Source organism: Pseudomonas sp. FW305-96 (assembly GCF_058783825.1).
This window is the reverse complement of the sequence record NZ_JBYSYW010000023.1, coordinates 1-55256: the sequence shown is the minus strand read 5'-3', so window position 1 is coordinate 55256 and position 55256 is coordinate 1. Positions and strand designations below refer to the sequence as shown.

Sequence of the window (55256 nt, the reverse complement as noted above, 5' to 3'; positions counted from 1 at the left end):
TGAGCATGACCAATTGCTCGGCGCCCTGCCACGGGCCGAATTGCGTGAGCGTGGCCTGATCGGGCGCTGTACCTTCATCCTGCTGTTCAACAGCGCGGGCGACCTGTGTGTGCACCGGCGGACCCTGAGCAAAGCGCTCTATCCCGGTTACTGGGATGTGGCGGCGGGGGGAATGGTCGGGGTGCAGGAGTCCTATGCCGAATCGGCGGCCCGGGAGCTGGCGGAGGAACTGGGGGTGAGCGGCGTCGAGCTGCGCTTCCACGAGACGTTCTACTTCGAGCAGCCGGGCAACCGCCTGTGGGGCGCGGTGTTTTCTGCGGTATGGGACGGGGCGTTGCGCCTGCAGCCCGAGGAGGTCAGCGAGGCGCGGTTCATCAGTGTCGAGCAGGCCCTGGCGGAAAGTGCGACGCTGCCGTATTGCCCGGACTCGCTGGTGGCGCTGCAGCGCTATCAGGTTGCCCTGCGATGAGGTCGCAAAACATTTGTAAAATGGCGCAATCCTGTACTTAGCAACAGGCAGATTTATCGTTACACTGCGCGCCCTTTTCGGGCTGCCGCACAACCTTGCGGCAGTAGCGCCGCCCCTGCCAGAGTGGGGCATCGCGGTCGGCTCCCGCCGACCAGTTTTTTGTCCTCGGCACAGAGGAACAAAAGTGGCCAAGAAAGCTTCTTCCTTTTCCGCCCTGGGCGGTCTCGTCTTTTCCACCGATGCCGGTCGGCACTGTCCCGACTGCAGCAAACCGGTGGACGACTGTATCTGCAAGCAGCAGGTCATCCCCGAGGGGGATGGCATTGCCCGCGTGCGCCGTGAAAGCAAAGGCCGTGGCGGCAAGACGGTGACCACCATCACGGGCGTCCCCCTGGCCCTGGAACCGCTGAAGGAGCTCGCCAGCACGCTCAAGCGTCGCTGCGGCACCGGTGGCGCGCTCAAGGATGGGGTCATTGAAATCCAGGGCGATCACGTCGAGCTGTTGCTCGCCGAGCTGATCAAGCAGGGTTTCAAGGCGAAGAAATCCGGCGGCTGAGTGCAGCCGCGCGATTTTTTGCCCAGCGCTTTCTAAACTCGTTCCCGTGGGCAGGGTCTATGCCTGACACGGAAGAATCGTCATTTTCAGTATTTACACTGCCAGCGCCCCGAGGTGGGGCAGTGTTTCGACTTTTCATACAGGGGACTTGAATGTCCGTACGACGCACACGCAAAGACGATGGTAGCCAGTGGACCGTGGCCGACAGCCGCAGTGTTTATGGCATCCGCCATTGGGGCGCAGGTTATTTCGCCATCAATGACGCCGGGCGCGTCGAAGTGCGCCCCAACGGCCCGGACAGCGCGCCGATCGACCTCTTCGAACAGGTCCAGGAACTGCGCCAGAGCGGCCTGTCGCTGCCGCTGCTGGTGCGTTTCCCCGACATCCTGCAGGACCGCGTGCGCCAGCTGACCGGCGCCTTCGATGCCAACATCGCGCGTCTGGAGTACCAGAGCCAGTACACCGCGCTGTACCCGATCAAGGTCAACCAGCAGGAAGCGGTGGTCGAGAACATCATCGCCACCCAGAACGTCTCCATCGGCCTGGAAGCCGGCTCCAAGCCCGAGCTGCTGGCGGTGCTGGCGCTGGCGCCGAAGGGCGGCACCATCGTCTGCAACGGCTACAAGGACCGCGAATTCATCCGTCTGGCGCTGATGGGCCAGAAGCTCGGCCACAACGTGTTCATCGTGATCGAGAAGGAGTCCGAGGTCGCCCTGGTGATCGAGGAGGCCGCGGAGCTCAAGGTCAAGCCACAGGTCGGCCTGCGCGTGCGCCTGTCGTCGCTGGCGTCGAGCAAGTGGGCCGACACCGGCGGCGAGAAATCCAAGTTCGGCCTGTCCGCCGCCCAGCTGATCTCGGTGGTGCAGCGTTTCCGTGACGCCGGGCTCGACCAGGGCATCCGCCTGCTGCACTTCCACATGGGCTCGCAGATCGCCAACCTGGCCGACTACCAGCACGGCTTCAAGGAAGCCATCCGCTACTACGGCGAATTGCGCGCCCTGGGCCTGCCGGTCGATCACATCGATGTCGGTGGCGGCCTGGGCGTCGACTACGACGGCACCCACTCGCGCAACGCCAGCTCGATCAACTACGACATGGACGACTACGCCGGCGTGGTGGTCGGGATGCTCAAGGAGTTCTGCGACGCGCAGGGCCTGCCGCACCCGCACATCTTCTCCGAGAGCGGCCGCTCGCTTACCGCGCACCACGCCATGCTGGTGATCCAGGTGACCGACGTCGAGAGCCACAACGACGAAGTGCCGACCATCGAAAACAAGGAAAGCCTGCCCGAGACCGTGCAGTGGCTGGCCGACCTGCTCGGCCCGACCGATATCGAGATGGTCACCGAGACCTACTGGCGCGCCACCCACTACATGGGCGACGTGGCCGCGCAGTACGCCGACGGCAAGCTGACCCTGGCCGAGAAGGCCCTGGCCGAGCAGTGCTATTTCGCCGTGTGCCGTCGCCTGCACAACTCGCTCAAGGCCCGCCAGCGCTCGCACCGCCAGGTGCTGGACGAACTCAACGACAAGCTGGCCGACAAGTACATCTGCAACTTCTCGGTGTTCCAGAGCCTGCCGGACACCTGGGCCATCGGCCAGGTACTGCCGATCATCCCGCTGCACCGCCTGGACGAAGAGCCGCTGCGCCGCGCCGTGCTGCAGGACCTGACCTGCGACTCCGACGGCAAGATCAACCAGTACGTCGACGAGCAGAGCATCGAGACCAGCATGCCGGTGCACGCGGTCAAGGAAGGCGAGGACTACCTGCTCGGCGTGTTCCTGGTCGGCGCCTACCAGGAGATCCTCGGCGACATGCACAACCTGTTCGGTGACACCGACTCGGTGAACATCTACCAGAACGCCGATGGCAGCGTGTACCACGCCGGTATCGAGACCCACGACACCATCGAGGACATGCTGCGCTACGTGCACCTGTCGCCGGAGGAGTTGATGACCCACTACCGCGACAAGGTCGCCAGCGCCAGGATCACCGCCCGCGAGCGTACCCAGTACCTCGACGCGCTGCGCCTGGGGCTGACCCGCTCCTCGTACCTGTCGTCCTGATCGTACTGGGCCGCCGCGCGGCCCTCAGGCACACGGCTGCCGCCACGGTTGATCACCTGTGGCGGCAGCCTTCAGGCTTTGTTGCCCAAGTGTTCGACAAGCAAGGCGGCGTAGCCAGGCAACGCGCTGAAGTCCCGCGAGCACAGCAGCAAGCTGCGCTTCGCCCAGGCCTCCTGCAAGGCGACCCAGCGCAGCGGCAAGCTGTGCTCCCAGCGTCGCACCGAGGTCAGCGGGACCACGGCCACCCCCGCGCCACCTCCGACCATCCTGATCACCCCATCGAATCCTTCGGCGCGAACGCGTACCTGCATCCGTCTTCCCAGGCGCAGGGCCTGCTCTTCGAGATGCAGCGCCAGGGCGCTGTCGGCACCCAGCCCCACATACCCATGGCCAAGGCTGGCGTTGAAGTCTGCCCGGTCGCTGGCGGCCAGCGGGTGCTCGCGCGGCATCACCAGCACTAGCGGATCGTCGCGAAACGGTCGTGTCTGCAGGGTTGCGCAGGGCGCGGCATTCGAGACGATGCCCAGGTCCGCCATGCCCTGGCTGATCGCCTGGACGATATGCAGGCTGGGCAGTTCCTGGATATCCACGCTCACCCCCGGGTGCTCGGCCAGGTAGCCGGCCAGCAGCTCCGGCAGGTACTCGGTCAGCGCCGCCGTGTTGCACAGCAGGCGCACCTGGCCGTGCAGGCCCTGGGCATAGTGCCCGAGGTCGAATTGCAGGCGCTCGACCTGCTGCGCGATCAGCCGCGCATGCTGCAGCAGGGCTTGGCCGGCGGGCGTGGGCAGCACGCCGCGGCGGTTGCGTTCGAGCAAGGGTATGCCCAGCGAGGCTTCCATGGCGCGAATGCGCGCACTGGCGGCCGGCAGCGAGAGGTGGCTGCGCCGGGCGCCAGCGGTGATGTTGCCGCTTTCGAGGGTGTGCTGGAACAGCTTGAGGTCGATCAGGTCGAAATGCATCTGCCTCTGTCCTGGCAAGAGTCTGCCTGAGTATATGGCAGATTTTCAGCGTGCTGGCCGCACGGCAGGATGGCGGTCATGAATACCTTCCTGGCGTTTTATCAGAACATCGGTCCGGCGCTGTCATTGCTGGTGATCCTGACCTTCTTCCTGGCCGGCGCGGTCAAGGGTGTCATCGGCCTCGGGTTGCCGACCGTTGCCATGGGCTTGCTTGGCCTGGCTATGCCTCCGGCACAGGCAGCGGCGCTGCTGATCGTGCCATCGACCTTGACCAACCTCTGGCAACTGGCGGCCGGCGGCCATCTGTTCGCGCTGCTGCGCCGCCTCGGCGGGATGCTGGCGATGATCTTTATCGGCACCCTGCTGGGCAGCGCTTGGCTGGGGATCGACAGCGGTCCGTGGGCGGCCCATGGCCTGGGCGCCGCGTTGCTGGTCTATGCCCTCTATGGGCTGGTCGGCCCAGGGCTGCGCGTGGCCCCGGCCAGGGAGCCCTGGCTGGGGCCGCTCTGCGGGTTGCTCACCGGTGTGGTGACGGCCGCCACCGGCGTGTTCGTCATGCCCGCGGTGCCCTACCTGCAGGGCCTGGGCCTGAGCCGCGACGAGCTGGTCCAGGCGCTGGGCCTGTCGTTCACCGTCTCGACCCTGGCCCTGGCGGTCGGCCTGGCCGGGCAGGATGCCCTGGGTGGCCAAGCCCTGGGGGCTTCACTGCTGGTGTTGGCGCCGGCGTTGCTGGGCATGTTCGCCGGCCAGTGGCTGCGCGGACGGATCAGCGCAGCGCTGTTCAAGCGCTGCTTCCTCATCGGCCTTGCGCTGCTGGGCGGGCACCTGCTGGTCAACGGCTAGCGGACGAAGCGCTGAGCATGTCGATCATCTGGATGTCGAAATCGCGCTCCAGGTAATCCATGCGTTTATCGAAGAATGCACGCATATGCGGCAGTGCCGAATGCACGTCCAGCGCGTCCTTGTTTGCCCAGACCTCGAAAAACACGAACAGGGTCGGGTCTGCCTTGTCGCGCAGCATGTGGTACTCGATGCAACCCGGCTCCTGGCGGCTCGGCTCGACGTAAGGACGGAACAGCTGTTCGAAGGCCTCGGCCTGCTCCGGGCGGGTCTTGGCTTTGAGGATGAAGGCGTATTGCTCGGTCATGGGGAAGCGCTCTGTAAGGGGAATGAGCAAATTCTAAATCAACAATATGTTTACCATTCGTGATTTGCAGGCAAAAGAATTTTGCCCAGCCCTGGCTGTTTCCCGGGTGCCCGGTTGCCTAACCTGCCGGCAACTTCACTTACAGGGCTGACCCTCCCATGAAAAAGATTCTCCTGCTCAATGGCGGCAAACGCTTCGCCCACTCCGATGGCCGTCTCAACCAGACCCTGCACGATGCCGCACTGGCCCATCTGGACCGCGCCGGTTTCGATGTGCGGGAAACCTTCATCGACGGCGGTTACGACGTCCAGGCCGAGGTGGAGAAATTCCTCTGGGCGGACGTGGTGATCTACCAGATGCCGGGTTGGTGGATGGGCGCGCCATGGACCGTGAAGAAGTACATCGACGATGTGTTCACCGCCGGCCACGGCAGCCTGTACGCCAATGATGGCCGTACCCGCTCCGACGCCTCGCAGAAGTACGGCAGCGGTGGCCTGGTGCAGGGCAAGCAATACATGCTGTCGCTGACCTGGAACGCGCCGCAGCAGGCGTTCGATGACCCCAGCGATTTCTTCGAGGGCAAGGGCGTGGACGCGGTGTATTTCCCGTTCCACAAGGCCAACCAGTTCCTCGGCATGAGCGGGTTGCCAACCTTCCTCGCCGTCGATGTGATGAAGCGGCCGGATGTACCGGCGGCGCTGGCGGCTTATGAGCAGCATCTGGACCAGGTGTTTGGCAAGGCTCAATGACAGCGCGGCTCCAACTGTCTTGTTGTTCCTGCACGGGCCTCTCGCCGGCAAGCCGGCTCCCACAAGATGGCGCATGGCTCAAGGCTGAAGCGCACGGTGTGGGAGCCGGCTTGCCGGCGAAAGGGGCGCGTAGCGGCCCCTTGCGCGGTTGCTGCCCAACCGCTATGAATCACGGCATCCACCTGCCAAGGCCATCCGCGTGAAAACCCGATCCGAAGAACTCCAGGTATTTGTCGCCGTCATCGACAGCGGCTCGATCTCCGCCGCTGCGGAGCAGATCGGCCAGACGCCCTCCGCTGTCAGCCGCACCCTGTCGCGCCTGGAGGGCAAGCTCGGCACCACGCTGGTCAACCGCACCACGCGGCGCATGGACCTGACCGAGGAAGGGCGTTTCTTTCTGGAGCGCGCCCGGGCGATCCTCGAGCAGATGGACGACATGGAAGAGCGCCTGTCGCTGAACCGCCAGACCCCGACCGGGCGCCTGCGCATCAACGCCGCCGCGCCGTTCATGCTGCACGCGATCCTGCCGTGGATCGGCGAGTTCCGCCAGCAGTACCCCGGCATCGAGCTGGAGTTGAACACCGACGACCTGATCATCGACCTGCTGGAGCAAAGCACCGACGTGGCCATCCGCATCGGCGAACTGGCCGACTCCAGCCTGCATGCCCGTTCGCTCGGCTGCAGCCCGGTGCAGGTGCTTGCCAGCCCCGACTACCTGGCCCGGCACGGCACGCCGCAGCGGGTCGAAGATCTCGAGGCCCATTGCCTGCTTGGCTTCAGCTCCCTCGAATCGCTCAACCAATGGCCACTGCGCCATGCCCAGGGCGACCGCTGGGCAATCCGCCCGCAGCTGGTCGCCTCGAGCGGCGAAACCCTGCGCCAGCTGGCCATTGCCGGCGAGGGCATCGTCAGCCTGTCACACTTCATGACCCACGAGGACATCCGCGCCGGCCGCCTGAACGTGATCCTGGCCGAGCACAACAATGGCTATCGCCAGCCGATCCATGCGGTCTACTACCGCAACACCCAGCTGGCCCTGCGCATCCAGTGCTTCCTCGATTTCATCCAGAAAAAGCTGGCCGTCTACGCCTGCTGAGTTGCCTGAACGCGACAGGGTCTGCCCGACGGCGGCGCGAAACGACCGGGGTGTTTGCTTAGTTACAGGGCTTCGGCCTTAATGACTGATCAACAAAAACAACACCAAGGAAGTGCGCATGCGTATTGTCATGTTCCAGCCCCTGGCCCTCGGGGCCGCGATCCTGAGCTGCTCCTCCGCCTTTGCCGTGACGCTGGAAGGCAGCGCGGTGGCCGCGCCTGATCAATATGGCGCACAGGTGGCCGCCGACATCCTCAAGAAGGGCGGCAACGCGGTGGACGCCGCCGTCGCCACCGCCTTCACCCTGGCTGTGACCTACCCCGAGGCCGGCAACATCGGCGGCGGTGGCTTCATGACCCTGTTCGTCGACGGCAAGCCTTACTTCCTCGACTATCGCGAGGTGGCGCCCAAGGCCGCGACCAAGACCATGTACCTGGACGACAAGGGCGAGGTGATCGAGAACCTCAGCCTGGTCGGCGTGCGCGCCGCCGGTGTGCCGGGCACGGTGATGGGGTTGTGGGAGGCGCACCAGAAGTTCGGCAAGCTCGAGTGGAGCGAGCTGCTGACCCCGGCCATCGGCTATGCGAAGAACGGTTTCAAGATTGCCCAGAAGCAATACCAGTACCGTGACGACGCCCAGGGCCTGTTCAAGACCGCGACCAATTTCAACGACTACTTCGGCAGCATGAAGGTCGGCGAGCTGTTCAAGCAGCCAGAGCTGGCGCAGACCCTCGAGCGTATTGCCGACAAGGGCGTCAGCGAGTTCTACCAGGGCAAGACCGCCGACTTGCTGGTGGCGCAGATGCAGGCCGACAAGGGCTTGATCAGCAAGGACGACCTCAAGGACTACAAGGCCGTGTGGCGTGACCCGATCGCCATCAGCTGGCGCGGCAACGTGGTCTACACCGCGCCGCCGCCAAGCTCCGGCGGCGTCGCCCTGGCCCAGCTGCTGGGCATCAAGGAAGACCGCGCGGCGGACTTCAAGGGCGTCGAGCACAACTCGGCCAAGTACATCCACCTGCTGGCCGAGATCGAGAAGCGCGTGTTCGCCGACCGCGCCGACTATCTCGGCGATCCGGCTTTCACCAAGGTTCCGGTCGACCAGCTGGTGGCCAAGGATTACCTGGCCAAGCGTGCCGCCCAGGTCAACCCGAACGCGATTTCCGCAACCGACCAGGTCAAGCCGGGGCTGGAGCCGCACCAGACCACGCACTTCTCCATCGTCGACAAGCAGGGCAACGCGGTGAGCAACACCTACACCCTCAACCTCGACTACGGCAGCGGCGTGGTGGTCAAGGGCGCGGGCTTCCTGCTCAACGACGAGATGGACGACTTCAGCGCCAAGCCGGGCGCGGCCAACGCCTTTGGCGTGATCGGCGGCGACGCCAATGCCATCGCGCCGGGCAAGCGCATGCTCTCGTCGATGAGCCCGAGCCTGGTGGCGCGTGACGGCAAGGTGGTGCTGGTGCTGGGCACCCCGGGCGGTTCGCGGATCTTCACCTCGATCTTCCAGGTGATGAACAACCTGTACGACTTCGGCATGCCGCTGGAGAAAGCCGTGGCGGCGCAGCGCGTGCATCACCAGTTGCTGCCCAAGGACACCATCTACTTCGACAGCTATGCGCCGCTCAAGGGGCAGGTGGCTGACGACCTGAAGAAGATGGGCTACGTGCTGGAGGACCAGGGCTGGGAGATGGGCGACATCCAGGCGATCCGGGTGACCGGCGAGAAGCTGGAGACGGCGTCTGATCCGCGTGGGCGCGGGGTAGGGATGATCGTCAAGTAACCCGAGGCGCAAATGAACGCGGGGCAAGCCCGCTCCCACGAGTCTGTGGGAGCGGGCTTGCCCCGCGATGCTTTACAGGATCAGACGCGGAACTGGCTGACCAGGGTCTGCAGGTGGCCACCCAGGCGCGCCAGCTCGACGCTGGAAGCGGCGGTCTCGTCGCTGGCCGCGGCGGTCTGCTCCGACACGTCGCGCACGTTGAGGATGCTGCGGCTGATCTCTTCGGCCACGGCGCTCTGCTGCTCGGCGGCGGCGGCGATCTGCTGGTTCATCGACTGGATGTTCGACACCGTACGGGTGATGCTCTCCAGCGAACCACCGGCCTTGCGTGCCAGCTCGACACTGCTGTCGGTCAGGTTGCGGCTGCCGTTCATCACCTCGGCGACCTGCTGGGTGCCGTGCTGCAGGCTGGCGATCAGGCCTTCGATTTCCTCGGTGGACTGCTGGGTGCGCTGGGCCAGGCCACGCACCTCGTCGGCGACCACGGCGAAACCACGCCCGGCCTCGCCGGCACGGGCCGCCTCGATGGCGGCGTTGAGTGCCAGCAGGTTGGTCTGCTCGGCGACCGACTTGATCACGTCCATGACGCTGCCGATCTTCTGGCTTTCCTGCTGCAGCAGGGTCATGGCCTCGGTGGAACGGTGCACTTCGTGGGCCAGGCGCTCGATCTGGCTGATCGCTTCACCCACTACCTTGTCGCCAACACGGGCTTCGTCGTCGGCGTTGGTCGCGGCATGGGAGGCTTGTTCGGCGTTGCGCGCGACTTCCTGCACGGTGGCGGCCATCTCGTGCATGGCGGTGGCCACCTGGTCGGTCTCGACCTTCTGGCTGTTGGCGCCGGCGCTGGTCTGCTCGGTCACCGCCGACAGCTCCTCGGCGGCGCTGGCGATCTGGGTCACGCCGTCGCGGATGCCGGTGATCAGGTCACGCAGGGTGGTGCCCATGCGTGCGATGCCTTGCTGCAGGGCACCCAGTTCGTCGCGACGGGTGACGCGCAGTTGCTGGGTGAGGTCGCCGCTGGCGATGCGGTTGACCACGTCCATGGTCTCGCGCAGCGGGCGGGTGATCTGGCGGGTGATGATGAACGCGGCGAGCACGCCGACCAGCAGCGCCAGCAGGGTGGCGGAAGTCTGCAGGCTGCGGGCCTGGACGCTTTCGGCGTCACGGCGCTCGATCTGGATCTTGTACAGCTCGTCGCTGCGCTTGACGATGTCGGCGCCCTGCACGGTCATTTCAGCACGGGCCACGCCAATGGCGGCAGTGGCGTCGCGGAACTGACGCACGGCGTCGCGGTAGGCGAGCGCGGCGCTTTCGAATTGCTGGATGCGCGAGGCTTCGGCCGGCAGCTGGCGCTTGAGGCTGTCGATTTCGTTGAGGGCGTTTTCCAGCTGGCGCAGGGCGGCCTGCTCGGCTTCGCTGGTCAGGTCGGCGATGTAGCTGCGCACGTCCAGGCGCACTTGCACCAGCTGCTGCTTGGCCTTGCTGATCAGCAGGTACTGGGCCAGGCGGCTGGCGTCGCTTTCGCTGCTGGACAGCACGGTGCTGCCGATTGCCTCGATGGCGTCATTGGCGCGGGCCGCGGCCTGGTTCATCGACTCGCGGGCGGCGAGGGTGGTCTTGTAGCCCTGGCGCATCTTTTCCAGCGAAACCCGGTATTCGCTGATGCTCTGGCCCTGCTCGCGCAGCAGCTTGAGGTTTTCGGGGCTCTTGAAGGTGTTGACCAGGTGCTGCTGCTGGCTGCCGAAGGCGTCGAGCTTGGCCTGGACGTTGGCTGCCGAGGCGTCGTCGCCGTTGGTCAGCATCCACTGCAGGCGGGCCACGCGCAGGTTGGTCAGGTCACTGTTGAGCTGGGTGATGTCGCTCATCCAGTTGCTGCGGTCGATAAGGCTGCCCAGGCTGTTCCAGCCGGTCAGGGCCAGCAGGCCGGTCAGGACCAGGACCAGGCCGAAGCCCAGGCCGAGTTTGAGGTTGACGCTGATATTGGCGAACCAACTGTTCATGCACGCTCTCCCAGAGAATGATTTCGCTCACTTGATCTCAAAAGCTGGGCGTTGTTGTTGTCAGATAGCCCGCAGATTTGTGTAGGACTTATCGGCAACGGAGGGAGAAGCTGAAACGCTTTTTCAGCAAATTTGTAACTTGTTGAATACGTTTATGTTTTTGATGTTGCCATTTGCGGGTAAGCCGGCTCCGCAGCAGGAACCGGCCCGCCGGCGATGGCGATTCTCAGAGGCTACGCGCGCTGAACGTGTCGCACTGGTTCAGGTCGCCGCTGGAAAACCCGGCCTTGAACCAGCGCACGCGCTGCTGCGAGGTGCCATGGGTGAACGAGTCGGGCACCACGCGGCCCTGGCCCTGCTGTTGCAGCCGATCGTCACCGATGGCGTTGGCGGCATTCAATGCCTCCTCGACGTCCCCCGGCTCCAGCCAGTTCAGGCGTTTCTGCGCCTGGTAGGCCCAGACCCCGGCCAGGCAATCGGCCTGCAGCTCCTGGCGCACCAGCAGGCCATTGTCGCCTTCCATGCGCTGGCCATTGCGCCGTGCGGCGTCGACCTTGGCCGAAACGCCGAGCAGGGTCTGCACGTGGTGGCCGATCTCGTGGGCGATCACATAGGCCTGGGCGAAGTCGCCGGCGGCCTTGAAGCGGGTTTCCATTTCGCGGAAGAAAGTCATGTCCAGGTACACGCGCTGGTCGCCGGGGCAATAGAACGGCCCGACCGCCGAGGAGGCAAAGCCGCAGGCGGAGTTGACCTGGCCGCTGAACAGCACCAGCTTGGGGTCGCGGTACTGTTTGCCGGCCTGGGCGAACAGTGCCTTCCAGGTGTCCTCGGTGTCGCCGAGGATCGAGGCGACGAATTCGGCCTGCTCGTCGTTGGCCGGCGGTGCCTTGCCGTCGACGTTGGCCGGGGCGGTCTGTTGCTGCTCCATCTGCCCGGCCAGCTGGCCGAGGATCTGCAGCGGGTCCTGCCCGGTAAGCCAGCCGATGCCGACGATCAGCAGGATGGCGCCGAGCCCAAGGCCCTTGCCGCCGCCGAAGCGCATGCCGCCGCCACCCCCTTCGCCGCGGGCATCGACCACGTTGTCGCTGCGTCGGCCTTTTCGCCATTCCATGTAGAGCTCTCCGGTTGCTGAAACATGAAGTCCAAGATTAGTTCAGTGCTGACCGAGGTGTATCCCCCGTCGCTGACACATAACCAAATGGTTATGCCTGGGACCGCTGAATTCAATATTCATCCCGTCGCACCTGCCGGAAACTGCAAGTCCGCCTGCCACGCCCAGGCGTTCGATAATTCCAAGAGAGGAAACCGGCATGCCCGCCCAGGACACCAGCCGCTTCGTGATCCGTGATCGCAACTGGCACCCCAAGGCCTTCACCCCCGACTACAAGACCTCGGTGGCGCGCTCCCCGCGCCAGGCGCTGGTCAGCATCCCGCAGTCGATCAGCGAAAGCACCGGCCCGGACTTTTCCCACCTGCGCTTCGGCGAGCACGACCATGACCTGCTGCTCAACTTCAACCAGGGTGGCCTGCCCATCGGCGAGCGCATCATCGTTGCCGGGCGGGTGGTCGACCAGTACGGCAAGCCGGTGCCCAACACCCTGGTGGAAATGTGGCAGGCCAATGCCGGTGGCCGTTACCGGCACAAGAACGACCGCTACCTGGCACCGCTGGACCCGAACTTCGGCGGTGTCGGCCGCTGCCTGACCGACCGCGACGGCTATTACAGTTTCCGCACCATCAAGCCCGGCCCGTACCCCTGGCGCAACGGCCCCAACGACTGGCGCCCGGCGCATATCCATTTCTCCATCAGCGGCCCGTCGATCGCCACCAAGCTGATCACCCAGTTGTACTTCGAGGGCGACCCGCTGATCCCGCTGTGCCCGATCGTCCAGTCGATCGCCAACCCGGACGCCGTCGAACGGCTGATCGCCAGGCTCGACATGAGCCATGCCAACCCTATGGATTGCCTGGCCTACCGCTTTGACATCGTCCTGCGCGGCCAGCGCCAGACCCACTTCGAAAACCGCTGAGGAGGCCCGTCATGCCTATCGAACTGCTGCCGGAAACCCCTTCGCAGACTGCCGGCCCCTATGTGCACATCGGCCTTGCCCTGGAGGCGGCCGGCAACCCGACCCGTGACCAGGAAATCTGGAACTGCCTGGCCCGGCCCGATGCCCCGGGCGAGCATATCCTGCTGATCGGCCAGGTGTACGACGGCAATGGCCACCTGGTGCGCGATTCGTTCCTGGAGGTGTGGCAGGCCGACGCCGAGGGCCGTTATCAGGACGAGTACCACCTCGAGAACGCCTTCAACAGCTTCGGCCGCACCGCCACCACCTTCGATGCCGGCGAGTGGACCCTGCACACGGTCAAGCCGGGGGTGGTGAACAACGCCGCGGGCGTGCCGATGGCCCCGCACATCAACATCAGCCTGTTTGCCCGGGGCATCAACATCCACCTGCATACCCGGCTGTACTTTGATGACGAAGCCGAGGCGAACGCCAGCTGTCCGGTGCTGAACCTGATCGAGCAGCCGCAGCGGCGCGAGACCTTGATCGCCCGGCGCTGTGAAGTGGACGGCAAGACGGCGTATCGCTTCGACATCCGTATCCAGGGCGAGGGGGAGACGGTGTTCTTCGACTTCTGACGCCCCCGGTCGGCAAGCCCGGCAACACTGGCCGGGCTTGCCGCTTGTACTAATGAGTTACGACTAGTCCTTTCGTGTCGTATCGCTGCGCGCGTCGTCAAGCCACTGAAATTCTGGTTGTTTTCCCGCCCTCATTGCCCCTGCCACAGGTACTAACACCAAGTTGTGAGCTACCCGATTCGGCGCCGTGCGCTTTCACTGCTGTTGTGAGCAAAACAATCAGCAGCAGCGGGAGTCCTTCCATGAACACTCAAGCGTGGATCAAGGCGGCAACGGCGCTGACGATGGCCGTGAGTCTGGGCCTTGCCGGTTGCAGCAGCGGCGGCGGCGGGCATCACAGCGAGGTCGATGGTTCGTCGTCCGATGGCGGCGCGGGGGCCGGAGCCGGTGGTGGCGGGGGCGATGGTACGGGCGGCAGTGGTGGCGGCGGTAGCGGTGGCACCACGACCCCGGGTGATGGCAGCGCCGGTACCGGTACCGGTGGCGGCGGTGGCACTGGCGGCGGCAGCACCCCTGGTGGCGGTGATGGTGGCACGGGCGGTGGTACCACACCCACTGCGCTGGTCACCGGCCAGGTGGTCGACCAGTTGGGCAACACCGTGTCCGGGGTCGGTGACGGCGTGAGCAATCTCGGCCAGGTGATTGGTTCGCTGCCCGTTGCCGGCAGTACCTCGCTGACCGGTGGCGTGGGGACGCTGGTGTCTTCCGCCGGCAACGCCGTGAACAGCGTCGGAGGCGGCTTGAGCGAGGGCCTGGGGCAACTGGGTACCGGCAACAATGCCGTGGGCACCACGGTGGGCGTGGTCGGTGCGGCCACCGCCGACCTGGGCGGCGGTGTCTCCGGCCTCGGCCAGGGCGTGGCCGGGCTGGCCAGCAGCGGGCCGGTCGAGCAGGTGCCGGTGGTCAACCAACTGGTTGCCGGGGCCGGCCAAGGCGTCGACCGGGTCGGCCAGGCTGTGACCATGCTCGGTGACACCCTGTCGCCGGTCGGCACCAGCGGCCCGCTCGCCGGGGCGACCCAAGGCGTGAGCGATGCCTTGGTGCCGGTGGTCTCGCTGGTGGAAAACACGGCGGCCAATGCCACGCGGCAGACCGGGCTCGCCGGTCCGCTGAACCAGGCGCTGAACCAGACCGGTGGTGCCCTGAACCAGGCCGGCCAGCAACTGGCGGGTAACGGCAACCCGTTGAGCAGCACGCTCGGGCAGGCGGTGGCCAATACCGGCACCGCGGTCAGCACGGCGAGCGGGCTGGCCCCTGTTACCGGCGGCCCACGCAGCGGCCTGCTGGAAACCGTCGGCGGCGTGGTGGCCGGTGCCGGCAGTGGGCTGACGGCAAGCACCGCCAGCCCGACCGTGAGCGGTATCGGCGGCACTTCGGTGCAGGCGGGCAATACCGTCGCCAGCCTGGGCACGGTGCTCGGTGGCAACGGCGTGGCCAACAGTGCTGCCGGGGCGCCGGTCGCGGCGCTGACCCAACAGGTGGGCAGCGGCCTCAACCCGGTGGTCGCCGGTGTATCCAGCGTGACTCAGCAAGTTGGCGCCAGTACCGGCGTCGGCGCACCCGTGGCGGGGTTGCTGAACCAGGTCGGCGGCGCGGTGGGCTCTGCCGGTACGCAACTGGCCGGTGCCACAGGCAGCCCCGTCGTCAGCCAGGTCGGTGCGACAGTGACCGCAGTCGGGGCCACGCTCGGTCAGGCGGGCACCTTGGTCAATGGCGGCGGCACACCGGTCAGTGGTCTTGGTGGCGCGCTGAGTGGTGTGTCAGGGGCTCTGGCAGGCGGACAGCGCTGACGCCACGGGCTACGCTCAAGGTGAGTGAGACCGACCGGCGCGCCGTTCGCCGGTCGGTCATCCCGCCATCCGTGGATCATGGAGTGTCCGAATGCGCCGATTGCTGCTGACGATGCTGGGGCTGTCCGCAGCCTGTCTGGCCCGGGGCGAACCCCTGCCGAGTTTCCTCAACAGCAACGAGACCGAACGCCGCCTGCCCACGCCCAACCTGCCGGTGGATGCCTACCGTCCCGACCAGCCCGGCTTGCGTGTGCCCAGCGTGGACACTTCGCGGCAACCACCGTTGCTGATGAATACCCGGGTGGCGGTGCGCAAGGTGCGTTTCGAAGGCGGCACCGTTTACCCCCTGAGCGATCTGCGCGAGCATTTCCAGCCGGTGATCGGGCGCGAGGTCACGCTCGCCGAGCTGATCGAGACCACCCGCCGCCTCACCCAACGCTACCAGCAGGACGGCTACCTGCTGTCATACGCCTACCTGCCACCCCAGGACTTCGCCGATGGCCGGGTGCGGGTGGTGCTGGTGGAAGGCTACATCCACGACTATCAGGTTGAGGGCGACATTGGCGCGGCGCGGGCCTACCTGGTGCAACTGCTGGACCGGCTGAAGGCCGAGCGTCCTCTGACCCGCGAAAGCTTCGAGCGCTATACCAGCCTGGCCGGGCGCATCCCCGGGGTGACGTTCCAGGCCCAGGTGCCGCCACCGGCGACCACCGACGGCGCGACCCGCCTGCTCGCGCAGGTGTCGCGCAAGCCGGTCACCACCACCTTGAGCCTAAACGACGGCAGCCGCGACGACCTGCAGGCGCTGCTGGGCGCCAGCAGCAACGCGCAGACCCGCTTCGCCGAACAATTGAGCGCCAGCGTGCTGGTACCGCCCGGCGAGGACAAGGAGCATTACTACCGCCTCGACTACAGCCAGTTCCTCGATGCCGAAGGCTCGAAGCTGCTGTTGTCGGCTTCGCGCTATCGCAGCGACCCCAAGGCGCGCATCCGTCTGGACAACGGCATCGACCTGACCCAGCACCGCGAAAACGAACGCTACTCGGTGGGCATCAGCCAATCGCTGATCGCCTCGCCCAGTGAATGGCTGGAGGTGGTCGGGCGCTTCTACGTGGTCAACGACCGCATCGATTACCAGGTGGTGGGCTTCCCCCTGCGCCTGGACAGCGAGACCGACATCCGCGCGCTGTCTTTCGAAGGCGACTGGCGCAAGGCCGAGGCGCGCCGCCTGCGGATTATCAGTGCCGGTGTCTACCAGGGGTTGGATCGCCTTGGCGCCAACACCAATGCCGACTACGATCTGGACTTCCTGCGCCTGCGGGTCTCGGGCGTGCAGAGCGACAACTTCAGCGACAACTGGCAGGGCGTGGCGTCGGCGGCGGCCTACTGGAGCAACGACAGCCTGCCCGACAGCGAGCGGGCAGTGTTCGGCGGGCAGAACTTCGGGCGCGGCTACCCCAGCGACCAGGGCTCCGGTGACAAGGGCTGGGGGCTGGCCTACGAGCTCAACTACAGTTTCCGGCGCGACACTGGCTGGCTCAAGGTCGTGCAGCCCTACGTGGCGCTCGACACCGCGCGGGCCTGGTTCAACGCGCTGGACGTGCGCGACTCGAAGATGTCGTCGGCGGCGCTGGGGCTGCGCTTTGGCGATATGCGCTACTACAACATCGCGGTGGAGGTGGCCAAGCCGATGTCGGACATGGCGCTGGACAGCTTCAACCGGCGGCCACGGCTGAACCTGAGTTTCAGTTATCAATTGTAAGGGGGAGCTGTGGCCCCCCCATCGCCGGCAAGCCGGCTCCCACACTGACCGCGCACCGTCTCAGGTCGAGCGCTTTCCTTGTGGGAGCCGGCTTGCCGGCGATGCGCCGCGTCCGCGGCGCCTTCTGTAAGGGCGTTGTACGGTGCCAAGTCCGGCGTTATTTCACCGCCTGCATCAACGGCTTGGGAAACAGATTCTCCAGCGTCTCGAGCAGGCGGGCGTGATAGATCGGCTTGCGGAACAGGTCGAGTACCTGCAGCCGCAGCAGGTCGCTGACATCGTCCATGTCGGCATGCCCGGACATGACGATCACCGGCAAATGCTGGCGCGCGGTATGTTCGCGCAGGCGCTGGACCAGGCCCAGGCCACTTTCCTCGGGCATGCGCAGGTCGGTGATCACCAGGGCGACATCGGGGTGGCGGGTCAGCTGTTGCAGGGCGGACCTGACCGAGGTGGCGGTGTGACAACAGAAACCTTCGTTTTCCAGCAGCTCGGCCAGCTCCAGCAAGGCCTCCTCCTCGTCGTCCACCAGCAGGATCTGTTGACGCAAGGAAGAGGTCGGCATGCTTGGCTCCGGGCGGTTGGACTACACGTCTCGCTGGCGCGGTGCGGTCACTGGGTGATCGCGGTCTGGATCTTGGTCATGATCTCCGACACTTCGGTGGAGATGGGGGTGACGAAGCCGGCCAGTACCACGGCGACCATGGCCGCGATCACCGCGTACTCGATACCGGAGGCGCCGTCCTTGCGCAGGAGGAAGGTCTTCACGTGGAGAAGGATCTGTTGCAGCAGCATGGCACGTCTCCTTGCGCTCGATGGGCGCCGGTCGGAGGGGCTTGATAAGTGATACCCCTTTGCCATCAGAGCATCGCCAAGCCGTGGCGGCCTGCAAATGTAAAAAAGCATTAATCCAAAAGTATTGGTTGGAATTGGCGGCGCTAAGTTTTTGTTTTGTCGGTGCGTCAATTTCGTGGCTCGAAAAAACCAGTACAGGTAATGGCGAAAGATTGCGCCTCAGCTACCGTCCAATAGCGAAATAGTTACTTTTTGCCATCATTGGTCCCGGGCGTAAGGGAGAGCGCAGATGAGCAGTCGCCTGACCATGATCCTCGCCGGCCTGTTCCTGCTCGCGGCCTTGCTCGCGGGGTACTGGGGTCTGCGCCTTAGCCGTCCGCCCGAGCCTGCGCCGGCACCTCTCACCCCACCCGGCGAGGCCGCCATCCCGGCCGCTGTCGTACCCGCCGCGCCCCCGGAACCCCCACGCTCGCCCATCGTGGTCCTGCGCAGGGCGGTCGCGGCCAACACCCCCTTGAGCGAGGAGGATGTGCTCCTGGAGCGTCTGCAGGTGGTGCCGGCCGGTGCTTTCCAGCAACTGGACCAGGTGCTCGGGCGCAGCAGTGCCCGCCCCCTTGCGGCGGGCAGTTGGCTGGACGAGTCGAGCTTCCAGGCCGGCGGCCCCCTGGCGCGGATGATTCGCGCCCACGAACGGGCGGTCGCGGTGGCCATCGACGATGTGATAGGTGCCGCCGGGCAACTGCGCCCAGGCGATTATGTCGACGTGCTGCTGTTCCTGCGTGAAGAAAACAACAACCCGCAAGCCTCCGCCCAGGTCGTGGTGCCGGCCTTGCGCGTGCTGAGCGTGGACCAGCAGACGGGCCTGGCCAACGATGGGCGCCCGGCCCAGAGCGCCGAAGAGCAGAAGGCCCGCCGCGACCAGCAGTCCATTGCCAGCAACCCTGTGCGCACCGTGGGCCTGGCCGTGCCCGAGGCCCTGGCCAGCCGGCTGATGCTGGCGGCCCAGGCCGGGACCCTGCGCCTGGCGGTGCGCAGTGCCGACGAGCCGCTGCTGGCCGGGTATTGGTCCGGCCAGGATGCCAGCCCGCAACTGGAAACGGCCAACCGCAACCTCTACCGCTTCAGCCAGCTGTCCCAGGTGCCCCTGGCCAGCCAGGCGGCGGCCGCGGCGGCTGGCGCGCCGACCATGCAGATCATCCGCGGCGCGCAGAACGGCGACAACAACAAGACTCCCTGAACCGGCAAGGATGCGATCCATGCGTAGTTCTTTGCGTGTTACTCCACGAGGCAACTGGCTGGCCCCGGCGCTGCTGGCCCTGGCCTTGCTCGCACCGACGGCGCAGGCGGCCGCGACGGGTTGCGCGGCCTTCGGCCAACTGCCCTCGGTCATCGAGATGGATCAGGGCCTGCAGCAGGAGCTGCGCCTGCCGGTGGCCATCACCCGGGCGGCGGTCGGCGAGCCCAAGGTGGCCGATGTCCAGCCCAGCGGCGAGCGGGCCGTGCTGCTCACGGGAGTGGGGCAGGGCACCACCAGCCTGATGCTGTGGACCGACTGCGCCGCCCAGCCGCATCGGGCCATGCTGTTCGTCAAGGGCCGGGCCAGCGCCGACATGGCAGAGGCCGCGCAACTGCCCACGGCCCAGGAGGATTTGCCCGTGCAGGTGCAGGCCGATATCCGCTTCGTCGAAGTGCGCCGCCTGAAGTACAAGGAGGCCGGCGCTAGGTTGTTCTTCAAGGGCTCGAACAACAGCCTGATCGGCTCGCCCAATACCGTGCCCAACACCGTGGTGCGCCCCGGCTACGTGCCGGGCGTCGCCACCGGCACCAACCCGGTGACCTACGCTGATGTGCGGCCCGGCATCCCGCTCGACAACGACGTCTTCAACATCGTCTGGGGCGGCGGCAGCAGTCGCTTCCTGGCGATGATCAACGCCCTGGAGAACAGCGGCTTCGCCTACACCCTGGCCCGCCCCAGCCTGACCGTGCTCAGCGGCCTGACCGCGAGCTTCCTGGCCGGTGGCGAGATCCCCATCCCGGTGCCCAGCAGCGGCAGCGACAACGTGTCGATCGAGTACAAGGAGTTTGGCGTGCGCCTGGCGCTGACCCCGACCGTGGTCAGCCGCAACCGCATCACCCTCAAGGTGGCGCCCGAGGTCAGCGAGCTCGACTACAACAACGCGGTGGTCATCGCCGGTACCCAGGTGCCGGGCCTGAGCGTGCGTCGCACCGACACCAGCATTTCGCTGGCCGATGGCGAGAGCTTCATCATCAGCGGGCTGATCAGCAGCAACGTACGCTCGGCCGTGGACAAGATGCCGGGCCTGGGCAACCTGCCGATCATCGGCGCGTTCTTCCGCCAGTCGGCGCTCAACCGCGAAGAGACCGAGCTGCTGATGATCGTCACCCCGCACCTGGTCCAGCCGTTGGCCGCCAATGCGCGCCTGCCGGAGCTGCCGGGCGAGGCGCTGCGCACCTACGACCCCAGCTGGGGCCGCCTGTTCTTCATGGAAAACGGCAATTTCGAAGGCCGTGGCGGGTTGTCCCAATGAGCGAAAGCCTGAACCAGACCTACCTGGCCCTGACCCGCAACGACGAAGACCTGCACTGGCTGCAGGGCGCGTTGGCACCGCTGGGGCAGGTGATCGGCGCCAGCAGTCCGAACCTCGACGAGTTGCTGGCGCTGGTCGACATGACCTTCAGCAACCTGGTGTTCATCGGCCTGGACCGCGAACAGCTGATCGGCCAGTGCGCGTTGATCGAAGGCCTGCTGGAAGCCAAGCCGATGCTGGCCATCGTCGCCCTCGGTGACGGCATGGACAACCAGCTGGTGCTGCACGCCATGCGCGCCGGCGCCCGCGACTTCGTCGCCTACGGCTCGCGCGCCAGCGAGGTGGCGGGGCTGGTGCGGCGCCTGGGCAAGCGCTTGCCGACCGCCACCAGCAACCCCAGCCTGGGCGGCCTCACCGTGCTCTACGGTGCCCAGCGTGGCGCCGACGGCGCGCTGCTCACCACCCACCTGGCGCGGGTGGTGCAGGAGAGCGGGCAGCAGACCCTGCTGCTCGACCTCGGCCTGCCCCGTGGCGACAGCCTGGCCTTGCTCGGCCTGGAGGCGTCGTTCCATTTCGGCGATGCCCTGCGCCACCTGCGCCGGCTCGACGCCACCCTGATCGACAGCGCCTTCACCCGCGACAAGGGTGGCCTGCGCATCCTCGCCTATGCCGATAACGACGAGGCCCTGCAACAGTCCAGCGCCGCCGAGCTGCACATGCTCCTCGGCGCCCTGCGCCAGCACTTCCAGCACATCGTCGTGAACCTCACCGGGCAGGCCGACAGCGAGGCGCTGCGGACCCTCGTCAGCCACTGCGACAAGCTGATCGTCTACACCGACCAGAACATCCTCGACTGCCGGCGCAACCTGGATGTGCTCGAGCAGTGGCGCGACCGTGGCATCAAGCTCGAGCACGCCAGCCTGCTGGTGGACCGCTACCTGCGCCAGGTGGCGCCGGATGCCGAGGCCCTGGCCAAGCGCTACGGGCTGCCCTTGCTCAAGGTCATGCCCTACAGCCCGGAAGTGCGCCTGAACGCCAAGAACCAGGGCCTGAGCCTGTTCGAACTGGCCCCGCGTGAAAGCCTTACCCAGGCCCTGCGCGGGCTTGGCGAGCGCCTGGCGCGGCGCTCGGAAAACCTGGCGCCGCCGGGCCAGAGCTGGCTGCGCCGGCTGTGGGGCAACCGATGATCAGCGAAGAACCCTTTGGCGGGCCCCGTCACGCGGCCAGTGACCCGCAGGCGCTCAAGCGCGCCTTGCACCGGCACGTGATCGATGCCATCGAGGACAGCGGCCGCAACCTGCTGGAGGGCGCGCGGCCGGTGCTGGCGCAGTTCGTCCTCGAGCAGGTGGGTGACTATGTGGCGCGTCTGCGCCTGGCCCTGTCGCGCTACGAGATGGAGCGCCTGGCCGAGGAGATCGTCGACGAGCTCACCGGTTATGGTCCGCTGGAGGTGCTGCTGCGCGACCCGAGCGTGACCGAGATCCTGGTCAACGGCCCGTACCGGGTGTTCGTCGAGCGCTCTGGCTTGCTGCAGCAGACCGACCTGCGCTTCATCGACGCGCACCATGTCGAGCGGGTCATGCAGCGCATCCTCGCGCCCCTGGGCCGGCGCCTGGACGAGTCGTCGCCAATGGTCGATGCGCGCATGCCCGACGGCAGCCGGGTCAACGCGATCATCCCGCCGGTGGCCCTGGACGGGCCGTGCCTGTCGATCCGCAAGTTTCGCCAGGACATGCTCAAGAGCGCCGACCTGCTGGCCACCCGGGCCATCGACCAGCCCATCTACGACTTTCTCGAACGCGCCGTGGGCCGGCGTTGCAACATCCTGGTCAGTGGCGGCACCGGCACCGGCAAGACCACCCTGCTCAACATCCTCAGCCAGATGATCGCGCCACAGGAGCGCCTGGTGACCATCGAGGACGTGGCCGAACTGCAGCTGCACCACCCGCATGTGGTACGCCTGGAAACCCGCCCGCCGAATGCCGAGGGCCACGGCGAGATCAAGGCCAGCGAGCTGATCCGCAATGCCCTGCGCATGCGCCCCGACCGCATCATCCTCGGCGAGATCCGCGGCGCCGAGGTGCTTGATGTGATGACCGCGATGAACACCGGCCATGACGGTTCGATGAGCACGGTGCACGCCAACACCGCCCAGGACGCCCTGCTGCGCCTGGAGACCCTGGTCGGCCTGACCGGCCGGCAGATTGCCGAGAAGACTCTGCGGCAGATGATCTGCGCCGCGCTGGACGTGGTGATCCAGCTGACCCGCCTGGCCGATGGCCGGCGCTGCGTCAGCGAGGTGCTCGAAGTGGTCGGGGTGCGTGACGATGTGTATGTCACCAACACCTTGTTCCGCCTGGACCGGCGCAGTGGCGAAGGCTTTCTGCGCGAGGCGCCGAACCCCGCCGGCGGCAAGCTGCGCCACGAAGGGGTGCTGTGATGGGGCCGCTGCTGCTGGCCCTGTCGCCCCTGTGCCTGGGCATGGCCTTGCTGCTGTGGCGCCTGGGCCTGTACAAGCGCGGCGAAGAGCGCATCCTCGACCGCATGGGCCGGGCCTACCGCGCCGTGCGCAGCGGCACGGCCCGGCGTGACTGGCTCGACCCGCTGTTGCAGCGGGCGGGGCTTGTCCATGCCGATTTCTCCCCACGGCCCTGGTTGCTGGGTTGGCTGGCGCTGACCGTACTGGCCGGCGTGCTGGCCGGCTGGGTGGCGGCGCTGATGGTGCTGGCCGGCCTGCCTCTGCTCGGCCACCTGTACCTGAGTTGGCGCTGCCGGCGGCGCCTGCAGCAGATCGTCCAGCAGTTGCCCGGCCTGCTCGACTACAGCGTGCGCAGCCTCAAGGCCGGGCGCACCCTCAACGAGGCGGTGCTCGGCGGCGTCGACAGCACCCGCGAGCCGTTGCGCTCGGCGATGCTGCGGGTGCGGCGCAACGTGCAGCTCGGTGTGCCGCTGGAAGATGCCGTCAGCGAGTTCGCCGAACTCTACGGTCAGGCCGAACTGCGCATGTTCGCCCTGGGGCTGCGCATCAACCAGCGCCACGGCGGCAACGCCAGCGAACTGATGGAGAACCTGATCAAGCTGATCCGCGAACACGAGCAGGGCGACCGGCAACTGCGCGCCATGACCGGCGAGACCCGCATCACCGCGTGGATCCTCGGCGCGCTGCCGCTGGTGATGGTCGGCTACTTCCTGTTCGCCAACCCCACCTACCTGCTGGCCATGTGGCGCGACGCCAGCGGCCAGCTGATGCTGCTATTCGCCTTTGTCATGCAGGCGGTCGGCTGTCTGGTGCTGTGGCGCATGATGAGGAGCCTGTGACCATGGCCTTGATGCTCAGCGCCCTGTGCCTGTTCGCCGCGTTCGCCCTGCTGGCCGCGCAGGCCATCGGCCAGTGGCGCGCTCGCCAGCGCGTGGCGCGGCGCCTGCAGGGGCGGCTGGACCGTGACGAGCGCCTGGGCGACTGGTTGCAGTGGCTGGGCAGCAGCCCCTGGGGGCGGCGCCTGCAACGGCTGGACGGCGAGACCCAGGCGCTGCTTGACCGCCTGGGCTGGCGGCGCAGCCGGCAACGCGCACTGTTCGCCGCCGTGCAGTTGGGCTTGCCGTTGCTGGCGGTGGGCGTGGCGCTGCTGTTGGTCCATGGCCTGCCCGGGGAAAACCGCGGGCACTGGGGCGTGCTGGTGCTCTGTGCGCTGGGCGCGGGCTACCTGTTGCCCAAGCGCCTGCTGGTCGTGGCGGCGGCCCGGCGTCAGCGGCGCATCGCCGAGGAGGTGAGCCTGCTGATTCCGTTGCTGCGCATCCTCTTCGAAACCGGGCTGGCGGTGGAGCAGGCCCTGCGCGTGCTGGCCCAGGAAGGCCGTAGCCTGGTGCCGAACATCAGCGACGAGTTGCGCCTGGTGTTGCAGCGGGTCGATTCCGGCCTGGCCCTGGGCCCGGAGCTGGAAAAGACCGCGCGCCTGCTGGCGGTGGACGAGTTCATCGACACCTGCGTCATCCTCCAGCAACTGCTGGTGCAGGGCAGTGGCTCGATGAAGTCGTTGCTGGCGCTCAAGGAACTGCTTGATGACCGGCGCCTGACCGGCCTGCAGGAGCGGGTGTCGAAGATGTCGGCGAAGATGTCGGCGGTGATGATGCTGTTCCTGTTCCCGGCCCTGCTCATCGTTCTGGCCGGGCCAGGGTTTTCCGCCCTGGCGCGGGCCTTGGGTTCATAAGCATCGAACATTCGGGCATTGATAGGGGAGACGCACAATGAAAGCCATCCTGACGTTCATCAGCCTGCTACTGCTCAGCGGCTGCGCCGGGCAGCCCCCCGAAGGCCTGGCGCGCCTGCTCGGCGGCGGCACCTGTGGCAAGCCCGACGCCGACCAGCAATTGAGCCTGGACATGGCCGACCAGATGATCAGCGAAGGCCGACCGCACGCCGGGCTGGCCCACCTGGAGCAGTTGCCCGACCAGCTCGACCAGGTGCGCCTGCGCAAGGCCAAGGTGCTGCGCCTGCTCGGGCGCGCCGAGGCCGAACCGCTCTACCGCAGCCTGCTCGGCGGTTGCCTGGCCGCCGAAGGCGAGCACGGCCTGGGGCAACTGGCCTCGGCCCGTGGTGACGACGCCCAGGCCCTGCGCAACCTGCAACGGGCGGCGCGGCTGGCGCCCACCGACGAGAAGGTGCGCAACGACCTGGGTGTGGTGCAGATGAACCTGGGCAATCACCAACAGGCGCGTTTCGAATTTCTCACCGCCATCGAGCTCAAGGACGACAACCCGCTGCCGGCCATCAACCTGGTGACCCTGTCGCTGGTGCAGGACAACTGGCGCCAGGCGGAGGACCTGGTCAATCGCCTGCACCTGAAACCCGAGCAGTTCGCCGAGGCCCAGGCCCGGGCGCAGCGCATTCTTGCCAACGGGCGTGGCCCGCTGGCCGCCACCGAATCCCCGGCCGCGGCCATCAACTGAGCGGAGGTGAACATGTTCAAGCCCTGGATCGTCCTCGCCTGCCTGGCCGCGCCACTGTCGGCGCTGGCCGAGGACCCGCCGCGCCAGCCGCGCCCGCAGACCGCCACCGAAGCCCTGTTGCAGGTGCAGGCGAGCAACCGCCAGGCCTCCAGCGTGCGCCAGGTGCAGACCGACAAGGAACGCGACCAGGCCATGCAGCGCTGGCTGGACAGCTACAAGTATCCGATCCCGGATTTCTACCGCTGGACCAAGATCAGTTCGTCGAACAATTGAGCGCCTGATCGCGGCCTGGCCCCGCGATCAGAATCAAGGCATTCAATGGGTGGTAAAGCGCTGATGCACTGGCGAAGAGCGTGGGGTCAGCGCCAGCGCCAGTTGCGTGCGGTTGTGCATGTGGGTCAGGCGCAGCACCTGGGACACGTACAGCTTCACCGTGTTCTCGGTGATGCCCAGTTCGCAGGCGATCTGGTAGTTGGTCTTGCCCTTGCTCACCAGCCGGGCGACTTCCAGTTGCCGCGGCGAAAGTTTCTCGAACGCCGCCGGCAGCTCCGGCTCGCCTTCCTCGGTATCGCTGGCGCGCCGATGGGCGCCCTGGCCCCGGGCTTTTTCCAGGTCCTGGTAAAGGTCGTCGATGGACTCGGCCAGCTCCTGCAAACGCTGGTTGAGGCTGCCCAGTTCGCGGAAGTTGCGGCGCCGCTCCAGCAGCGCGGTCTCCTGGCGCCGCACGCCTTCGAGCAACTCGTCCAGGTCCATGGGTTTCTGGTAGTAGTCGGCGAAGCCCTCGCGCAGGGCGCGGATCACGTCCTGCTTGTCGGCGCGGCCGGTCAACATGATCGCCTCGAACATGCGCTGCGGCCCGGCGATCTGCTTCAACGTGCGCACCAGTTCGATGCCATCGCGTTCGGGCATGTGCAGGTCACACAGGATCAGGCCGATGGTCTCGTCCGCCTTGAAGCAGTCGATGCCCTGGCCGGTGGAGTGGGCGGGGACACAACGGTAGCCCTCGCTTTCGAGGAATTCGCACAACTCTTCGACGATCACTGGCTGGTCGTCGACCACCAGCACTTTCACCTCACTGACGGGTTTGTTCACGATCAACTCCCTGTTGTATCGGCCCTGCTCCCGGGCCAGACGCTCTGGCAGTTAGAAAAGTAGTCGCACTTTGCCGTTATGTACATCGGTCCTACTCCATAATCCGACCCTTCGGTCGCTTATTGGATCCATACCGCTGTCAGAAGGAAGCCAGCGAGCACGTAGGGGGCAAAGGGCTGCTTGTCGCCGACCTGTTCGGCCAGCGCCTGCAGGCGCTTCTTCACCTTGGGGTTGAGCAGGGTCCACAGGCGCCGGCGGCCGAACATCCAGGCCAGGACGGTGACCCCGGCGCCGATGAAGGTGCCGAGCACGTACTGCGGGCTGGTGGCCAGGGCCAGGGCGCCCATCAGTTTCACGTCGCCGGCGCCGAAGCGGCCGAGCATGTAGCCGGGCAGGGTGAGCAGCATGACGATGGCCAAGCCCCAGCCGGCCTCGCTGGCGTCGGCACCGATCCAGCTGCGTCCGGTGGCGAACAGCCAGGCCAGGGCGCACGCCGCGACGCCCAGGGTCAGGGCGTTGGATATTTGTCGTTCACGGACATCTTGTTCGGTGCACAAGGCAAGCCACAGCAGGAGAACAATGCTTTGCATTGGCAAAATGCCATCCCTATTCGTTGAACGGTTCTATGCTTTCAGACAGGTCTCACAGTCAGGGTAGACGCGAACATGAAAGCAGGCCCGGCGGGACAACAAAAAGGCGCGGCTGCCATCGAGTTTGTCGCGGTATTCATGGTGTTTTTCGCGGTGTTCTACGGCCTGGTCAGCTACGCCTTGCCGATGCTCATGCTGCAGTCGTTCAACCAGGCCAGCAGCGAAGCGGTGCGCCGTTGCGTGGCCGTGGACCCGAGCAGCCAGACCTACGAGCTGGACGTGCAGGGGCTGGCTCGCCAGGTGATCGGCCAGCAACTGGCGTGGATGCCCAATGCGCTGGGCTTCAATGTGAATACCGATACCCGGGTTACCGTGGGCACGGACAAGGTGCTGACGGTGGTGATCGACTATCCCCGCGAACGCCTCAATCGCGTCTTGCCGACGTTGTTGCTGCCCGTGATCGGTGACGTGCCCAAGCTGCCCGCGCGGTTGCAGGCCCAGGCGAGCCTGCAACTGTGAGTGGTGGCTTGTTCGACCGCTGGTTCGCCGCGCCGACCCCCGCCCAGGTGCCCGAGGCGACACCCGCCGTGGGCCTGCAACTGTGGCTCGACGACCAGGCGCGGGTGCTGCGCCTGGCCGGCCCGCTGCGCAGCCTGCTGGCATTGCCCGGCCAGGCTGGCGCGCGGGTGCACGACTACCTTGAGCGACACAGCTGGCTGGTGCTCGAAGGCCACCCCGCCGACTGGCAGGGGCAGCCACTTGACCTGGATTTCCATACGGTCATGGGCCACGCCCTGCATACCCGTGGCTGGCTGCAACGCCACGAGCAGGGCTGGATGCTGCAACTGTTCGATATCGGCGACCTGCTCCGCGAACAGCGCTGGGATCGCCAGCGGCCGCTGCTCGGGGAGATCGGCCATGCCCTGCGCGAATGCGGTGCCGAGCGCCTGGCGCAGACGGTGCGCGAGCAGTTGCGCAGCCTCGCCGAGCACTGGCAGGCGGCCGCGCTGCGCCTGGTGCTGCGCGAACCGGGCGGCTGGCGCCACTTCGCCAGTAGCGACGATGCCTGGCCCTGGCCCGATGACCGTCGGTTGCGGGACAGACTGGACCAGTGGCCGGCCCAGACCCTGATCGAGGTGCGCGACGACCCTGAACTGCTCGCCCTGTGCGGAGGTGCCTCGCTGTTCCTGGTGCCCTATCGGCAAGGGCTGGAGGCCGAGGCCTGGATGTTGTGCGCCGGGGCGCACCAGGTGCCTGCGGTCGACATGGCCATGGCCCTGGTGCGCAGCTTGACCGAGCCGCTGCTGGTACGGCATCGCCGCCAGCAACTGCAGCACCAGGCCCATCACCTTGACGACTTGCAGCAGCAGTTGGGCGCGGGGTGGTGGGAGTGGCCGGCGCATGGCGACCTGCAACTGGACCCGGCCCTGGCCACGACCTTCGATCTCGACGGCCGGGTCGGGCTGGACCAGTGGCTTGCCCGCCTGCACCCGGCCGACCGCGAGCCGGCGCAGCTGGCCCTGGACCAGGCCCGTGCCGGGCAGGCGTTGAGCCTGGGCGTGCGTCTGCTGGACCGTGACCCGCTCGCGGCGCCGCGCTGGTTCCATTGGGCCGGTCAAGGCCGGGGCGGCCAACTGCGCGGTTTCCTGCTCGATATCAGCGCCCTCAAGGCCCAGGAGCAGCAGGCCGGCGCGGCCCGGGCGCGGCTGGAGAACCTGATTGCCCGCTCACCCGCGGTGATCTACGTGCAACGCTATGCCGAGGGCGCGCTGCACGGCGATTTCTACAGTGCCAGCCTGGCGCCGTTGCTGGGCTGGGAGGCCGACGGCGAACTCGCCCGCCAGCCGGGCCTGGCGGTGCACCCCGATGACCGGTCGCTGTGGCTGGAGCGCACCCGCAGCCTGCTGCGCGATGGCCTGGTGCGTTGCCGCTATCGCCTGCGTGACCACCTCGGTGGTTACCACTGGATGCTCGATGAGGCCCGACTGCTGCGTGACGACCTCGGCCAGCCGCTGGAAGTGGTCGGCCTGTGGCTGGACATCAGCGAAGCCACCGAGGCCGCCGAGCGCATGCGCCAGAGCGAGGAACGCTATCGGGTGCTGGTGGAGGACTCGCCGGCGATGATCTGCCGCTATCGCCCGGACCTCACCGTGCTGTTCGGCAACCGGCCGTTGGCCGATTACTTGGGTTGCACGCCCGAGCAGTTGCAGGGTGCCGACCTGGGCCAATGGTTGTCCGCCGACCAGCGTGATGCATTTCTCCAGCGCCTGCGGGCACTGACGCCCGAGCAACCGGTGAGCAGCGCGGAGATCTGCCTGCAGTTGCCTGGCCGTGAGCATGCCTGGTGGGTCTGGGCCGACCGCGGCCTGTTCGACGGCGAAGGCCGCCTGCTCGAGGTGCAGGCCGTGGGCCGCGACAACACCGAGGTGCGGCGCAGCCAGCAGCAGCTGTTGCAGGGTGCCAAGATGGCCACCCTCGGCGAGTTGGCCACCGGCCTGTTGCACGAGATCAATCAACCGCTCAACGTGATGCGCATGGCGGTGGTCAATGCGCTCAAGCGCTTGGAGAACGGCGCCGCCGATCCGGCCTACCTGGAGGACAAGTTGCGCCGTATCGAGGCGCAGGTAGCGCGCGCTGCCCGGCTGGTCGAGCACATGCGCGTGTATGGCCGGCGTTCGACGGTCGAGTGCGAGCGCTTCGCCGCATGGGGCGCGGTGCAGGGTGCCCGGGGGTTGCTCGAGGAGGGCTTGCGCGGCAAGGGCGTGGCGCTGCACCTCGAATCGCCCGAGGTGATGCCACAGGTGCTCGGGCATCAGGACCAGCTGGAGCAGGTGCTGATCAACCTGATGGTCAACGCCCGCGATGCCTTGCTGGAGCAGCAGGTGGCGCAGCCCTGGATCCGCGTGCGCCAGGCGCTGCATGGCGAGCGCCTGTGGCTGCTGGTGGAGGACAATGCCGGCGGCATCGATGCGCGGCTGCACGAGCGGATCTTCGAACCCTTCTTCACCACCAAGCCGGCCGGTGTTGGCACCGGCCTGGGGCTATCGGTCAGCCACGGCATCGTCAGCCAGATGGGCGGCGAGCTGACAGTGAGCAACTCGCCCGAGGGCGCGTGCTTCTGCATCGACCTGCCGGTTCACTGCACCAGCTGAGCGTGGCCGCTGGAGCAACTGAGGTTGGCGCCGACCTCGGCGCTGGCCAGGTCGATGCCCAGGACCTTGAGCAAGCCGTTCACCAGTGGATCGAGCAGGGGGCTGAGCAGGTTCCTGATGATCGGCTCGAGGATGTTCTTCACCCCGTCCAGCAGGCCGGCGGTGAGCACCAGCACCTGGCCGAGGCCGCTGTTGGCAGTGGGCCTGTAGGCTTCCAGATGTACACCGGCAAGTGTGCCGGACAGGCTGCCCACCACCTGGGCCTGGTCGCTATCCATGGGCTGGAACATCGGATCCTGGCCGATATTTCGCGGGGCATGATCGTCGGCGAAGACCAGTGGTTTTTCCGTCGGGCCGCTGCCGAGCAGCTTGGTGTCCACCCGCAGGCCGATGCCGCCGCCGGCATAGGGCACGCGTGTGCCGCAGGACGGCGGCAGGATTAGCAGGCGGCTGCAGACATTGGTGCCGATATCAATGACCGGCAAGGCCTGCACTTTCACCAGGTCAGGCCCCTTGCTGAGGAAGTCGGCCGGTGAGTCGAACTTGCCGATCGCGATCCTCGCCGCCGAGCGCTGGGTGAGGGTGGTCAGGCTCTTGGGCGCGCAGCTGTAGTTGTCGGGTGGCGCCGGGCGCAGGCGGCTGGTGCCTTCGGCCACTTCGATGCCGATATCGATATGCACCTGGCTGTCCAGTAGCTTGATGTCGCTGACCTTGCACGGGATGCCCAGGGCGCAGGTCAGCGACTGCACGGTGCCCAGCAGGTTCAGGCTGAGCAGGTTGTTGAGCACGTTGGTCAAGGGCGCCGCCAGGTCCAGCACGGCATTGAGCAACCCGGCGATGCCGGTCAGCAGGGGCAGGTCCAGTGATACCAGCGCGCGGATCTGTGCGGTATGGACGCGCAACTCATCGCTGCGCGGGTCGCCCACGGCGGAGTTCTGCGGGGGCTGGATCACCTTCAGGTACACGCGGCCATTGATCAAACCCAGTGCGGTGATAGGGATCTCGGCATTCACGGCTTGTCGATTCGCCGCCAGCTGAATCATCGCCTGGACCAGCTGCAGCACTTGCACGTTCGCGTCCAGGCCAGCCTGGACGGTGCCGGTCTGCAGGTTGAGCAACTGCCCCAGGGTGATCGGCCCTTGCAGGTCCGCGGCGAGTTTGAGCAGATCGCCGGTCACCTCCACGGCGGCGCCGCTTTGCTGCAGAACCTTGACGGCGACTTTCAGCAGATTTTCGGCAGTGGTCTGGAAATCGAGTAGTTGCTGGTAGTCCCCCAGGTTCAGCTCCAGTTCGGTAGACAGTGCGTCGAGGTAATCGAGCAGGTTGAGCTGGGTATCGGCGATGCCTTGCCAGCCCAGCACGGTGAGTTGCGTGCTGGCACCGATGGCCTTCAACAGCGCGTTGAGAATGGCCGACTGCATCGAACTGACCTGCAGCAGTGTGCTGCGAATGCTCAGCATTGCCTGGGGCGGCCCAGGGTTGGCGGCCACCGCGCTGGCGCGCAGGGTAGTGGTGCGGGCGATGGCACCGCCCTGCACCAGCGCGTAGATGCCACCGGCGAAGCTGGTGACCACCACATTGCTGACCTCGACCTTGATCGCCTCGTTGCGCTGGTTGTCGGCAGTGAAGGTGCGCAGGTTGTCATTGCCGGTGCGCAGGTAGCCACAGCTGGCGATCAACGGGTTGAGCGGCGAATGGCCGTTGCGGGTGGCGGCGGTGCGGGCCAGGGTGGATGCCTGCGGGCCGCTGCCGGTGCAGGCGCCGTCATGCTCGGCGGCTTCCAGCGCGGCCATGTCGGCGATGCGTTGCAGCTTGCGTTGTTCGAGGTAGAGGCGGCCGCTGTCGACGGTCAGGAGCATGAACACCAGGGCCAGGCCCATGGTCAGCGCGGCCATCAGGCCGATCGCGCCGCGTTGGCGCACAACGGAACGGGGAACCACGGGCACTCCTTTGCCGGCCTGGGGCCCGGCAGCGCGGCGGCGGTGCAAGGAGTGTAGTCAAGGTGATGGCAAGTTGCCTTGATCGAAGTGCCCCGCCCCAGCGGCGCATCGCGGGGGCGGGGCAGCGGGTTTGCCCCGCGATCTGGGGCTCAATGTGGCGGGTAGTTGCTCAGTACCTGGGTCACGGTCTTCTGGATCGCCGCGTTGCGCTCCTGCGGGCTGGGCGGGTAGTTGTTCATGATCTGTTCGGCGCTGCCACGCCATACCAGCTTGCCGTCACGGCCATCGAACAGGTCGACCTGGATGGTCGCCACCTTGTAGTCGACGCTGCGGGTCTCGTTGTACATCGGCCCGCCCCAGTAGCCTCCCCAGTAACCCCCCCAGGCGCCGCCGTAGTTGGTGGTGATCTGCTGTTGGCGATCTTCGACGATCAGGTAGGCGCGCACCTTCACATCGGCCCGGGCACTGCCCTGGACCGGGCGCAGGCCACGCTGGTCGAGCTGCCCGGCGACCGCCTGGCGGATGCGCTGCTCGGTCAGGTCGCTCTTGATCCGTGGATCGTCCGGACGGTATTGCAGGGCCGGCTCCTGCCAGGCCCAACTGCGGTAGGCGGCGAAGTCGCGGCTGGCATCGAAGTCCTGCTGCACGTTGTTACTCGAACAGGCCGCCAGCAGCAGGGCGAAGGACAGAAGTACGAGACGGCGCAACATGATGGTTCTCCGTAAAGGGTCAGCTGGGAGGATAGCCGCTCATCGCCTTGCTCACCGACTCGCGCAGGGCGCTTTCGCGTTCACGCGGCGAGCCTTTGTCGCTGCCGCTTTCGGCGCTGGCGCTCCACACCGGCTGGCCGTTGCGGGCATCGAACAGGTCGATGCGCACAACCATCACCTCGACCTGGTAGGTGCGCACGATCGGCACGCTGCCATAGGCGCCATAACCATTGCGGTAGCCGCCGTAGCCGACGCTGCCATAGGGGTAGGGGCCGTAATAGGGATCGTAGTCGTAGTCGCGCACCTGGCGCAGGCGCCGCTCCAGGCGCACGTCGGCGCTGACCAGCAGGTCGGCAGGGGCATTGTGGGCCGGGCGCAGGCCGTGCTGGTCGAGGGCGCTGCTCACCGCGTCGGCCAGTTGGCCCGGTGTAGCGTTCGCCAGGCCGCCGGGGGGCTGGCTGTTGCGCCAGCTCCAGCTGCGGTAACGGCCATAGTCGCGCGGTGGCGTGGGGTAGGCGCTGGCATCGAAAGTGCCGGCGGCCTGGGGCGGTGCCGGTGGCAGCGGCTTGCCGCTGGCGACATAGGGGTTGCTGCCCTGGCAGGCGGCCAGGGCAAGGGGGAGCAGGGCCAGGCAGAACAGACGGTACGGCATGTATCCTCCTGGCGGGCGGGTCAGTGGGGTCGGCAGATCCAGTGCAGGTAACGACCCAAGCCGGCGAAGCTGGGGTGGCGCCGGTGCGCCAGCTCCATCTCCAGCAGGTCGAGTAGCTCGGCCTTGGCCTGGAACTCCTTGGGCATGTAGTCGTGGAACACCCGCACGCCGCTTTCGCTTTCGACCTGCCACATGGGATCAAGTTGCGCCTTGAGCTCGCGTGGATCAAGTGGTTTCTGTGGCGTCAGGCTCTGCTTCTCGCCGGCCAGGCGGTTGTGCCGCAGCTTGCGGAAATGCCCCTTGAGCAGGTTGCGGTAGACCAGCGCGTCGCGGTTGTAGAAGGCCAGCGACAGCCAGCCGCCCGGCGCGGTCAGCTGGTGCAGCACCGGCAGGATGCTTTCGGGTTCGGCCAGCCATTCGAGCACCGCGTGGCACAGCACCAGGTCGTAGGGCTCGGTGAGCTGGCCAAGCAGGTCTTGCCAGGGCGCCTGGATGAACGTGGCCTGCTGGCCGGCCTCGGCGAAGCGCGCACGGGCGCCGTCGAGCATCGGCGCGGCGGGCTCGGCGAGAGTCAGTTGGTGGCCACGCTGGGCCAGCCACAGGGCCATGTGGCCCAGGCCGGCGCCGATGTCGAGCACCCGCAACGGGCGCTCGGGCAACGTTTCGGCCAGGTCGGCCTGGAGCACCGCCAGGCGGATCGCCCCCTTGGCGCCGCCATAGATCTTCTCGGCGAAGCGGCTGGCCAGTTCATCGAAATGACGGTCGTTCATTTGGCGAAGCGCCTTTCGCTGTCGGCGAGTTTGGCCCGCACCACCTCGTTCATGTCCAGGCCAAGCTCGCTGCACAGCAGCAGCAGGTAGAGGACGATATCGCCCACTTCCTGGCCGGCGTGGGCAAGCTGGTCGGCAGGCAGCTGGCGGGACTGGTCTTCGCTCAGCCACTGGAAGATCTCCACCAGCTCGGCCATTTCGACGCTGGCGGCCATGGCCAGGTTCTTCGGGCTGTGGAAAACCCGCCAGTCGTTGGTGTCGCGTATGCGGTGCAGGCGTTCGGTCAGTTCTTGCAGGTTCATCGGGGTCTCCTCGTGGCGCATAGCTTCCGGCGAGGTTCCTTGCAAAGCAAGCCCGATCAGCGTGCGCGCCAGCTGCCAACCATGTGCACCAGCCCGCCGTGGCCATCCAGGCGCAGCTCGCCGGCCGTTCCTGCCTCGCTGGCGCTCAGCACTACCTCCGACGGCAGGCGCACCGGCTTGTGGAAGTCCACCGCGAATTCATATCCGGCTTTAGGCAGGTGTCCCTGCAGCGCCGCCAGCGCCATGGCCTTGCTCCACATGCCATGGGCGATGGCCTTGGGGAAACCGAACAGACGTGCGCTGAGGCTGCTCAGGTGGATCGGGTTGTAGTCGCCGCAGACCCTGGCATAGCGCCGGCCGATGTCGCTGTCGGCGTACCAGCGGGTGGCCTCGGGCAGTGCGGCGGGTGCCTGCGCGGTGGCGCTGGCGGCCTGTTGCTCGAGCTTGAGGCCGCGCACCAGCATGCGGCTGGTCTCGCGCCAGAGCAGCCCGAGCCCGTCCTCGGCCTCGGTCACCAGGTCGAAGGTGCCGCCCTTTTCGTGGGGCTGCAGGTTGTCGGCGTACACCGCGAAGCGCAACCCATCGATGCCGCCCAGTGGGCGCAGCACCTGCAGGCTGTTGTGCAGGTGCACCAGCCCGAGCAGGGGGAAGGGGAAGTCGTCCCCGGTAAGCAACTGCAATTGCAGGCTGAAGGCCATGACGTGCGGGTAGGTGCCCGGCAGGCGGCCGTCATCGGCGAAGTGGCAGAGCCGGCGATAGGCCGCCAGGTTGGCGCCATCGACCCGCAGGTAGCAGCGCAGGCCTGTCTCCGGTAGCTGGCTGCCACGGATCTTGCGTTTGCCCAGGGCGCGCAGGTAGAGGTTCAGGCGTGAGTCGGGGTTGTGCAGGTCGTGCCAAGGTCGGGTCATGGTCAGGCTCCCATCAAGGCCTGGCCGCAGACCCGCAGGGCCTGGCCGTTGACCGCGCCGGAACCTGGCTGGCTGAGCCAGGCGATGGCCTCGGCGACATCCTGCGGCAAGCCGCCCTGGCCGAGTGAACTCAGGCGCCGGCCGGCCTCGCGCAGGCCCATGGGCATGGCCGCGGTCATGTGCGTCTCGATAAAGCCCGGCGCCACCGCGTTGATGCTGGCACCTTGTTCGGCCAGGCGCGGTGCCCAGGCCTGGGCGAAACCGATCAGCCCGGCCTTGCTGGCCGCGTAGTTGGACTGGCCGCGGTTGCCGGCGATGCCGCTGACCGAGGCGAGCAGGGTGATACGGGCGTCGCGCTGCAGCTTGCCTCCCTCGAACAGCGCCTGGGTCAGCACCTGCGGGGCCTTGAGGTTGACGGCCAGCACCGCGTCCCAGTATTCCGGGGTCATGTTGGCAAGGGTCTTGTCGCGGGTGATGCCGGCGTTGTGTACCACGATGTCCAGGCCTTGCGGCAAGGCTTCGAGCAACTGCGCGGCGGCATCGGCGGCGCAGATGTCCAGGGCCAGGGCACGGCCGCCCAGGCGCGCGGCGAGGGCGTCGAGGTCGCGCTGCGCCTGGGGCACGTCGAGCAAGGTCACTTCGGCGCCATCGCGGGCCAGGGTTTCGGCGATGGCAGCGCCGATACCGCGCGCGGCACCGGTGACCAGGGCGTGACGGCCGGCCAGCGGGCGGGTCCAGTCTTCGACCTGGGTGGCGCACGCCGACAGGCGCAGGACCTGCCCGGAAACGAACGCACTCTTGGGCGAGAGGAAGAAGCGCAGCGCGCCTTCGAGCTGGTCTTCGGCGCCGTCACCGACATACAAGAGGTTTGCCGTGGCGCCATTGCGCAACTCCTTGGCCAGCGAACGGCTGAAACCCTCCAGGGCGCGTTGGGCGACACTGGCTTGCGCATCGTCCAGGCTTTCCGGGGCGCGCCCCAGGATCATCACATGGGCACTGGGGGCCAGGCTGCGCAGCAAGGGCTGGAAGAATTCGCGCAACTGCTTGAGCGCATCGCTGTCGGACAAGTGACTGGCATCGAACACCACGGCCTTGATTTTCGGCCCCAGGCCCGCGACCCAGGCGGGGGCGTCGAGCGCTTCGGCGTCGAAGCCGTAGCAATCGGCGGTCAGGCGTGGGGCGATTGCCGCGACCTGGCTGGCCAGCGGGCCGCCACCGAGCACCAGCGCGCCCTCGATGGGGCGCAGGCGCCCGGCCTGCCAGCGCTCCAGCGGCACCGGGCGCGGCAGGCCGAGGGCATCGACGAGTTTGCGGCCAAGGGTGGAGTTGGCAAAGCCCAGATAGCGGTCGCTCATGTACGGTTCTCCCTGAAGGCAAGCATGCAAGTGTGGACCAACTTTGTGGCAGGGTCGTTCGAATAGCCGAAAAGAACCTAGTCTTAAGGCTCAAATTGTTTCAGGAGGAACAGGCATGCAGTCAATTCGCCGGGTCGCGATCCTGGGGGGCAACCGGATTCCCTTCGCCCGCTCCAATGGCGCCTACGCCAAGGCCAGCAACCAGGCGATGCTCACCGCCGCCCTCGAAGGCCTGGTGGAGCGTTACCGCCTGCATGGGCTGCGCCTGGGCGAGGTCGCGGCGGGGGCAGTGCTCAAGCACTCGCGTGACATGAACCTGACCCGCGAGTGCGTGCTCGGCTCGCGCTTGTCGCCGCAGACGCCGGCCTACGATATCCAGCAGGCCTGCGGCACCGGGCTGGAGGCGGCGTTGCTGGTGGCCAACAAGATCGCCCTGGGGCAGATCGACAGTGGCATCGCCGGCGGCGTCGACACTACCTCGGACGCCCCCATCGCGGTGAGCGAAGGGCTGCGCCAGATCCTGCTGCAGGCCAACCGTGGCAAGAGCCTTGGCGAGCGTCTCAAGCCTTTCCTCAAGTTGCGTCCGGGCCTGCTCAAACCCGAGCTGCCGCGCAACGGCGAGCCGCGCACGGGGCTGTCGATGGGCGAGCATTGCGAGCGCATGGCGCAGACCTGGCAGATCGAGCGTGGTGACCAGGATGCGCTGGCGCTGCTCAGCCATCAGCACCTGGCGGCGTCCTATCGCGAGGGATGGCACGATGACCTGCTCACGCCTTACCTGGGCCTGACCCGCGACAACAACCTGCGCGCCGACCTCACCCTGGAACAGCTGGCCAAGCTCAAGCCGGTGTTCGAGCGCAGCGGCCTCGGCACGCTCACCCCGGGCAACTCCACGCCGCTGACCGATGGTGCTTCGCTGGTGCTGCTCGGCAGCGAGGCCTGGGCTGAGGAACATGGCCTCAAGGTGCAGGCCTACTTGGTTGACGGCGAGGCGGCGGCGGTGGATTTCGTCCATGGCCAGGAGGGCCTGCTGATGGCGCCGGTGTACGCGGTGCCACGGCTGCTGGCACGCAACGGCCTGACCTTGCAGGACTTCGATTTCTACGAAATCCACGAAGCCTTTGCCGCCCAGGTGCTGTGCACTCTCAAGGCCTGGGAAGATGCCGACTACTGCCGTACACGGCTGGGGCTCGATGCGCCGCTCGGTGCGATTGACCGTACCAGGTTGAACGTGAAGGGCAGTTCGCTGGCTGCAGGGCACCCGTTCGCCGCGACGGGCGGGCGGATTCTGGCGAACATGGCCAAGCTGCTCAGCGAGCGGGGCAAGGGGCGCGGCCTGATCTCCATCTGCGCGGCGGGCGGACAGGGGGTGACGGCGATCGTCGAGCGATAGGTTCGGCGTTGACTGCGATGGCTGATACCCTTGTCCGTCCCGAGACACCAGGCCCCATCATGTCGACTATCGGCCCACGCCCCATCCCCACGCTGGACCACTTGCCCAGGCCGCTCTATGCCCGTGCCGAGAGCCTCGGCGCTGGCTCCTGGACCACCCGCCACCGCCATGACTGGGTGCAGTTCTCCTACGCCATCAGCGGGGTGCTTGGCGTGTACACCAGCGACGGCAGCTACTTCGCCCCGCCGCAATGGGGCGTGTGGATCCCGGCCGGCACCGAGCACGAGGTGGTGACCTCGATGCAGGCCGAGATGCGCAGCCTGTATGTGCGCAGCGATGCCTGCCCATGGTCGCCCAGCGAATGCCGGGTGCTGGAGGTCACGCCGCTGGCGCGCGAGCTGATCAAGCAGTTCTGCACCTTCGCGGTGGCCTATCCGCAAGGCGACAGTGCCGAGGCACGGCTGGTGGCGGTGTTGCTGGACCAACTGCGCACTCTGCCGCAGGTGGGCTTCTCGCTGCCGTTGCCGCGCCATCCGGGTTTGCTGGCGTTGTGCAACAGGCTGATCGCCGCGCCCGACCAGGTGCAGACCTTGCAGCAGTGGGCCGTGCAACTGGGGGTGTCGGAAAAGACCCTGATGCGCCTGTTCCAGCGCGAGACGGGGCTGAGCTTTCGCAACTGGCGCCAGCGCATGCGCCTGCTGACGTCGCTGGCGCTGCTGGAAGCGGGGGAGAGCGTCACCCAGGCGGCGCTGGGTTGCGGTTATGACTCGACCTCGGCCTACATTGCCGCGTTCAAGCAATTGTTCGGGGCAACGCCGGGGGAGCTTCGCTTGTAGACGGTGCAAGGCCTGTCGGTGGGCAACCGCGCATCTACAAGCGCGCGCGTGCCCACCGACGGCGACTCAGGTCCTGAACCTGCGCACCAGCGCATCCAGCTCGTTGGACAGCCCGGCCAGGCTCTCGGAGTCCTGGCGCGCCGCCTGGGCCAGTTCCGCCACCAGTTGGGCATCGCCATGGATCTGGCTGATGTGGCGGTTGATGTCCTCGGCCACCTGGTGCTGCTCCTCGGCGGCGGTGGCGATCTGGGTGTTCATGTCGCGGATGACATCCACCGATTCGCGGATCTGGCCGAAGCTGTCGCGGGCCAGGCCGATACGGCTGACCGACTGCTGAGACACCTCGATGCTGGCGTGCATTTGTTCGGCCACCTGGGCCGTGCGGCTGGCTAGGTTGCCCAGCAGGCCGTCGATCTCGGCGGTGGAGTCGGCGGTGCGCTTGGCCAGGGCGCGGACTTCGTCGGCGACCACGGCAAAGCCGCGGCCCTGCTCGCCAGCGCGGGCGGCCTCGATGGCGGCGTTGAGCGCCAGCAGGTTGGTCTGCTCGGCAATCGAGCGGATGGTGCCGAGGATCGACTGGATGGCATTGCTGTCGCGTTCCAGTTGCTGGATCGACTGCGCCGACTGCTCGATTTCCTGGCTCAGGCGATCGACGCTCTGTACCGCCGCGTCGATCTGCTGCTGCCCTTCGCGGGCCTGCTGCTGGCCACTGTCGGCCGATTGCGCGGCCTGGCTGCAGGAACGGGCCACTTCGTTGGCGGTGGCGACCATCTCATGGAAGGCGGTGGAAACCATGTCCACCGCCTCGCGCTGGCGCCCGGCGGCTTCGGCCATGTCGCCGGAGACGCGGGTCGAGCTGTTGGAGGTGCTGAGGATCTTGCTTGCCGCACCACCGATGTGCTGGATCAGGCTGCGGATGGCGCCGAGGAACTGGTTGAACCAGCTGGCCAGCTGGGCGGTTTCGTCGCGGCCGCGGATCTCCAGGTTGCGGGTCAGGTCGCCTTCGCCCTGGGCGATGTCCTCCAGGCCGCTGGTGACACTGTTGATCGGGCGCACGATGAGCTTGGCGAACGCCGCGCCCACCACGGCGAACACGGCGGCCAGGATCAACGCGACGACGCCGATCAGCCAGGTAAGGCGGGTGGTGGTCTGCATCACTTCGTCTTGCTGGATCAGGCCGATGAAGGTCCAGCCGAGTTTCTCGTCGGGGTAGACGTTGGCCATGTAGCGCTCGCCGTTCAACTGTACTTCGGCCAGGCCCTTGCCGGCCTTGGCCAGCTCGGCGTAGCCGTCGCCCAGGCTGGCGAGCTGCTTGAAGTTGTGGCTGGCGTCGCGCGGGTCGACCATCACGTTGCCGTTGTTTTCCATGAGGATCAGGTAGCCGCTCTCGCCCAGTTTGATCTGCTTGACGATCTCGGTCAGGCCCTTGAGCGACACATCGATATTGACCACGCCGCCCGGGTTGCCCAGCGTGTTGGCCACGGCGCGCACGGTGCTGACCAGTACGGCGTCGTCGCCGGCCCAGTAGTAGGGTGCGGTACGCAGGGTCTTGCCGGGGTTGGCCATGGCCGCCTGGTACCAGGGGCGGGTACGCGGGTCGTAGTTGGCCATTTTCGGATCGCCCGGCCAGAACGCGTAGCCGCCGTCCTTCAGGCCGTAGGACACATAGGCGTAGTCCGGGTGGCTCTGGGCCAGGCGGCTGAACAGGTCGAACAGCGCCTTGTCCTGCTCGCCGGGGGCGATGTTGGCGGCATCGGCACTGATGTGCTTCTTGACGTTGTCAGCGCTGGCCGCCACCAAGGGTTGCGCGGCGAGGTAGTCGACGTTCTGGGTGATGCCCTGGAAGAAGATGTCCATGGCGTTGCCGACCTGGCGAATCTCCCGGCTGCTGTTGTCGAGGAAATCGTCGCGGGCTTCGCCGCGCAGGTTGAGCACCACCAGGGTGGCGACCAGGACGATGGGCAGGCCGGCGATGATGGCGAAGGCCCAGGTGAGTTTCTGCTTGATGTTCATCCACGCTCCCAGAGTTGTTCTTGTCGTTGCATGAGGCTGTAACAGTGCATCGGCAAAGCCTGGGCTTTATGTAGTCGAACTCCCGTATTTATTGGGTGAAAAGGCTATTCGAGGGGATATCGGTCGAGACTGGCTAATATGGCATACCAAAGGGTGTCCGCAGGAACGGCATACTGCCGCTCCCGCAGACGATGCCCTCAGTGACAGCAGCCGCTGCCATTGGCCAGATCCTTGAGGATCGGGCAGTCCGGGCGGTCATCGCCCTGGCAGTGTGCCACCAGCTCACCGAGGGTGTCGCGCAGGCTCACCAGCTCTTCGATGCGCTGGTTCAGCGCGTCGATATGTTGCATGGCCAGGGCCTTCACGTCGGCGCTGGCGCGCTGGCGGTCCTGCCACAGGGTCAGCAGCTTGGCGACTTCGTCCAGGGAGAAGCCCAGGTCCCGCGAGCGCTTGATGAACGCAAGGCTGTGCAGGTCTTCCTGCTGGTACAGGCGATAGCCGCTTTCGCTGCGCGTGGCGGGGCGCAACAGGCCGATGGACTCGTAGTAACGGATCATCTTGGCGCTGAGCCCGCTGCGGCGGGCGGCCTGGCCGATGTTCATGGCGCCTCCTGGTCGATGGCGGTGGGTTTCCAGGTTTTCAGCCACAGGGCGTTGCTGACCACGCTGACGCTGGACAGGGCCATGGCGGCGCCGGCCAGTACCGGGTTGAGGTAACCGAGGGCGGCCAGGGGGATGCCGACCAGGTTGTAGATGAAGGCCCAGAACAGGTTCTGGCGGATCTTCGCATAGGTCTTGCGGCTGATGTCCAATGCCGCGGGCACCAGGCGCGGATCACCGCGCATCAGGGTGATGCCGGCGGCCTGCATGGCCACGTCGGTGCCGCCGCCCATGGCGATGCCGATATCGGCTGCGGCCAGTGCCGGGGCGTCGTTGATGCCGTCGCCGACCATGGCCACCACGCCTACCTGTTTGAGCGCGGCGACTGTAGCTGCCTTGTCCGCCGGCAGCACTTCGGCATGCACGTCATCGATGCCCAGGGCGTCGGCCACCACCTTGGCGCTGCCACGGTTGTCGCCTGTCAGCAGGTGGCTGCTGATGCCACGCGCATGCAGCGCGTCGATGGCCGCGCCGGCGCCGGGCTTGAGGCTGTCGCCGAAGGCGAACAGGCCGAGCACGCGTGGCTGCTGGCCACGCTCGATCAACCAGGACAGCGTGCGGCCCTCGGCTTCCCAGGCCTGCGCACTGTTGGCCAGGTCGCCCGGCGGCAGTCCGTTTTCGTCGAGCAGGCGACGGTTGCCCAGGGCCAGTTCACGGCCATCTACCTGGCCGGCGATGCCGCGACCGGTGAGCGACTGGCTGTCAGCGACCTGCGGCACGTGCAGGCCTTGCTCGGCGCAGGCGTCGAGTACCGCCTTGGCCAATGGGTGCTCGCTGCCGCGTTGCAGGGCACCGGCCAGGCGCAGCAACTCGCCGTTGTCGCCGCTGCTGGCCCGGCTGTGGACGATGCGCGGGCTGCCCGAGGTGAGCGTGCCGGTCTTGTCGAACACCACGCTGTTCACCGCATGGGCACGCTCCAGTGCTTCGGCGTCCTTGATCAAAATGCCGTGGCGGGCGGCGACGCCGGTGCCGGCCATGATCGCGGCGGGCGTGGCCAGGCCGAGGGCGCATGGGCAGGCGATGACCAGCACGGCGACGGCATTGATCAGGGCGGTTTCCAGCGGCGCGCCGGCCAGCCACCAGCCGACCAGGGTGATCAGCGCCAGCACCAGTACTGCCGGTACGAACACCTGGCTGACCCGGTCGACCAGCTTCTGGATGGGCGCCTTGGCCGCCTGGGCGTCCTCGACCAGGCGGATGATGCGCGCGAGCACGGTCTCGGTGCCCAGGGCCAGGGTTTTTACCAGCAGCCGGCCTTCGCCGTTGATGGCCCCACCGGTTACCGAGTCGCCAGGCGCCTTGGGCACAGGCAGGCTTTCACCGCTGATCAACGCCTCATCGGCATGGCTGCTGCCTTCGAGCACTTCACCATCGACCGGGAAGCGCTCGCCGGGTTTGACCAATACCAGGTCGCCCAGGCGCAACTGACTGATCGCCACCTCTTCCTCGCGCCCCTCGATGACCCGCACCGCCCGTTCCGGGCGCAGCGCCTCCAGCGCCCGGATGGCACTGGCGGTCTGGCGCTTGGCGCGGCTTTCCAGGTACTTGCCCAGCAGCACCAGGGCGATGACCACCGCCGATGCTTCGAAATACAGGTGCGGCTCCATCCCGTCGTGGGCGTTGGCCCATTGGTACAGGCTCAGGCCGTAGCCGGCGCTGGTGCCCAGGGCGACCAGCAGGTCCATGTTGCCGGCACCGGCGCGCACGGCTTTCCAGGCGGCGATATAAAAACGTGCGCCGAGAATGAACTGCACCGGCGTGGCCAGCAGGAACTGCGCCCAGGCCGGCAGCATCCAGTGCACCCCGAAGGGTTGCGCCAGCATCGGCAGTACCAATGGCAGGGCCAGCAGCAGGGCGGCACCGACCGCCAGGCGTTCGTTGCGCAGGCGACGTTGGGCCTGGGCCTGGTCATCGTCGGCGGTGCGCGGCAGGCTGGCGCTATAGCCGGCCTTTTCCACTGCGGCGATCAAAACACCGTCATCGACGGCTTGCAGGACTTCGAGGTGGGCGCGTTCGCTGGCCAGGTTGACGCTGACCTGCTCGACCCCTGGCAGCTTGCCCAGAGCACGTTCGACACGGCCGGCGCAGCTGGCGCAGGTCATGCCGCCGATCTGCAGTTCGAGGGTACGGGTGGGGACGCTGTAACCGGCGTCGCGCACCGCGCCGACCAATGCCGGCAGGCTGTCGGCCGGCGCCTGGACCCGGGCCTGCTCGGTGGCCAGGTTGACGCTGACGTGTTCGGTGCCGGTGACCTTGCGCAGGGCGCGTTCGACCCGACCTGCGCAACTGGCGCAGGTCATGCCGCTGATCGGCAGGTCGAAGGTGGTGGATGCGGGCATGGCTCTCTCCTCCGTGGATAGGCCTTCAGCATCAACCTTGCCATGCGGGCAAGGTCAATAGCCCAGGTTGGCTTGCCTCAATTCCAGGCCCTTGTGCCCTGTGGCGATGCGGTACTTCTTGATCTGGCCCGCCTGCAACATCAGGCGCGTGCTGCGCTGGTCCTCGATACCCGGGGCGCAGCCGGGCATCTGCCCGGGGAGCAGGCGCAAGCGTACATCGACAGGGCCCGGTGGCAGGTTGAACGAGGTCGATTGCTCCTGGAACAGCCGGCCGGCCAACTGATCGTTGAGGTAGATACCGATCTCGCAACTGCTGGCCACTTCCAGGCGTTCCCGGGAAATCATCAGCACGCTGTAGTCCGAGTTGCCTTCGGCGCTGGCCGGTGGCACCACGGCCAGCGCGCCCAGCAGTCCGACTAGGCTCATTGCTGCCCTGATCATGAAGAATCTCCTGCTTGCCAAAATCGTCAAAGGCGCAGCTTGGCCGAGCCGCGCAAGGATTTCCAGCCCGGCCGTTTGACGCGGAACTTGACCTTGCCCCGATGGCAAGGCTGAAAGTGGACAAAACCCACAAGGAGGCAACCCCTATGCAAGTGTTCAATGTACAAGGCATGACCTGTGGCCATTGCGTGAAAGGCGTGACCCGTGCGGTGCAGGAGCAGGACGCCGCGGCGCGAGTGGAAGTGGACCTGGCGGCGAAGCAGGTGCGGGTGGACAGTGCGCTGGCGGCGGATCAGATCCTGGCGGCGATTCGTGAAGAGGGATATCAGGCCGAGGTGGCCTGAACGGCTGGATTGTCCAGCTAAAGCATTGCTGTAGAAGCGGGCTGCCCGGGCAAGTCCGCGTCTACAGAAATGCAGGCCAATTATTACAAAGGTTTTCCACGCCCAATGATCCAGTGCAGGTAGACTAACCGACTTGCTTAGCCTGCTATGGATTCTCCATGAACCTGCGAACCTTGCTGATTCTCGGCGCCCTCAGTGCGTTCGGGCCTTTGGCGATCGACTTCTATCTGCCAGCCTTCCCGGCCATGGCGCATGCCTTCGCCACCGACGAAAAGCATGTGCAGACGACCCTGGCCGCCTATTTCCTCGGCCTGTCCCTGGGCCAGCTCGCCTACGGGCCAGTGGCCGACCGTTTCGGCCGGCGTATTCCGCTGCTTTTTGGGGTTGGCTTGTTCACCATCGCCTCCCTGGCCTGCGCCTATGCACCCAACCTCGACAGTTTGATCGTGGCGCGCTTCGTCCAGGCCCTGGGTGGCTGCGCCGGCATGGTACTGTCGCGGGCGATCGTTAGCGACAAGTGCGACGCGGTGGCCTCGGCCAAGGTGTTTTCGCAATTGATGTTGGTGATGGGCCTGGCACCGATTCTCGCGCCGATGCTCGGTGGCGTGCTGGTCAATGTGTCTGGTTGGCAGTCGATTTTCCTCGCCCTGAGCCTGTTCAGCGCGGCCTGCCTGGTGGCCGTCGGCCTGGGACTGCCGGAGAGCCTGCCGGCACATGTGCCGCGCCAGCCCTTGTCGGGGGCGCTGCGCCAGTACCTGCGGCTGTTCGGTGACCGGGTGTTTGTCGGCCATGCGTTGACCGGCGGCATCGCCATCGCCGGGATGTTCGCCTACATTGCCGGTTCACCGTTCGTGTTCATCAAGTTGTACGGGGTGCCCGCCGAGCACTATGGCTGGTTGTTCGGCACCAACGCCGCAGGCTTCATCCTGATGGCCCAGGTCAATGCGCGTCTGCTGGCCAAGCGTGGCCCGGCGTTCCTGCTGGCGCGGGCAGTGTGGCTGTACCTGGTGGCGGCGCTGGCGCTGCTGGTGGTCGCGGCGCTGCGCCCAGCGCAGTTGTGGCCGTTGCTGGTGCCGTTGTTCGTATGCATCGCCAGCCTTGGTTGCATCATCCCCAACGCCTCGGCCTGCGCCATGAGCGGGCAGGGCATGCGGGCAGGCAGCGCCTCGGCGCTGATGGGCTGCCTGCAGTTCAGCGTCGCCGCGGGTGCGGCAGCGCTGGTCGGGGTGCTGCACGATGGCAGCGCGGTGCCCATGGCGCTGGTGATCAGCCTGTGTGGCGCGCTGGTGGTCAGTGTCGCAATGTTGACCCGGCGGCTGCAGGCCAGCCGGCCTGCGTGAGCGGGTGGGGCGCGTTCAGGCGCGCCTCGAGCAGGGCGACGAATGACCGCGCTTCGGCCTCGTTGCGGAAACTCACCACATGCTGATCGAGCTGGACTTGCCAGGGGCAAGCGGGATTTCGGTTCGACGCACTGACGACAATCTTCATCGCGATCCACCTCCAGTGAGCGGGAGCGGAACTAGTGTAGCGCCGCCCCCGCCGCTCGCCATGGCCAGGATCAGTCCCCTGACTGACGGTCATGGTGGCCTGAAGTAGGGAGACCTTCTGTTTTGCAGGGCAGAAGTTTTCACCGTGCCTATCGGACTTTTCTAGCTTCTTGATAATCGCTATCAGCCACGTTCCTGGCGCAGCCACAGTAGAACGGGGGCATCAGCCGTGTCTGCGGCGTAGCGCACTGACAGACGCATCTTTCAGAACGGTGCTCGGGGGACCAACGCCGACCCATTCCGGGCATACCCCCCTCAAGGCGAGCCCCCTCCAGCGGCTTATACTGCCTCAGGCGCCCAATGCCAGCGTGAGATCCTTCCTGGCCTGGCGCTGACCATCCGGCACACGAACAATCCCGTGCTTGCCCGCACAGGCGGCAGGGCGTCAGCGGTTGTCGCCGCCAGACGAGATACATCAGGGAGCTTCAGTTTCATGACCGCAGTCCGCAGCATCAGTCAGGTTGCCAGCCTGATGGCCGAACCCAAGCGCAGCGCCATGTTGTGGGCGTTGATCGATGGCACCCCGCGTGCGGCGGACGAGCTTGCCGTGATCACCGGCCTGAGCACTTCGTCGGCCTGCGCGCACCTGTCGCTGCTGTCCAGTGCCGGCTTGCTCAGGCAGGAGGCGCGTGGGCGCAAACGCTTCTTCCGCCTGGCAACGCCGGAGGTCGGCACCGCGGTGGAGGCCCTTGCCAGCGTCCAGTTGGCCAGCCGCTCAGCCGTGGGGCAGGGCACCTCGCTGCAAATCCCCCTGTCAATGCGCAAGGCGCGCCTGTGCGGCGACCATCTGGGCGGCGAGGTGGCTGCCGCGTTGCTGCATCGGCTGCATGTAGCGGGTTGGTTGGAGGGCAGCGAACAGCAACTGGCCGTGAGCCAGGAGGGCAAGGGGCAACTGGAGGCGCTGGGGGTGTTCATCGACGCACTGGCCGCCGCCGACCGGCGTGGCTGCGTGATCTGCCACTGCAGCAAGTGGAACGACCAGGGCCCGCACCTGGGCGGTTGCCTGGGCAAGGCGTTGCTCAGGTTGTTCACCCAGTCGGGCTGGGTGCGTGAGCAGGAGGGCAGCCGGGCGGTACACCTTACACCGCTCGGCCAGCAGCAGATCAACGCGATCGCCTGCCTGCCCTCGCGCCAGGCCGGTTAGCGCAACAGGCGTGCGTCCAGGCTGTTCTGCGCCAGGCGGCGTGCCTGGTCCTGGGTCATGCCCAGGTGCTGGTGCAGGGCATGGAAGTTTTCGGTGACGTAGCCGCCGAAGTAGGCCGGGTCATCGGAGTTGACCGTGACCTTCACGCCACGCTCGAGCATGTCGAGGATATTGTGCTGGCTCATGTGGTCGAACACGCACAGCTTGGTGTTGGACAGCGGGCAGACAGTCAGCGGGATCTGCTCGTCGATGATGCGCTGCATCAGGCGTTCGTCCTCGATGGCGCGCACGCCGTGGTCGATACGCTGGATCTTGAGCAGGTCGAGTGCCTCCCAGATGTATTCGGGCGGGCCTTCCTCGCCGGCATGGGCCACGGTCAGGAAGCCTTCGCTGCGGGCGCGGTCGAAGACGCGCTGGAACTTGCTGGGCGGATGGCCTTTTTCCGAGCTGTCCAGGCCTACGGCGACGAACGCCTCACGGAAGGGCAGGGCCTGGTCGAGGGTCTGTTGCGCCTCGTCCTCGCTCAGGTGGCGCAGGAAGCTGAGGATCAAACCACTGGAGATGCCCAGCTGTTCACGGCCATCCTTGAGTGCGCCGGTGATGCCATTGAGCACCACCTCGAACGGGATGCCCCGGTCGGTGTGGGTCTGGGGGTCGAAGAACGGCTCGGTGTGGATAACGTTCTGCGCCTTGCAGCGTTGCAGGTAAGCCCAGGTCAGGTCGTAGAAATCCTGCTCGGTACGCAGGACGCCAGCGCCCTGGTAGTAGAGGTCGAGGAATTCCTGCAGGTTGTTGAAGGCATAGGCGCCGCGCAGGGTTTCGACATCGGCCCAGGGCAACGCAACCTTGTTGCGCTCGGCCAGGGCGAACAGCAGTTCGGGCTCCAGCGAGCCCTCCAGGTGCATGTGCAGTTCCGCCTTGGGCAAGGCGTTCAGCCAGTCATACATGTGTGCAATCTCGATCAGGTACGGTTGGCTGCCATTCTACAGGGCCTGGCCGGGCAATGCGCCCACCCAGGCCCGCAAGGCCCTGGATCACCAGGTGAGCGGCTCGCCCTTGTAGTTGATGAAACGCAGGCCGCCGTTGCCGCTCTGCGCCTTGATCTGCTCGAGCATGCCACGGGTGCTGGTGAGCACGTCGATCTCGGCATTCTCGCCGCCCATGTCGGTCTTCACCCAGCCCGGGTGCATGGCCAGCACGGCAAGGTCGGGGCGCTGCAGCTCGACCACGAAGCTGTTGATCATCGAGTTGAGGGCGGCCTTGCTGGCCTTGTACAGGCAGATCTCACCGCCGTCGGGGATGGTCACGCTACCCAGGATCGAGCTCATGAACGCCAGCACGCCGCTGTCTTTGCGGATGAGTTCGGCCAGGCGCCGGGCCACGCGGATCGGCGCCACGGCGTTGGTCATGAACAGCTCGCCAATCTGCTGTACCTGCACGCTTTCCAGGTCCTGCGGCAGCGGGCCCATCACGCCGGCGTTGACGAACACCAGGTCGAACACTTCACCCTGCAGGCGCTGCTTGAGCCCGTCGAGCTGGGCGGTGTCGTTCATCTCCAGGCGCTCGATACGCGCACCGGGCACTTCGTCGAGCGCACCTGGGTTCTGCGGGTCGCGCACGGTGGCGACGACGTTCCAGCCGTCTTCACGCAGGCGTTGCACCAGCCCCAGGCCAAGGCCTCGGGAGGCGCCGATGATCAGGGCGTTCTTGTTTGCGGTCATTGCGATACTCCATATCAAAGGCGGGGCGAGCGCTGTTGTGCATAGTTTCGCTCGCCGCGCGACAACGGGGTGATTGCCCTCCACCGGGAAAGGCCTGGGTGACGAGCATAAACCAGGTGCCTGGCGCTCGCCTTGTGTAGGCTGATCAAAAAACGATCGATTGCCTGGAAAGCCTGTGGGGGCTGGGCCTGGCGCTGTAGTTCACGGGTTATCCACAAGCCGCTCCACAGTAATTGTGTGCAAGCGCAGCGGGCCTGAAAATGGTGGTTTGGGGGCGGGTTTACATTGAAAGCTGGGGATAACTCATAGTCTTTCAGTCACTTGTGCCAGTGTCACACAAATGTGATCAAAATATGCTCAATGCTTCGCAGGCCTTGTCGCATAAGGCCTGTATAAGCTTGCCCCAAGCTTATCCACAGGCAGGCCCACAGCAGTTGTGGGCAATGTTCACTCTCTTTCCAGCAGAATGCGACCGCGGCTCAGGTCGGCGAGTTGCTGCTGCAGTGACGCGAGGTGGATCTCACCCAGGGCGATGCGCAGGTCGACGCCGTTAGCGGTGAACTGCTCATCCAGCACCACGCCGTCCACCTCAGCCAGGCGCAGCTTGAGCAGCGCCAGTTCGCTGAAGGTGCAACTGCAACTGAACGCGCTGCGCTGCACTAGCACACGCTTGGGTGCCTGCTGCAGGCATTTGTTGGCGCCGCCGCCGTAGGCCCGGGCCAGTCCACCGGTGCCCAGCTGGATGCCGCCGTACCAGCGGATCACCAACACCACCACCTGGTCGCAGTCCTGGGCTTCGATGGCGGCGAGGATCGGTCGCCCGGCCGTGCCGCCCGGTTCGCCGTCATCGCTGCTGCGGTACTGGGCGCCGAGCTTCCAGGCCCAGCAGTTGTGGGTGGCCGCCAGGTCGCTGTGGCGTTCGATGAAGGCCATGGCCTCGGCGGGGCTGTCGATCGGGCCGGCGAGGGTGATGAAGCGGCTCTTGCGGATTTCTTCGCGCCATTCGCAGAGCTCGAGCAGGGTAGAAGGCATAAGTCCGGGTCAGGCAGGCGTGCTGATGCCGCAGCCTTTGAGAATGATGTGGATAAGATTGTTGCTGGCGTCTTCCATGTCCTGTTTGGTCAGGCGGCTGCGGCCGGTGACCTGGCAGATCTGGGTGGCGAAGTCGGCGTAGTGCTGGGTGCTGCCCCAGAGCAGGAAGATCAGGTGCACCGGATCTACCTGGTCCATCTTGCCGGCGTCCATCCAGGCCTGGAACACCGCGGCGCGGCCACGGAACCATTCGCGGTAGTCGGCGCTGAAATACTCGCTCAGGCACTCGCCGCCGCTGATCACTTCCATGGCGAAGATCCGCGAGGCCTGCGGGTTGCGCCGGGAGAACTCCATCTTGGTGCGGATGTACTGGCTGAGCGCCTCGGCCGGGTCGTCCTCCACGCTCAGGGCGTTGAAGGTGCTGTCCCACAGTTCGATGATGTTGCTCAGCACCGCGATGTACAGGCCCAGCTTGTTGGTGAAGTAATAATGCAGGTTGGCCTTGGGCAGCCCGGCCTTGAGCGCGATGGTGTTCATGCTCGTGCCCTTGTAGCCGTGGCGGGCGAACTCGTCCTCGGCGGCCTGGATGATGGCCTGTTCGTTCTTCTGGCGGATGCGGCCGGCGGGCTTGCCCGAGGTGGGGGAGCGATGCGCAGGGACTTCTAGGGTCATGGACGATTCCGGGCGGGTCGTTACGGATGTCCGACAGATTACCTGCCTGTGGCGAAGTGACAAGCATTAGCGTCAGGGACAGGCATCAGCGTGTCGCAGCCAGGCTCTCGAGGAAGCTTTCCAGCACCAGGTTCGGCCGCCGGCCCTTGCGCGTCACCCAGCTCAGGCCCAGGTCATAGAAACGCTGGGCAGGTTTCAGCGCCCGCAGGCGCCCCTGCTGCACCCAGAAGCTGGCGTAGTGGTCGGGCAGGTAGCCGATGTAGCGGCCCGTCAGGATCAGGAAGGCCATGCCTTCGCGGTCCGAGGCGCTGGCGGTGCAGTGCAGGGCCTGGTAGTGCGCCTGGATGTCGGCGGGCAGGCGGAAGGTCGGGGCGATCGCGTCCTGGGCGTTGAGGCGATCGTCATCGATCTGCAGGTCGTCGGCGTAGAACAGCGGGTGGCCGACCGCGCAGTAGAGCAGCGAGCGTTCACTGTACAGCGGTTGGTATTCAAGTCCCGACAGCGGGCTGGTCTGCGGTACCACGCCCACATGCAGGCTGCCGTCGAGCACGCCCTGCTCGACCTGGCTGGGGGCGATCATGCGGATCTGGATGCGCACATCGGGGCCGCGGTCCTTGAGTTCGGCCAGGGCGTGGGTGATGCGCATGTGCGGCAGGGTCACCAGGTTGTCGGTGAGGCCGATGTTCAGCTCACCGCGCAGGTGCTGGTGCAGGCCATTGACCTCGGTGCGGAACGACTCCAGGGCGCTGAGCAGTTGCAGCGCCGAGTGGTAGACCTCGCGCCCCTCCTCGGTCAGCGAAAAACCCGCCCGGCCGCGTTGGCACAGGCGCAGCCCCAGGCGTTGCTCGAGGTCGTTCATCTGCTGGCTGATGGCCGAGCGGCCGATGCCCAGGACGTTTTCCGCCGCTGAAAAGCCGCCGCACTCGACCACGCTGCGGTAGATCTTCAATAGGCGAATGTCAAAATCGCTGACCTGGGCGAGGGGATCGGGGCGTCGGCTCATTAGTTTAGTTATCCGCTGACTGAAGGTTAGAAAAGCTGGGTTTTTCGAACTTTATCGCCGTGACAACTTAGCTGCAACAACACCCATCGTTGCCTAATCGTCTTTCGAGGAACCGCCCGATGAACATGCCCGAATCCGCTCAAGCCGGCCTGGCCAGCCAGCTCAAGCTGGACGCTCACTGGATGCCGTACACCGCCAACCGCAACTTCCAGCGCGACCCGCGGCTGATCGTGGCGGCCGAAGGCAACTACCTGGTCGACGACAAGGGCCGCAAGGTGTTCGACGCCCTGTCGGGCCTGTGGACCTGCGGCGCCGGGCATACCCGCAAGGAGATCAGCGAGGCGGTGGCTCGCCAGGTCGCCACCCTCGACTACTCGCCGGCCTTCCAGTTCGGCCATCCGCTGTCGTTCCAGCTGGCCGAGAAGATCGCCAACCTGGTGCCGGGCGACCTGAACCACGTGTTCTTCACCAACTCCGGCTCCGAGTGCGCCGACACCGCGCTGAAAATGGTGCGTGCCTACTGGCGCCTGAAAGGCCAGGCCACCAAGACCAAGATCATCGGCCGTGCCCGTGGCTATCACGGGGTCAACATCGCCGGCACCAGCCTGGGTGGCGTCAACGGCAACCGCAAGCTGTTCGGTCAGTTGCTGGACGTCGACCACCTGCCTCACACCGTGCTGCCGGCCAACGTGTTCAGCAAGGGCATGCCGGAAGAGGGCGGTATCGCCCTGGCCGACGAGATGCTCAAGCTGATCGAGCTGCATGACGCCTCGAACATCGCCGCGGTGATCGTCGAGCCGCTGGCTGGTTCCGCCGGTGTGCTGCCGCCGCCGAAGGGCTACCTCAAGCGCCTGCGCGAGATCTGCAGCCAGCACAACATCCTGCTGATCTTCGATGAAGTGATCACCGGCTTCGGCCGCATGGGCGCCATGACCGGTGCTGAAGCCTTCGGCGTGACCCCGGACCTGATGTGCATCGCCAAGCAGGTCACCAACGGCGCCATCCCGATGGGCGCGGTGATCGCCACCGGCGAGATCTACCAGACCTTCATGAACCAGCCGACGCCCGAGTACGCGGTGGAATTCCCCCACGGCTACACCTATTCGGCGCATCCTGTCGCCTGCGCCGCCGGCATCGCCGCGCTGGACCTGCTGCAGAAGGAAAACCTGGTGCAGTCCGCCGCCGAGCTGGCGCCGCACTTCGAGAAGCTGCTGCACGGCGTCAAGGGCACCAAGAACGTCGTCGACATCCGCAACTACGGCCTGGCCGGCGCGATCCAGATCGCCGCGCGCGATGGCGATGCCATCGTTCGTCCGTACGAGGCGGCCATGAAGCTGTGGCAAGCCGGCTTCTATGTACGCTTCGGTGGCGACACCCTGCAATTTGGGCCGACCTTCAACACCCAGCCACAAGAGCTGGACCGTCTGTTCGACGCCGTGGGCGAAGCCCTGAACAAGGTCGACTGATTTTTCCGATTTTGACGTCGGGCGTGTGAGTACCACGCGCCTGTCTCTACCTTCTTTATCTGGAGTTATGCATGAGCATTGTTCAGCACCTGATCCACGGCGAGCTGGTCAGCAAGGGCGAGCGCACCGCCGATGTCTTCAACCCGTCGACCGGCCAGGCCGTGCGCAAGGTCGAGCTGGCCAGCCGCGCCACCATCCAGCAGGCCATCGATTCGGCCAAGGCCGCCTTCCCGGCCTGGCGCAATACCCCGCCAGCCAAGCGCGCCCAGGTGATGTTCCGCTTCAAGCAACTGCTTGAGCAGAACGAAGCGAAAATCTCGCAGATGATCAGCGAGGAACACGGCAAGACCGTGGAGGACGCTGCGGGCGAACTCAAGCGTGGCATCGAGAACGTCGAGTTTGCCTGCGCCGCCCCGGAGCTGCTCAAGGGTGAGTACAGCCGCAACGTCGGCCCGAACATCGACGCCTGGTCCGATTTCCAGCCGCTGGGCATCGTCGCCGGTATCACCCCGTTCAACTTCCCGGCCATGGTGCCGCTGTGGATGTACCCGCTGGCCATCGCCTGCGGCAACGCATTCATTCTCAAACCGTCCGAGCGTGATCCCAGCTCGACCCTCTATATCGCCCAGTTGCTGCTGGAGGCCGGACTGCCGAAGGGCATCCTCAACGTGGTGCATGGCGACAAGGAAGCGGTCGACGCGCTGATCGAGGCGCCAGAGGTCAAGGCCCTGAGCTTCGTCGGCTCGACCCCGATCGCCGAATACATCTATGCCGAAGGCACCAAGCGCGGCAAGCGCGTGCAGGCATTGGGCGGCGCGAAGAACCACGCCGTGTTGATGCCTGATGCCGACCTGGACAACGCGGTCAGCGCGCTGATGGGCGCCGCCTATGGTTCTTGCGGCGAGCGCTGCATGGCCATTTCGGTGGCGGTGTGTGTCGGCGACCAGGTGGCCGATGCGCTGATTGCCAAGCTGGAGCCGCAGATCAAGGCGCTGAAGATCGGTGCCGGTACGTCCTGCGGCCTGGATATGGGCCCGCTGGTGACTGCCGCTGCCCGTGACAAGGTGGTGGGTTACATTGACGACGGCGTTGCCGCTGGCGCCAAGCTGGTGGTCGATGGGCGCGGTTTCCGTGTGCCCGGTAATGAAGATGGCTATTTCGTTGGTGGCACCTTGTTCGACAAGGTCACCCCCGAAATGCGCATCTATAAGGAAGAGATTTTCGGGCCGGTGCTGTGCGTGGTGCGGGTGAACAGCCTGGAGCAGGCCATGCAGTTGATCAATGAGCATGAGTACGGCAACGGTACTTGCATCTTCACCCGTGACGGTGAGGCGGCGCGGCTGTTCTGCGACGAGATCGAAGTGGGCATGGTTGGCGTCAACGTGCCGCTGCCGGTGCCGGTGGCGTATCACAGCTTCGGTGGCTGGAAGCGTTCGCTGTTTGGTGACCTGCATGCGTACGGGCCGGACGGTGTGCGTTTCTATACCCGTCGCAAGGCGATCACCCAGCGTTGGCCGCAGCGGGCCAGCCATGAGGCGTCGCAGTTTGCCTTCCCTAGCTTGTAAGGCGCAGGGATGAAAGCGGGGCGGCCGAGAGGCCGCCCCGCTTTGTTTTGAGGTTTTGCTTTATCTAACTGAAATAAAGGTTGACGGGCTTTCAGATCCCCTTATAATGCGCCCCACTTCCAGCGACATCGGAACGAAAAACTCCTTGAATATCAAAGAGTTGATCGATCAGGAGGGTTGTGGAGGTGCTTCGGTCGTCAGATCGGCAGCGGTGAAAAAAGGCAGTTGACAGCAGGTTGTAACGCTGTATGATTCGCCTCCCGCTACGAGAGATCGCAGCGAGTCAAGTGTT

At 66.2% G+C, this 55256-nt stretch carries 52 protein-coding genes and 2 pseudogenes (1 of these 54 running past the window's edge); 28 read left to right on the top strand and 26 right to left on the bottom strand.

Annotated features, from left to right (window positions below):
- From AC3WL2_RS17505 to speA, 3 genes are all read left to right on the top strand, one after another.
- Positions 1–469, top strand: partial view of an NUDIX hydrolase gene (locus AC3WL2_RS17505; protein ID WP_102684473.1) — the 3' portion only. The gene continues 68 nt to the left of window position 1, outside the view; 469 of the gene's 537 nt are visible here — the last part of the coding sequence; its start codon lies off the left edge, out of view; its stop codon occupies positions 467–469.
- Between the two features lie 184 nt (positions 470–653).
- The gene (locus tag AC3WL2_RS17500; protein WP_023631654.1) at positions 654–1025 is read left to right on the top strand and encodes a translation initiation factor Sui1; all 372 of its coding nucleotides are present in this window, start codon (positions 654–656) and stop codon (positions 1023–1025) included.
- A 152-nt stretch (positions 1026–1177) separates the two neighbouring features.
- The gene (gene speA / locus AC3WL2_RS17495) at positions 1178–3091 is read left to right on the top strand and encodes an arginine decarboxylase (protein ID WP_023631655.1); all 1914 of its coding nucleotides are present in this window, start codon (positions 1178–1180) and stop codon (positions 3089–3091) included.
- A 71-nt stretch (positions 3092–3162) separates the two neighbouring features.
- On the opposite strand, the gene AC3WL2_RS17490 is transcribed toward speA, so the two are convergent.
- Complete coding sequence (locus AC3WL2_RS17490; RefSeq protein ID WP_102684472.1) at positions 3163–4050, bottom strand: LysR substrate-binding domain-containing protein; 888 nt, start codon at positions 4048–4050, stop codon at positions 3163–3165.
- A 78-nt stretch (positions 4051–4128) separates the two neighbouring features.
- On the opposite strand from AC3WL2_RS17490, the gene AC3WL2_RS17485 reads away from it, so the two are divergent.
- Positions 4129–4893 (top strand): sulfite exporter TauE/SafE family protein, encoded by a 765-nt coding sequence (locus AC3WL2_RS17485; protein WP_102684471.1) that lies wholly within the window; start codon positions 4129–4131, stop codon positions 4891–4893.
- Here AC3WL2_RS17485 and AC3WL2_RS17480 read toward each other — a convergent pair.
- Entirely contained in the window at positions 4883–5197 is a 315-nt protein-coding gene (locus tag AC3WL2_RS17480; protein ID WP_102684470.1) for a putative quinol monooxygenase, read from the bottom strand. The two genes, AC3WL2_RS17485 and AC3WL2_RS17480, sit on opposite strands and share 11 nt — an antisense overlap.
- Before the next feature lie 158 nt (positions 5198–5355).
- Between AC3WL2_RS17480 and mdaB the strand changes: the two genes are divergently transcribed.
- The 3 genes from mdaB to ggt all read left to right on the top strand — a co-directional run bounded on the left by mdaB (position 5356) and on the right by ggt (position 8828).
- Positions 5356–5946, top strand: a complete 591-nt coding sequence (gene mdaB / locus AC3WL2_RS17475; RefSeq protein ID WP_023631586.1) for an NADPH:quinone oxidoreductase MdaB — start codon at positions 5356–5358, stop codon at positions 5944–5946.
- 199 nt (positions 5947–6145) lie between these two features.
- Complete coding sequence (locus AC3WL2_RS17470; RefSeq protein ID WP_046854125.1) at positions 6146–7042, top strand: LysR family transcriptional regulator; 897 nt, start codon at positions 6146–6148, stop codon at positions 7040–7042.
- A gap of 118 nt (positions 7043–7160) precedes the next feature.
- Complete coding sequence (gene ggt, locus AC3WL2_RS17465; RefSeq protein ID WP_102684469.1) at positions 7161–8828, top strand: gamma-glutamyltransferase; 1668 nt, start codon at positions 7161–7163, stop codon at positions 8826–8828.
- Positions 8829–8908: 80 nt separating this feature from the next.
- Here the strand turns inward: ggt and AC3WL2_RS17460 are convergent, their stop codons facing one another.
- The 3 genes and pseudogenes from AC3WL2_RS17460 to ypfJ all read right to left on the bottom strand — a co-directional run bounded on the left by AC3WL2_RS17460 (position 8909) and on the right by ypfJ (position 11939).
- Complete coding sequence (locus tag AC3WL2_RS17460) at positions 8909–9613, bottom strand: methyl-accepting chemotaxis protein (RefSeq protein WP_371918342.1); 705 nt, start codon at positions 9611–9613, stop codon at positions 8909–8911.
- Between the two features lie 198 nt (positions 9614–9811).
- Positions 9812–10693: pseudogene (locus AC3WL2_RS17455) on the bottom strand (methyl-accepting chemotaxis protein); the annotation flags it as partial.
- A gap of 361 nt (positions 10694–11054) precedes the next feature.
- Positions 11055–11939 (bottom strand): KPN_02809 family neutral zinc metallopeptidase, encoded by an 885-nt coding sequence (gene ypfJ / locus AC3WL2_RS17450; RefSeq protein WP_046854128.1) that lies wholly within the window; start codon positions 11937–11939, stop codon positions 11055–11057.
- A gap of 199 nt (positions 11940–12138) precedes the next feature.
- On the opposite strand from ypfJ, the gene pcaH reads away from it, so the two are divergent.
- The 4 genes from pcaH (at position 12139) to AC3WL2_RS17430 (ending at position 17027) form a co-directional block, all read left to right on the top strand.
- Positions 12139–12858, top strand: a complete 720-nt coding sequence (gene pcaH / locus AC3WL2_RS17445) for a protocatechuate 3,4-dioxygenase subunit beta (protein WP_102684467.1) — start codon at positions 12139–12141, stop codon at positions 12856–12858.
- An 11-nt stretch (positions 12859–12869) separates the two neighbouring features.
- Positions 12870–13475: a protocatechuate 3,4-dioxygenase subunit alpha gene (gene pcaG, locus AC3WL2_RS17440; protein ID WP_102684466.1), complete on the top strand. Its 606-nt coding sequence runs from the start codon at positions 12870–12872 to the stop codon at positions 13473–13475.
- Between the two features lie 242 nt (positions 13476–13717).
- A complete protein-coding gene (locus AC3WL2_RS17435) occupies positions 13718–15265 on the top strand; it encodes a collagen-like triple helix repeat-containing protein (RefSeq protein ID WP_102684465.1) in 1548 nt (515 codons plus the stop codon).
- A 91-nt stretch (positions 15266–15356) separates the two neighbouring features.
- Positions 15357–17027 carry a ShlB/FhaC/HecB family hemolysin secretion/activation protein gene (locus tag AC3WL2_RS17430; protein ID WP_102684464.1) on the top strand — a complete coding sequence of 557 codons (1671 nt, stop codon included), beginning with the start codon at positions 15357–15359 and terminating at the stop codon, positions 17025–17027.
- A 157-nt stretch (positions 17028–17184) separates the two neighbouring features.
- On the opposite strand, the gene AC3WL2_RS17425 is transcribed toward AC3WL2_RS17430, so the two are convergent.
- Entirely contained in the window at positions 17185–17592 is a 408-nt protein-coding gene (locus tag AC3WL2_RS17425) for a response regulator (protein WP_046854132.1), read from the bottom strand.
- A gap of 47 nt (positions 17593–17639) precedes the next feature.
- Positions 17640–17822 (bottom strand): Flp family type IVb pilin, encoded by a 183-nt coding sequence (locus AC3WL2_RS17420; RefSeq protein WP_102684463.1) that lies wholly within the window; start codon positions 17820–17822, stop codon positions 17640–17642.
- A gap of 289 nt (positions 17823–18111) precedes the next feature.
- Here AC3WL2_RS17420 and cpaB point away from each other — a divergent pair, with 289 nt between their 5' ends.
- The 8 genes from cpaB to AC3WL2_RS17380 are packed head-to-tail and all read left to right on the top strand — an operon-like array spanning position 18112 to position 25591.
- Positions 18112–19059, top strand: a complete 948-nt coding sequence (cpaB, locus tag AC3WL2_RS17415; RefSeq protein WP_102690718.1) for a Flp pilus assembly protein CpaB — start codon at positions 18112–18114, stop codon at positions 19057–19059.
- 19 nt (positions 19060–19078) lie between these two features.
- On the top strand, positions 19079–20371 hold the full coding sequence (locus tag AC3WL2_RS17410; RefSeq protein WP_102684809.1) for a type II and III secretion system protein family protein: 1293 nt from the start codon (positions 19079–19081) through the stop codon (positions 20369–20371).
- Positions 20368–21558 carry a CpaE/TadZ family protein gene (locus AC3WL2_RS17405; protein ID WP_102684810.1) on the top strand — a complete coding sequence of 397 codons (1191 nt, stop codon included), beginning with the start codon at positions 20368–20370 and terminating at the stop codon, positions 21556–21558. Before AC3WL2_RS17410 ends, AC3WL2_RS17405 begins: the two co-directional genes overlap by 4 nt.
- The gene (locus tag AC3WL2_RS17400) at positions 21555–22811 is read left to right on the top strand and encodes a TadA family conjugal transfer-associated ATPase (RefSeq protein WP_038706838.1); all 1257 of its coding nucleotides are present in this window, start codon (positions 21555–21557) and stop codon (positions 22809–22811) included. Before AC3WL2_RS17405 ends, AC3WL2_RS17400 begins: the two co-directional genes overlap by 4 nt.
- Entirely contained in the window at positions 22808–23689 is an 882-nt protein-coding gene (locus AC3WL2_RS17395) for a type II secretion system F family protein (RefSeq protein ID WP_102684811.1), read from the top strand. The genes AC3WL2_RS17400 and AC3WL2_RS17395 overlap by 4 nt, the downstream gene beginning before the upstream one ends.
- A gap of 2 nt (positions 23690–23691) precedes the next feature.
- Complete coding sequence (locus AC3WL2_RS17390) at positions 23692–24579, top strand: type II secretion system F family protein (RefSeq protein WP_102684812.1); 888 nt, start codon at positions 23692–23694, stop codon at positions 24577–24579.
- Between the two features lie 37 nt (positions 24580–24616).
- Positions 24617–25318, top strand: coding sequence for a tetratricopeptide repeat protein (locus AC3WL2_RS17385; RefSeq protein WP_102684813.1), 702 nt, complete (start codon positions 24617–24619; stop codon positions 25316–25318).
- A gap of 12 nt (positions 25319–25330) precedes the next feature.
- A complete protein-coding gene (locus AC3WL2_RS17380; RefSeq protein ID WP_038706834.1) occupies positions 25331–25591 on the top strand; it encodes a DUF3613 domain-containing protein in 261 nt (86 codons plus the stop codon).
- Positions 25592–25633: 42 nt separating this feature from the next.
- Here AC3WL2_RS17380 and AC3WL2_RS17375 read toward each other — a convergent pair whose 3' ends face one another.
- Both AC3WL2_RS17375 and AC3WL2_RS17370 read right to left on the bottom strand, forming a co-directional pair.
- Entirely contained in the window at positions 25634–26416 is a 783-nt protein-coding gene (locus tag AC3WL2_RS17375) for a response regulator (protein ID WP_219730482.1), read from the bottom strand.
- A gap of 113 nt (positions 26417–26529) precedes the next feature.
- Complete coding sequence (locus AC3WL2_RS17370; RefSeq protein WP_038706832.1) at positions 26530–27000, bottom strand: A24 family peptidase; 471 nt, start codon at positions 26998–27000, stop codon at positions 26530–26532.
- 75 nt (positions 27001–27075) lie between these two features.
- On the opposite strand from AC3WL2_RS17370, the gene AC3WL2_RS17365 reads away from it, so the two are divergent.
- Both AC3WL2_RS17365 and AC3WL2_RS17360 read left to right on the top strand, forming a co-directional pair.
- A complete protein-coding gene (locus tag AC3WL2_RS17365) occupies positions 27076–27519 on the top strand; it encodes a TadE family protein (protein ID WP_023632045.1) in 444 nt (147 codons plus the stop codon).
- Entirely contained in the window at positions 27516–30152 is a 2637-nt protein-coding gene (locus tag AC3WL2_RS17360) for a PAS domain-containing sensor histidine kinase (RefSeq protein WP_173862465.1), read from the top strand. Before AC3WL2_RS17365 ends, AC3WL2_RS17360 begins: the two co-directional genes overlap by 4 nt.
- On the opposite strand, the gene AC3WL2_RS17355 is transcribed toward AC3WL2_RS17360, so the two are convergent.
- The 7 genes from AC3WL2_RS17355 to AC3WL2_RS17325 all read right to left on the bottom strand — a co-directional run bounded on the left by AC3WL2_RS17355 (position 30137) and on the right by AC3WL2_RS17325 (position 36789).
- Positions 30137–32092 carry a pilus assembly protein TadG-related protein gene (locus AC3WL2_RS17355; protein WP_256582685.1) on the bottom strand — a complete coding sequence of 652 codons (1956 nt, stop codon included), beginning with the start codon at positions 32090–32092 and terminating at the stop codon, positions 30137–30139. The genes AC3WL2_RS17360 and AC3WL2_RS17355 overlap by 16 nt on opposite strands.
- 149 nt (positions 32093–32241) lie before the next feature.
- Positions 32242–32802 carry a DUF4136 domain-containing protein gene (locus AC3WL2_RS17350; protein ID WP_023630953.1) on the bottom strand — a complete coding sequence of 187 codons (561 nt, stop codon included), beginning with the start codon at positions 32800–32802 and terminating at the stop codon, positions 32242–32244.
- A 19-nt stretch (positions 32803–32821) separates the two neighbouring features.
- A complete protein-coding gene (locus AC3WL2_RS17345; RefSeq protein ID WP_102684815.1) occupies positions 32822–33454 on the bottom strand; it encodes a DUF4136 domain-containing protein in 633 nt (210 codons plus the stop codon).
- Positions 33455–33474: 20 nt separating this feature from the next.
- On the bottom strand, positions 33475–34224 hold the full coding sequence (locus tag AC3WL2_RS17340; RefSeq protein ID WP_102684816.1) for a methyltransferase: 750 nt from the start codon (positions 34222–34224) through the stop codon (positions 33475–33477).
- Positions 34221–34526, bottom strand: a complete 306-nt coding sequence (locus AC3WL2_RS17335; protein ID WP_102684835.1) for a MazG-like family protein — start codon at positions 34524–34526, stop codon at positions 34221–34223. The genes AC3WL2_RS17340 and AC3WL2_RS17335 overlap by 4 nt, the downstream gene beginning before the upstream one ends.
- Before the next feature lie 56 nt (positions 34527–34582).
- On the bottom strand, positions 34583–35434 hold the full coding sequence (locus AC3WL2_RS17330) for a MaoC family dehydratase (protein ID WP_102684817.1): 852 nt from the start codon (positions 35432–35434) through the stop codon (positions 34583–34585).
- Positions 35435–35436: 2 nt separating this feature from the next.
- Positions 35437–36789: a 3-oxoacyl-ACP reductase gene (locus AC3WL2_RS17325; RefSeq protein WP_102684818.1), complete on the bottom strand. Its 1353-nt coding sequence runs from the start codon at positions 36787–36789 to the stop codon at positions 35437–35439.
- Positions 36790–36904: 115 nt separating this feature from the next.
- On the opposite strand from AC3WL2_RS17325, the gene AC3WL2_RS17320 reads away from it, so the two are divergent.
- Complete coding sequence (locus tag AC3WL2_RS17320; RefSeq protein ID WP_102684819.1) at positions 36905–38182, top strand: acetyl-CoA C-acetyltransferase; 1278 nt, start codon at positions 36905–36907, stop codon at positions 38180–38182.
- Between the two features lie 59 nt (positions 38183–38241).
- Positions 38242–39018, top strand: a complete 777-nt coding sequence (locus tag AC3WL2_RS17315) for an AraC family transcriptional regulator (protein WP_102684820.1) — start codon at positions 38242–38244, stop codon at positions 39016–39018.
- Between the two features lie 66 nt (positions 39019–39084).
- Here AC3WL2_RS17315 and AC3WL2_RS17310 read toward each other — a convergent pair whose 3' ends face one another.
- From AC3WL2_RS17310 to AC3WL2_RS17290, 5 genes and pseudogenes are all read right to left on the bottom strand, one after another.
- Complete coding sequence (locus AC3WL2_RS17310; protein ID WP_371918152.1) at positions 39085–39813, bottom strand: methyl-accepting chemotaxis protein; 729 nt, start codon at positions 39811–39813, stop codon at positions 39085–39087.
- A gap of 129 nt (positions 39814–39942) precedes the next feature.
- Positions 39943–40875: pseudogene (locus tag AC3WL2_RS17305) on the bottom strand (HAMP domain-containing protein); the annotation flags it as partial.
- A gap of 353 nt (positions 40876–41228) precedes the next feature.
- Complete coding sequence (gene cueR / locus AC3WL2_RS17300; protein ID WP_023631307.1) at positions 41229–41633, bottom strand: Cu(I)-responsive transcriptional regulator; 405 nt, start codon at positions 41631–41633, stop codon at positions 41229–41231.
- On the bottom strand, positions 41630–44029 hold the full coding sequence (locus tag AC3WL2_RS17295) for a heavy metal translocating P-type ATPase (protein ID WP_102684822.1): 2400 nt from the start codon (positions 44027–44029) through the stop codon (positions 41630–41632). The genes cueR and AC3WL2_RS17295 overlap by 4 nt, the downstream gene beginning before the upstream one ends.
- 54 nt (positions 44030–44083) lie before the next feature.
- Complete coding sequence (locus tag AC3WL2_RS17290) at positions 44084–44470, bottom strand: hypothetical protein (RefSeq protein ID WP_102690719.1); 387 nt, start codon at positions 44468–44470, stop codon at positions 44084–44086.
- Between the two features lie 146 nt (positions 44471–44616).
- Between AC3WL2_RS17290 and AC3WL2_RS17285 the strand changes: the two genes are divergently transcribed.
- The 3 genes from AC3WL2_RS17285 to AC3WL2_RS17275 all read left to right on the top strand — a co-directional run bounded on the left by AC3WL2_RS17285 (position 44617) and on the right by AC3WL2_RS17275 (position 47505).
- Positions 44617–44814, top strand: a complete 198-nt coding sequence (locus tag AC3WL2_RS17285) for a heavy-metal-associated domain-containing protein (RefSeq protein ID WP_023632213.1) — start codon at positions 44617–44619, stop codon at positions 44812–44814.
- 158 nt (positions 44815–44972) lie between these two features.
- Positions 44973–46154 (top strand): multidrug effflux MFS transporter, encoded by a 1182-nt coding sequence (locus AC3WL2_RS17280; RefSeq protein ID WP_102684824.1) that lies wholly within the window; start codon positions 44973–44975, stop codon positions 46152–46154.
- Between the two features lie 640 nt (positions 46155–46794).
- The gene (locus tag AC3WL2_RS17275) at positions 46795–47505 is read left to right on the top strand and encodes an ArsR/SmtB family transcription factor (RefSeq protein ID WP_102684826.1); all 711 of its coding nucleotides are present in this window, start codon (positions 46795–46797) and stop codon (positions 47503–47505) included.
- Here the strand turns inward: AC3WL2_RS17275 and AC3WL2_RS17270 are convergent.
- From AC3WL2_RS17270 to AC3WL2_RS17250, 5 genes are all read right to left on the bottom strand, one after another.
- Positions 47502–48452 carry an adenosine deaminase gene (locus AC3WL2_RS17270; RefSeq protein ID WP_102684827.1) on the bottom strand — a complete coding sequence of 317 codons (951 nt, stop codon included), beginning with the start codon at positions 48450–48452 and terminating at the stop codon, positions 47502–47504. The two genes, AC3WL2_RS17275 and AC3WL2_RS17270, sit on opposite strands and share 4 nt — an antisense overlap.
- A gap of 87 nt (positions 48453–48539) precedes the next feature.
- A complete protein-coding gene (locus AC3WL2_RS17265) occupies positions 48540–49226 on the bottom strand; it encodes an SDR family oxidoreductase (protein ID WP_102684828.1) in 687 nt (228 codons plus the stop codon).
- A gap of 447 nt (positions 49227–49673) precedes the next feature.
- The gene (locus tag AC3WL2_RS17260; RefSeq protein ID WP_102684829.1) at positions 49674–50258 is read right to left on the bottom strand and encodes an IMPACT family protein; all 585 of its coding nucleotides are present in this window, start codon (positions 50256–50258) and stop codon (positions 49674–49676) included.
- A 9-nt stretch (positions 50259–50267) separates the two neighbouring features.
- The gene (locus tag AC3WL2_RS17255) at positions 50268–50930 is read right to left on the bottom strand and encodes a TetR/AcrR family transcriptional regulator (RefSeq protein WP_102684830.1); all 663 of its coding nucleotides are present in this window, start codon (positions 50928–50930) and stop codon (positions 50268–50270) included.
- A gap of 85 nt (positions 50931–51015) precedes the next feature.
- The gene (locus AC3WL2_RS17250; RefSeq protein ID WP_102684831.1) at positions 51016–51933 is read right to left on the bottom strand and encodes a LysR family transcriptional regulator; all 918 of its coding nucleotides are present in this window, start codon (positions 51931–51933) and stop codon (positions 51016–51018) included.
- Positions 51934–52052: 119 nt separating this feature from the next.
- On the opposite strand from AC3WL2_RS17250, the gene aptA reads away from it, so the two are divergent.
- Complete coding sequence (gene aptA / locus AC3WL2_RS17245) at positions 52053–53399, top strand: omega-aminotransferase AptA (RefSeq protein ID WP_046854153.1); 1347 nt, start codon at positions 52053–52055, stop codon at positions 53397–53399.
- Between the two features lie 71 nt (positions 53400–53470).
- A complete protein-coding gene (locus tag AC3WL2_RS17240) occupies positions 53471–54964 on the top strand; it encodes a CoA-acylating methylmalonate-semialdehyde dehydrogenase (RefSeq protein WP_102684832.1) in 1494 nt (497 codons plus the stop codon).
- Positions 54965–55256: the final 292 nt, after the last annotated feature.

What these genes read in the sequence shown, in the direction of transcription:
- AC3WL2_RS17240 (WP_102684832.1), top strand. Translation starts at nt 53,471, where the DNA reads ATGAGCATTGTTCAGCACCTGATCCACGGCGAGCTGGTCAGCAAGGGC.
- AC3WL2_RS17345 (WP_102684815.1), bottom strand. Translation starts at nt 33,454, where the DNA reads ATGCCGTACCGTCTGTTCTGCCTGGCCCTGCTCCCCCTTGCCCTGGCC.
- AC3WL2_RS17425 (WP_046854132.1), bottom strand. Translation starts at nt 17,592, where the DNA reads ATGCCGACCTCTTCCTTGCGTCAACAGATCCTGCTGGTGGACGACGAG.
- AC3WL2_RS17255 (WP_102684830.1), bottom strand. Translation starts at nt 50,930, where the DNA reads ATGACCCTAGAAGTCCCTGCGCATCGCTCCCCCACCTCGGGCAAGCCC.
- ggt (WP_102684469.1), top strand. Translation starts at nt 7,161, where the DNA reads ATGCGTATTGTCATGTTCCAGCCCCTGGCCCTCGGGGCCGCGATCCTG.
- AC3WL2_RS17325 (WP_102684818.1), bottom strand. Translation starts at nt 36,789, where the DNA reads ATGAGCGACCGCTATCTGGGCTTTGCCAACTCCACCCTTGGCCGCAAA.
- AC3WL2_RS17265 (WP_102684828.1), bottom strand. Translation starts at nt 49,226, where the DNA reads ATGACCGCAAACAAGAACGCCCTGATCATCGGCGCCTCCCGAGGCCTT.
- AC3WL2_RS17380 (WP_038706834.1), top strand. Translation starts at nt 25,331, where the DNA reads ATGTTCAAGCCCTGGATCGTCCTCGCCTGCCTGGCCGCGCCACTGTCG.
- AC3WL2_RS17365 (WP_023632045.1), top strand. Translation starts at nt 27,076, where the DNA reads ATGAAAGCAGGCCCGGCGGGACAACAAAAAGGCGCGGCTGCCATCGAG.
- AC3WL2_RS17280 (WP_102684824.1), top strand. Translation starts at nt 44,973, where the DNA reads ATGAACCTGCGAACCTTGCTGATTCTCGGCGCCCTCAGTGCGTTCGGG.
- ypfJ (WP_046854128.1), bottom strand. Translation starts at nt 11,939, where the DNA reads ATGGAATGGCGAAAAGGCCGACGCAGCGACAACGTGGTCGATGCCCGC.
- AC3WL2_RS17275 (WP_102684826.1), top strand. Translation starts at nt 46,795, where the DNA reads ATGACCGCAGTCCGCAGCATCAGTCAGGTTGCCAGCCTGATGGCCGAA.
- cueR (WP_023631307.1), bottom strand. Translation starts at nt 41,633, where the DNA reads ATGAACATCGGCCAGGCCGCCCGCCGCAGCGGGCTCAGCGCCAAGATG.
- AC3WL2_RS17335 (WP_102684835.1), bottom strand. Translation starts at nt 34,526, where the DNA reads ATGAACCTGCAAGAACTGACCGAACGCCTGCACCGCATACGCGACACC.
- AC3WL2_RS17320 (WP_102684819.1), top strand. Translation starts at nt 36,905, where the DNA reads ATGCAGTCAATTCGCCGGGTCGCGATCCTGGGGGGCAACCGGATTCCC.
- AC3WL2_RS17285 (WP_023632213.1), top strand. Translation starts at nt 44,617, where the DNA reads ATGCAAGTGTTCAATGTACAAGGCATGACCTGTGGCCATTGCGTGAAA.
- AC3WL2_RS17385 (WP_102684813.1), top strand. Translation starts at nt 24,617, where the DNA reads ATGAAAGCCATCCTGACGTTCATCAGCCTGCTACTGCTCAGCGGCTGC.
- mdaB (WP_023631586.1), top strand. Translation starts at nt 5,356, where the DNA reads ATGAAAAAGATTCTCCTGCTCAATGGCGGCAAACGCTTCGCCCACTCC.
- AC3WL2_RS17330 (WP_102684817.1), bottom strand. Translation starts at nt 35,434, where the DNA reads ATGACCCGACCTTGGCACGACCTGCACAACCCCGACTCACGCCTGAAC.
- cpaB (WP_102690718.1), top strand. Translation starts at nt 18,112, where the DNA reads ATGAGCAGTCGCCTGACCATGATCCTCGCCGGCCTGTTCCTGCTCGCG.
- AC3WL2_RS17420 (WP_102684463.1), bottom strand. Translation starts at nt 17,822, where the DNA reads ATGCTGCTGCAACAGATCCTTCTCCACGTGAAGACCTTCCTCCTGCGC.
- aptA (WP_046854153.1), top strand. Translation starts at nt 52,053, where the DNA reads ATGAACATGCCCGAATCCGCTCAAGCCGGCCTGGCCAGCCAGCTCAAG.
- speA (WP_023631655.1), top strand. Translation starts at nt 1,178, where the DNA reads ATGTCCGTACGACGCACACGCAAAGACGATGGTAGCCAGTGGACCGTG.
- AC3WL2_RS17490 (WP_102684472.1), bottom strand. Translation starts at nt 4,050, where the DNA reads ATGCATTTCGACCTGATCGACCTCAAGCTGTTCCAGCACACCCTCGAA.
- AC3WL2_RS17435 (WP_102684465.1), top strand. Translation starts at nt 13,718, where the DNA reads ATGAACACTCAAGCGTGGATCAAGGCGGCAACGGCGCTGACGATGGCC.
- AC3WL2_RS17340 (WP_102684816.1), bottom strand. Translation starts at nt 34,224, where the DNA reads ATGAACGACCGTCATTTCGATGAACTGGCCAGCCGCTTCGCCGAGAAG.
- AC3WL2_RS17410 (WP_102684809.1), top strand. Translation starts at nt 19,079, where the DNA reads ATGCGTAGTTCTTTGCGTGTTACTCCACGAGGCAACTGGCTGGCCCCG.
- AC3WL2_RS17310 (WP_371918152.1), bottom strand. Translation starts at nt 39,813, where the DNA reads ATGGTTTCCACCGCCTTCCATGAGATGGTCGCCACCGCCAACGAAGTG.
- AC3WL2_RS17260 (WP_102684829.1), bottom strand. Translation starts at nt 50,258, where the DNA reads ATGCCTTCTACCCTGCTCGAGCTCTGCGAATGGCGCGAAGAAATCCGC.
- AC3WL2_RS17350 (WP_023630953.1), bottom strand. Translation starts at nt 32,802, where the DNA reads ATGTTGCGCCGTCTCGTACTTCTGTCCTTCGCCCTGCTGCTGGCGGCC.
- pcaH (WP_102684467.1), top strand. Translation starts at nt 12,139, where the DNA reads ATGCCCGCCCAGGACACCAGCCGCTTCGTGATCCGTGATCGCAACTGG.
- AC3WL2_RS17400 (WP_038706838.1), top strand. Translation starts at nt 21,555, where the DNA reads ATGATCAGCGAAGAACCCTTTGGCGGGCCCCGTCACGCGGCCAGTGAC.
- AC3WL2_RS17290 (WP_102690719.1), bottom strand. Translation starts at nt 44,470, where the DNA reads ATGATCAGGGCAGCAATGAGCCTAGTCGGACTGCTGGGCGCGCTGGCC.
- AC3WL2_RS17390 (WP_102684812.1), top strand. Translation starts at nt 23,692, where the DNA reads ATGGCCTTGATGCTCAGCGCCCTGTGCCTGTTCGCCGCGTTCGCCCTG.
- AC3WL2_RS17405 (WP_102684810.1), top strand. Translation starts at nt 20,368, where the DNA reads ATGAGCGAAAGCCTGAACCAGACCTACCTGGCCCTGACCCGCAACGAC.
- AC3WL2_RS17250 (WP_102684831.1), bottom strand. Translation starts at nt 51,933, where the DNA reads ATGAGCCGACGCCCCGATCCCCTCGCCCAGGTCAGCGATTTTGACATT.
- AC3WL2_RS17480 (WP_102684470.1), bottom strand. Translation starts at nt 5,197, where the DNA reads ATGACCGAGCAATACGCCTTCATCCTCAAAGCCAAGACCCGCCCGGAG.
- pcaG (WP_102684466.1), top strand. Translation starts at nt 12,870, where the DNA reads ATGCCTATCGAACTGCTGCCGGAAACCCCTTCGCAGACTGCCGGCCCC.
- AC3WL2_RS17460 (WP_371918342.1), bottom strand. Translation starts at nt 9,613, where the DNA reads ATGGCCGCCACCGTGCAGGAAGTCGCGCGCAACGCCGAACAAGCCTCC.
- AC3WL2_RS17315 (WP_102684820.1), top strand. Translation starts at nt 38,242, where the DNA reads ATGTCGACTATCGGCCCACGCCCCATCCCCACGCTGGACCACTTGCCC.
- AC3WL2_RS17370 (WP_038706832.1), bottom strand. Translation starts at nt 27,000, where the DNA reads ATGCAAAGCATTGTTCTCCTGCTGTGGCTTGCCTTGTGCACCGAACAA.
- AC3WL2_RS17270 (WP_102684827.1), bottom strand. Translation starts at nt 48,452, where the DNA reads ATGTATGACTGGCTGAACGCCTTGCCCAAGGCGGAACTGCACATGCAC.
- AC3WL2_RS17485 (WP_102684471.1), top strand. Translation starts at nt 4,129, where the DNA reads ATGAATACCTTCCTGGCGTTTTATCAGAACATCGGTCCGGCGCTGTCA.
- AC3WL2_RS17430 (WP_102684464.1), top strand. Translation starts at nt 15,357, where the DNA reads ATGCGCCGATTGCTGCTGACGATGCTGGGGCTGTCCGCAGCCTGTCTG.
- AC3WL2_RS17295 (WP_102684822.1), bottom strand. Translation starts at nt 44,029, where the DNA reads ATGCCCGCATCCACCACCTTCGACCTGCCGATCAGCGGCATGACCTGC.